This window comes from Saccharicrinis sp. 156 (assembly GCF_050589685.1).
Taxonomy (GTDB): domain Bacteria; phylum Bacteroidota; class Bacteroidia; order Bacteroidales; family Marinilabiliaceae; genus Saccharicrinis.
Genome location: NZ_JBNGOS010000011.1, coordinates 57,672 through 115,342, shown reverse-complemented (window position 1 = coordinate 115,342; position 57,671 = coordinate 57,672). Strand labels below are relative to the sequence as shown.

Here is a 57,671-nt window from a genome sequence, read left to right as displayed (position 1 = left end):
ACCGGGCAATCGCTTCGGCATATCTTTGTTCATCGTAAAACTGAATGCCTGCCTTTATTATACTATCACCTGTAAGTTGCTGGGAATGGGCGCTTAAAACAGAAAAAATATAAAGAAGTGCTGTTAATTTCTGGAGCATAAGAGGTTTGTTAAATGTATACCCTGTGAAAATAGTAACATTTTATCTAACAAAAAAGCACAAAAAAGCCGGAATGAAAATCATCCCGGCTTAATTTAATTCTTTAAGCAGTAAATACTACTCTAATTTCTTCATTAAAGTGGTATAAATATATTATAATACTCTAACGTTCACTGCGTTCATACCTTTACGGCCTTCTTTTAGTTCAAATTCAACTGCATCGTCTTCACGAATTTCGTCGATTAAACCTGATACGTGCACGAAATACTCTTGGTTTGTTTCGTCCTCTTTAATGAATCCAAATCCTTTAGATTCATTGAAAAATTTTACTGTTCCTTTATTCATTACTGTAATTAAAAAAATATGTTCGCCAAAGGTAAGGGAAAATATTACAATCCCAACAATTGTATCTATTTATTTCACAATATTTTAAACAGGGATGCAAAAAAACGGTCAATACCTTTGTTTTTAGTGCCTTAAAAAAACATATTAAACTATAAAATAGCAGGATATGATGTTAACCTCGCTTTTTTCGGAAGAACTGTATACCCCCAAACCCTGAAATGATGGAGATATAAAAACCAAAATCGTACCACCAACCGGTATTATACGTTTCATAGACACTAATTGACTCATTAAAAAGACCCAGTATTAGCGAAAATGGTGCAATCCAACCATGCCAAATACCGGAGAAAAAACCGGCGTGATCATCCGGTCCGTAGCTTCCACCTCCCGGCAGACAGGAAGTCAACATTAGTAGAAGTGATAGCAACCCCAAACAAAATACTATTTTTCTATTTTTTTCCATACTTGTTAAATTTAAGGAATATATTTACTAAGCAATTTACCTTATAAAATTAATAAAGATGTGTTTTAAAACTGTTAATTTATTCGCTATTATTCGCACCATTCGAAACAGGGGAGAAAAATAAACCTGGACATGAGATAATAGACTATAAAAATTTAAAGATTTAGAATTCAATCTTTTATAAAATAAACCAACTTGAATCATAAAATAATCCTATGGAAATAACCATTCTCATTGATAACGAAAAAAATGAATTGGTGTATCGTAGCGAGCATGGTCTTTCCATGTTGATTGAATGGAACGATACAACCATTCTTTTTGATACGGGCAAAAGCGATGCTTTTATCCAAAATGCCAAACTGCTGGGTAAAGATCTTACCAAAGTAGACTACGTGGTACTCAGCCATGCACATTACGATCATACCGGGGGACTAGAAGAGTTTCTAATTCTTAATAAAACCGCTAAAATTATCCTTAAAAAAGAAGTGCTTGAAGAGCGATGGAGTGTTTCACATGGCTACAACCGAAGAATTGGTTTCCCTCTTAGGAAAAGATTTGAGCAGCTTAATGGTCGTTATATGTTTGTAGATAAAACACAAGAGGTTGTGCCCGGGTTAATTGTCTTTACCGATATCACTAAGCAGTCAGGGCATACGTTTACAGACTCCTATTTATTTGCACAGCAAGATAGTAAGCTGGTTCCTGATACCTTTAAGGATGAATTGTTTTTGGCGGCAGTAAAGGACAACAAGTTGGTGGTGTTTACGGGATGTGCCCATAACGGGGTTGAAAATATGATTCGTACCGCTATTGCGCATACTGGAATTAAAGAAATAGCATTTGTGGTAGGAGGAACGCATTTAAATAGAGCTTCCGAGGGACAAGTTCAAAGGACTTTAAAGGAACTTGAGAAATTTGACATTAAAAGGGCGGCTTTTAATCACTGCTCAGGCAAGCATAATATTCCGATGATGGATAATAAACTGGATGGAAAAATTGAATATGCTTATGCAGGAGCAAGTTACTTCCTGTAAAGCTTAGCTCTGTATAAAAAAATGGTGATCCTCTATTTCCTTTTTCATCAAGTCAACTTCGGGGATTCCGATTTTTTTTCCGTAACTATCGATCAGTTTCTCTTTTTTAAGAGAGAATAAAATACGAATAACCTGTTCCTCTTCTGTGCCGGCAAAATTAGCAATTTCTTTTGTACTAACCTGAATGTCTATTACTCCGTTCTTGTTGCCGAATTTACGAAACAAATACAGGATCGTATCTATTACTTTCTCCCTCACAGTCATGTGGGCATACATTCTCACTTTGGTTTCACTTCGGTTTAATTCTTCAGCATAAAATACCATAAAATCGTATGCCATATTAGGGTTTGATAGCAGCATTTCCTTTAGTGTATCCATTGAAAAATGGCACATAGTGGTATTTTCCAGGGCTACTGCGCCAATAGCATGACTCTGCCTGGAACTGAAACCGCGTATACCTACCATCTCACCGTTAATCGCAAAACGTAATATCTGTTCCCTGGCATTAATCCCTGTGCTAAAAACTTTAACCTTGCCCGTATGCACAAAGTGCATTCCTTCTACAGGGGTGCCTTCAACTATTATGCTTTGCCCTTTCTTACATTGCGTGGTATGCTTATTTTTCAAATAAGCCTCAATGCTTGGTTCCCCAACGTGTTTATGAATTAAACAACTTGTATTTGAGCAGTTTTTGCAATCTGTGTTATTGGGCATTTTCTTACTTTTTAACTTAAATTACAATCGAAGCATGGTTTAGTTCGGGAAAATCTATCTTTTAATATCATGCCATGAGTTCGATAGTGTGCGAATGTATATAGAATTATTCTTAAACCTGGATTATGCATTAGCACTTCGTCGTGAACATTGAAAGTGCAATAAAACAAGGCTTTGCTGAAACGAGACATAACTTGTCCCGATTACTTTCGGGAGCATCGTTATGGTGAGTTGAGGTGAAGCAGCGGAGTGTCTTGTTTTGAAACAATTTCAATGTGTAATAGATTTTCTAATGCATATTGCGGGTTAAACCGTTAGTGCTATTTTCGGTCAAATAAAAAGCCCCTCAGCTGAGCACTTAGCAGAGGGGCTTTGTTTATATCCGAATAAGCCTAGCTTGCTTTTAAACGGGCCAGACTTTCCTTGTCAATTTTAGCTTTGGCATACTCAACGGTGATGACCAATTCTTTGTCGTTTTTAGAAGGCGCTTCAAACATCATGTCCATCATAATGGTTTCGCAAATAGAGCGCAAACCTCGCGCACCTAATTTAAACTCGACCGCTTTATCTACAATGTAATCCAAAACGTCCTCGGTAAAAGTCAAGGTTATGTCATCAATTCCAAAAAGCTTTTCGTACTGTTTGATGATTGAATTTTTTGGTTCATGAAGTATCCTTCTTAAGATATCTCGATCCAACGGATTTAAATAAGTTAAGACAGGCAAACGGCCAATGATTTCAGGAATCAAACCAAACGATTTTAAATCCTGAGGAGCTACATATTGCAATAAATTTTTCTGATCAACTTTATCTTTTGCCTTACTGGCCGTGTAGCCAACCACTTTGGTATTTAGGCGCTGTCCAATTTTGCGCTCGATGCCATCAAATGCACCACCACAAACAAATAAAATATTCTTGGTGTCCACCGGAATCATTTTCTGTTCAGGGTGTTTACGTCCCCCTTGTGGCGGAACATTAACTATAGAGCCTTCCAATAGTTTTAGAAGCCCTTGCTGAACACCTTCGCCGGAAACATCACGGGTAATGCTCGGGTTATCTCCTTTACGTGCAATCTTGTCTATCTCATCAATAAATACGATTCCCTTTTCGGCAGCTTCTACATTATAATCTGCTGCTTGCAGTAATCGGGTCAGAATACTTTCAATATCCTCGCCAACATAACCTGCTTCCGTTAAAACGGTGGCATCAACAATAGTAAAGGGAACATGAAGCATTCGGGCAATGGTACGGGCTAAAAGCGTTTTACCGGTACCTGTTTCTCCTACAAGGATGATGTTGGATTTTTCAATCTCAATATCATCGGTGCTACTGCGCTGTTGTAATCTTTTGTAATGATTGTACACCGCCACCGACAAGTATTTTTTTGCCTCATCCTGACCGATAATATACTGATCCAGGAACAATTTAATTTCGGTTGGTTTCAGTAGCGTAATTTCGTCCACATTAAAACCGCCTTTTTTCTTAAATTCTTCCTCCAAAATACCATGAGCCTGCTCTATACAGCTGTCGCATATATGACCCGAAACACCTGCAATCAGCAAGTTGGTATCCTTTCTCTCTCTTCCACAAAACGAACACTTATCCATAAATTACCCTTTGAAAAATATAAACAACAATGCAGAATACGTTGAATTTACGGTATTCTGCATAGTTGTTATCAGTTTTTTATTTTACTTTACATCCCTGGTCAACACTTCGTCGATCATTCCATATTCCTTCGCCTCTTCCGCGGTCATCCAGTAATCGCGATCAGAATCCTTCTCTACCTTTTTGAAGGTATTTCCGGAATGATTGGAAATAATGGTATACAATTCTTTTTTCAGTTTTTGTATCTCTCTGGCCGTAATCTCAATGTCAGAAGCAGGCCCCTGGGCTCCACCCATGGGTTGGTGAATCATTACACGTGAATGGGTGAGCGCAGACCGCTTCCCTTTTGTTCCGGCGGTTAATAAAACAGCTGCCATAGAGGCCGCCATGCCTGTGCAAATAGTAGCTACGTCCGAGGAAATATACTGCATGGTATCGTAAATACCCAATCCGGCATAAACAGAACCACCAGGAGAATTGAAATAAATGGAAATATCCTTGTGGGGATCAGCCGATTCCAGATATAACAACTGTGCCTGAATAATATTGGCTACGGTATCGTCCACAGGCAATCCCATAAAAATAATCCTATCCATCATCAAACGTGAAAATACATCCATTGAGGCTACGTTCAACTGTCGCTCTTCAATAATGGTAGGTGAAATATACCCACTACTAACAGAGGTGTATTTGTCTAAAGCAAGACTGTTAATGCCAATATGTTTGGTGGCATATTTTTGAAAATCTTTTGGATCTATCATGATATTATTTTTTCCTATTCTTAAATATTATTGGAGAGCTAAATTAAAAAAAAATAATGTCTTATTGCAAATGAACAAAGCCTTAAATGCATATTGCGATTTAAGGCTTTGTATTTATTTGATCAACAAAGCACTATGGCTTAACGTTTGGAGAAGCGTTGTGGTTCCGTCGACCTTATTTTTTAGTTATTTTCAAAAAGCTGGTTAAATTCTTCTCTATTAACTGTTTTATCCTCAATTTTAACAGCCTCTTTTATGAAAGCTATAACCTTATCCTGCGCGGCTGTTTCCGACATGTTTCTTCGTTGCTCTTCCTGATTCATCATATCTTTGGCGTAGCTCTCCAGGTGCTCTTCAGGAATGTTTGACAATCCATATTGCATAAACTGCATTTTTGCGGATTTCTTGGCCACTTCGAGAACATCAGCTTCTTCGATTTTAATTTCGTTCACCTTTAGAATTTCGTTCTTGATCAACTGCCATCTTAAGTCATCAAGATATTTAGGCATGTCGTTCTCAAGTGATTCAGGAGTGATTTCTTCCTTGTCATGATTGATCGTTAAGATCCAGCGTTTCAAAAATGCCTCAGGCAACGCGATGTCTATTTTTTTCATCAGCTTTTCTTTGGCATCCATGGCGAATTTGTACTCACTCTCGAAATTCAAGGTTTTTTCAAGATCTTCCTTGATCTTAGCGACAAACTCTTCTTCGTTAGTGACTATATCTTTACCTAACACCTGGTCGAACAATTCCTGGTTCAACTCAGCCTCAATATAATTGGTAACTTCTTTCACGGTGAACTGGAAATCACCATCAATTTGCTCAGCTTCCTCGGCGGAAATTTTTAGCATATAGGAGGTTTGTGTAGCATCCTCGAAAGTAGTTTTGGGGGTGATAACAATAACATCGCCAGCTTTAGCACCAATTAACTTGGCTTTTGCTTCTTCGTTTTTAATAGAAACAGCGGAAATAACAGAGTCTTCTGCTGTAATACCTCCTTCTAATATTTTTCCATCCTGATCAAGCTGAGCAAAATCTCCTTTGATCATAGACTCTTCAGTAGCTTCCTCCACAATTTCCGATGTGCCAAAGCGACTCGTTGCTTGTTTCACCTGCTGGTCTAACATTTCATCGGTAACCTCTATGCTATAATACGGAAGCTTTTCTCTTTTTGACAATTTCACTTCAAATTCAGGAGCGAGGGCAAGGTCAAAATTAAACTGGAAATTTTCTTGCGTCTCAAAATCGATGGTTTCTTGTGTTTCACTTGGAAGTGGCTCACCCAGAACATTCAATTTGCTCTCAAATAAATATTTCGAAATTTCTTCAGAAACAATTTTGTTAACTTGCTCGGCCAACACATGTTTACCGTACATCTTTTTAATCATGCCAAAAGGAACTTTTCCGGGACGGAAACCAGGCATGTTGGCTTTCTTACGATAATCTTTTAGTACCTCATCAACGCGACTCTCGTAATCTTCTTTCTCTACAGTAAGTTTTAATACTGCATTTAAATCATCAATGTTTTCTTTTGAGATGTTCATCAGCTAAACAATTATTAGTGAAGTTTTTGTGTGATTACTGTTTGACCTAACCTAGGTCATCATCAATTTACTTAATTTAAAAAAACCGTCCTACTACCGATTTACATCGTAAGTGAGACGGTTTTTGTATTTCCTGAATTGGTGCGGATGAAGGGACTCGAACCCCCACGCCTCTCGGCACTAGATCCTAAGTCTAGCGCGGCTACCAATTACGCCACATCCGCGTTATTTTTTTAGCGATGCAAAGATAAGCTGTTTCTGATCTAATTTGCAAATAATATGGCAAAAAAAATAAAAATATTTTTTTCAAGTCTAAAAATCAATTACCTACATCGAACTTTCTTCGTTTTAACTCAAAGTCGTTACCCAAATAAAGCCTGCGTACTTCTGGGTCTTCAGCCAGTTCCTCGGCGGTTCCCGCTTTGAGTATATTTCCTTCAAATAATAAGTAAGCCCTGTCGGTAATGGAAAGCGTTTCGTGAACATTGTGGTCGGTAATCAAAATGCCAATGTTTTTATATTTCAGTTTGGCGACAATCTCCTGGATATCTTGCACGGCAATTGGGTCTACACCTGCAAATGGCTCATCCAACAAAATAAACTTGGGGTTAATGGCCAATGCACGGGCTATCTCGCACCTTCTTCTCTCTCCGCCCGACAATTGAATACCCAGGCTTTTGCGGATATGCCCTAAGCCAAATTCGTTCAGCAGCTCCTCCAGCCTTTCTTTCTGGTACTCCTTTGAAAATTTGGTCATTTCCAATACGGCCTTTATGTTGTCCTCAATACTCAACTTTCGGAATACGGATGCTTCTTGTGCTAAATAACCGATTCCTCGTTGTGCCCTTTTGTAAACGGGCTCCTTGGTAATAACCGTATCGTTAAGATAAATATTTCCTTCGTTAGGAGTAACCAATCCAACCGTCATATAAAAAGTGGTGGTTTTCCCGGCGCCATTAGGGCCCAGCAAACCAACAATTTCACCTTGCTCTACCTTTACAGATACACCTTTTACAACAGTCCTGTTCTTATATCTTTTAACCAAATTATCCGTATGTAGCACCAAATTCTTTTCTGACATAGTCTTATTTTTAATCCCCTTAACTCAGTTTTTCTTCCTCTTTCAATCTTTTTCGTTCAACGTTCCTCGCAATTAATATGCCGCCTTCGTATAAAAATATTAAGGGAAAACACACCAATACCTGACTAATCATATCAGGGGGTGTAATAATTGCTGCCAATAAAAGGCTTACAACAATTGAGTGCCGTCGATATTTTTTTAATGTTTCGGCAGAAACAAGACCAACTTTGGCCAAGAAATATATCAATATAGGTAATTCGAATATCAAGCCCCCTGCCAACACAATGGAGGTTATGGTGGAGATATAAGATCCCAGGTTTAAAATATTTTCTACTTTGTCGCTGACATGGTAGGTGGCCAGAAAGTGAACGGATAAAGGACAAATAATATAATAAGCGAACAATATGCCCACAGAAAAAAGGATGGAAGCAAAAAATATGGCTCCTCTCGAATGTTTAATTTCTTGTTGGTACAAAGCAGGTTTTATAAATCGCCAGAATTCCCAAAATATGTAGGGAAAGGCCACCACCAGACCGGCTATAAAAGAAACCTTAAGGTGCATAGTGAATTGTCCGGCCATTAATATATTCTGGAACTTAATAACGTCCTGATTAATGCTTAACGCCGGCATATTAAACTTATCGGCTAAATGGGTCAGCATACTATTAGTAAAAAAGTCGGGGTTGCTGGGGCCGAATATTATGGCGTCGAACAAAATTTCTTTGTACAGAAATGCCAATATAGCCACCACAAAAACCGATGCAAATGACCTTACCAAGTGCCACCTTAGCTCTTCCAAGTGCTGTAAAAAAGTCATTTCTTCATTTTCAGATTCTGCCATTGGTATTTGAATAAACAGTTTTTAGAGCGCAAACAAAAAAATCGCGGTGAATTAAATTTTTGCGAAGATAACACAGTAATTTCACAATGACAATAAGTAGAAATTAAGAGTTTTTTTCTTATATTCTACTTTTGAATACCAAAGAAATCAATATATTCTAGAAAGAATACGCTAAAAATTTGTTTAAACGAATCATATTTTTTGGATAAATGCCTAAAGTTTCTCCAAGAAAAAGTATTTTTGTTTAAAGTGATAGTTAGGAATTAAGAAACTTTTGTGCCGTTAGCTCGCAGCGGTATGGAAAGGTTAATGATATTTGTTATGGGAAAAAAGGTCGATCTTGGGGTTCACTTGAAGAGGCATTTTGGTTTTGATACCTTTAAAGGAAACCAGGAAGAAGTAATTGAAAATGTTCTTAAGGGGAATGATACATTTGTTTTAATGCCAACCGGTGGAGGTAAATCGTTGTGTTATCAATTGCCGGCACTTATCTTACCCGGCACTGCCATTGTTATTTCTCCTTTAATTGCCTTAATGAAAAATCAGGTGGATGCTATACGTAATGTAAGTGAGGACGATGGAATTGCACATTTCCTTAATTCATCGCTCACAAAAGCAGCAATTGCCAAGGTAAAAGAAGATATGCTGTCCGGTAAAACAAAATTGCTTTATGTGGCGCCGGAATCACTTACCAAAGCAGAAAATATAGATTTCCTGAAAAAGGTGGAGATTTCCTTTTATGCTGTGGACGAAGCGCACTGTATTTCGGAGTGGGGGCATGATTTTCGGCCGGAATACCGGAGAATAAGGCCGATCATTGAAGAGATTGGAAGCAAGCCTTTAATTGCATTAACTGCCACAGCTACCCCAAAAGTACAGAGTGATATACAAAAGAGTTTAGGAATGGTGGGTTCTATGGTGTTTAAATCATCATTTAACCGTCCAAATCTTTACTACGAGGTTCGTTCAAAGAAACATGCCACAAAGCAGATAATAAAAATTTTAAAAGAAAATACAGGTAAATCGGCTATTATTTATTGCCTAAGCCGAAAGAAGGTGGAAGAACTGGCCGAGACATTAGTTGTTAATGGAATTAAAGCCAGGGCTTACCATGCCGGGATGGATGCAAGTAGGCGGGCCGGAAACCAAGATGCCTTTTTGATGGAAGAAACGGATGTGATTGTCGCCACCATCGCCTTTGGTATGGGTATCGATAAACCCGATGTTAGACTCGTGATTCATTATGATATTCCTAAAAGTCTAGAAGGCTATTATCAAGAGACAGGCCGTGCCGGCAGAGATGGAGGAGAAGGAAAATGTATCACTTTTTATAGTTATAAGGACATTCAGAAGCTGGAGAAGTTTATGCAAGGTAAGCCAATAGCAGAACAAGAAATTGGCAAACAGCTTCTTTTGGAGACAGTATCCTATGCCGAATCGTCTATCTGCAGGCGTAAAATATTACTCCACTATTTTGGTGAAAAGTATCATGAGGATAACTGTGATACCTGCGATAACTGTTGCAATCCTAAAGAACAAAGCGAAGGGCAAGATAGTGTTGTTACCATGCTTAATACTGTACTTGAACTGAAAGAGCGTTTTAAAGCCGATCATATGGTTTCATTCTTAACCGGGGAGGCCAATTCTGCTATTAAATCTTACAAACATAACGATCACAAATTGTTTGGCAGCGGAAAGGAAAAAGACGGTAAATACTGGAATGCTGTTGTCCGTCAATTGTTAGTGGCCGGATTGTTAATTAAGGAAATTGAAAACTATGGTATTTTAAAAGTTAGTGATGCCGGAAAAGAGTATCTGGAGAATCCTCGTTCGTTTATGATAACCCAGGAACATGATTTTGATACCGAAGATGTAGAAGAAAAGTCGGTTGGGGGAACGGCAGCTGTCGATCCGGAATTGTTTAGTATGCTAAAAGACTTAAGGAAAAAGATTTCGAAGAAGAAGAACTTGCCTCCTTTTGTGATTTTTCAGGATCCCTCGTTAGAGGCTATGGCTATACATTATCCGATTACTTTGGAGGAGATGATGAACATACCCGGGGTAGGTTCGGGAAAAGCCAACCGTTTCGGGAAAGAATTTGTGCAGCTGATTAAAAGCCATGTGGAGGAGAACGAGATAGAACGTCCGGTGGATATGGTGGTGAAGTCCGTGGCCAACAAGTCGAAAAATAAGATTGCTGTTATACAAAGCATTGACCGTATGATCCCGTTAAACGATATTGCGGAGTCAAGAGGGCTGGACATGAATGAACTGATTTCGGAAATAGAATCCATAGTTTATTCCGGAACCCGGGTTAATATTGATTATTACATCGATCAAGTAATGGACGAGGATCGCAGGGATGATATTTTCTATTATTTTAAGGAGGATGCCGAAACGGATGACATTGGTAGTGCTTTGGATGAGTTGGGCGAAGATGAGTACTCCGAAGAGAACATCCGATTGGTAAGGGTCAAGTTTTTGTCGGAAGTTGGGAATTAATCTGGTCTATGGTAAGTTAATGCGGAGTCACTGGGTTGTATTTAGAAACTATAGATCAATGTTAAATCTACCATTGACTAGAATTTTATTTGTATTTGCATTCTAATATTGGTTCGGGTATTGCTATTGATGGTTTGTAATCCCGAGCTGATTTCGTTTCTGTCAGAATAGGTGGTTCTGCCTGCCTTAATCCAGAGCTTCACATTTCTAAGCGCTTGGTATTGAGCCATAAAATACACCCTCGATCCTTCCCCCTGAAAAGCAGGTGTGTAAAAATTATAAAGCAGATCGTTCTCGTAAGCATACAAACGTGTGTCGTAATTTTCGGTGTCGAATATGCTGTAACGTAACCAACAAGAAAGTTTGTGGTTGTTGTTCAGGAATTTTACACCGGTGTAGGCAAGTATTCCTTCCGTGCTGCGTTTGTTTTCTTCCTTGTAAAAAGACTTCTCCACGCGCATCTGCAGCAACCAGTTCTGATGGGCTACCATGTCTGTGTGTAATCTAACTTTCTTAATGTTAGTGGTTGCAATAATATACTCGGGGATATCTTCTATAGTTTGGTTTTGCGACTTCTCTTTTTCGCGATAACGCACATTTACTTTAAACTGTGGATTAAGCTCATAATTTGCCTGAAAAGAAATGTCATAGCCGCTTGAAGGTTTGTCGATACTATATTTTAACCAGTTGGTTTTAAATAAATCCACGTAACCCGCAAGTTTTAACTTAGGCACCGGCAATGTGTTTATAGCCAGATAAAAACCCGATTCGCCTGCCGGAAATGAGTTTTCGGAAAAAGCGTTAACCCAAGGCGAATAATATTTGCGGGAGAAATAACGGTGCGATAGTGCCACGGAAACTTGGTTGGCCGGTCTGAGCTGCAAGCCGTTTATCATGGCTGGATTACCGGTGCCGTCGACAGCCAGCTCGCCAAAAGCCAGCCAATTGTTAGTGCCATAATTATAAGCAATCCAATACTGCGACGATTTCGTTTTTTCGTGGGCCAAAATTTGATATAGCTCTTTTACGGCTATGGAGTCGGCATCGTACGTCTGAGAAAATCCCCCTAAAGAAACAGATAGGTTTTTAAACCGACAATCTAAATTTGCGCCATAAGTGGACTGGCCAAGTTTGTTCTTTTTGTTTAATTCGCTTTGGGTACGATGGTAACCGGTCTCGGGCATCGAAGCTACGATGGTCCAAGTTGAATCTTCATGGAATCCGATATCTGCATCCCTATCCTTTAGAGAAGCAAACAAGGAAAATTCCGCATTTTTATAGGCAAGGGTAGTTGCTATACCTCTAAAATAAGCATACTCATTAGCTGATGAATACTTCCTGAATCCATGGCCTCTTTTCCGAATACTCAAGGGTTCCGAAGTCTTACCCATGCTTGTTCCGGTCCACAAAGCAAGGCCCTGTCCAAAATTGGCATGATAATCTCCGATAATCACAGTCTTTATAAGATTGTCGCCCTCAAACATCGCATAACCGGATACAAAGTCGATAGGCGTTATTTCCTCTCCGGGATCTTTGTCCATCACCATGCCAGCATACCAGTTGCTACCATACCGGAGTTGAAGTTTGGCGTACAAATGATGCCTGTCGCCATAGTAGCCCGAACCGGTAGAGTCCGATTCGTAACCTTTGGCTTTTTCCACATCAAACTGGTCGCGCAGAATCAATTGTCCATCTAGGTGTTTTCTGTATGGTGGTTTTGTTTCGATAGGTTCTATTGTTACAAACATCATTAGCCGTTCAATATCTGTCCGGGTAAGACCACCTGCACCTTGTAACTGATATTTTGAGTCCAGCGGCCCCATTTTTTCCATATAATCCAAAATCGCTTTAATCTGTAGGTCGGACAGAAATACGAGTTTCTCCAAATCAACCTGTTCAATTAAATTTATATTGACAGGATTTTCATACAGCTCTAAAAGGTCATCAAAAATTTGAGATTGATTGTTTAAATCGATGTCGTTCTCACTAAGCGACTCCATCAGCTCGTCAATCACTTTCTCCGGATTTTCGGCCACCTGTGCCCGTATTCCTGCAATGCCGATCAGGAGAGTTAATGTCAAGAGTAGCAGCTTCATTGATTTTGCCGAAATAAATAAGTAATTCCGAAACAAGATGATATTCCAAGAACATCGTGATGTGACATTCCTGCATCCAATTGAAAATCGAAAACGTTAAAACCCAGTCCAAAGGTGTAATTCAGCGGTTTTCCAAAGAGGCCTGTCCTTATCCAAACCATCTCCTTTATCTCATATTCCAGGCCCAGTTTAAATAGACTTTTAAAACCGTCTTGTTTTTCCAATTCGCAGGAAATATCGAAATCGGTCGAAGCATTCCAGTTGAAACCCAATACAAACAAAGAAGGGATCTGGGAAGAAATATCTTGAACTGTAATTTTGGACCGTTCGGGATTGGAAACAAAGCAACCTAGTTGAACGGCATCCATAGGTTCGTAGATCACACCTACGCCGGCAAAGAGTTGGCTTCCCGATCCGCTTTGTGAAACATCGGTATTCTGAAAGTTAAACTGGAAGGCGGCATGCAGAGTGGGTGTTATGCTTCGCGAATAGGATAAGCCAATGTTATTCTCTTGATATAATGAATAGCCAAATTGATTGATATTCACAGCTAACACGCCAAACTGGTATGGAAGCACAACCAGGGCATTTTTTGAGCTTAATTCATGCACAAAATATGGGAGGTAGTACGAAACTGAGGCGGCAATTTGTGTTGTTTTGGAGGTTCCGGCGGGATTTGTCAATACGCTCCAGCTATCAAAGCTGGCTGTACCTGTTCCTCCTCTTCCCAAAGATACAGGAGAGTTTAAATAAGCCGACTGCCCCATTGTTCCTATGGGTAATAACATGTAGGCAATCCATTGTAAAATACGGTTAGGGGTCATAAAAAAAGGCAACCAAAAGTTTCACCTTATAAGTTACCTTATTTGTAATACGATAGCAAGTATTCTTCTACAAAAATATGTCAAATAACCAAGCCTAAACTTTTAGTTGGTTTTGAAATCATATTTAATCTCGCTTAATTCCTTGTTGGCATTTTCAATTTTTACCTTTAGGTTGTCCTTGAAAGCTGCAACCCGCTCGGCTAATTCCCTGTCGCCAAGAGATATCATCTGAGCGGCTAGGATACCTGCATTCTGGGCACCGTTGATACCTACAGTTGCAACGGGAATTCCAGGAGGCATTTGAACAATCGCCAATAGGGCATCCAGCCCATCCAGAGAGGCTTTAATGGGTACGCCAATAATTGGCAACTTGGTCATGGAAGCAATTACGCCGGGAAGGTGAGCGGCCATACCGGCAGCAGCTATAATTACCTTTATTCCTCGGTCTTCGGCTCCTTTAGCAAATTTTTCAACAGCTTCAGGGGTTCTGTGCGCCGATAATGCGTTTATCTCAAATGGAATTTTTAAATCGTTTAGCACTTGGGCTGCCTTTTCCATAACAGGCAAGTCGGACGTGCTACCCATAATAATACTAACTACTGCTTGCATAGTAAAACTGTTTGTAATAAATGATTAAACTAGCGCAAAATTAATAAGTTATAAAATAAAATAGCTCATGCACGGGTTTTTTTTGTATTTTTGCGCCATTAATTTAAAAAATCCCCCCAATTAATGAAGCGCATAAAGTTATTAGACAGGGAGTTTGAGCTGTCTTTATCTTATAAGGAGATTGATGGAGCGATTGAAAAAATCGCGGATAAAATGAATAAGGAGCTGGCAGGTGTCGACCCATTAATGATTTGTATCTTAAATGGTTCGTTTATGTTTGCGGCCGATTTAATGAAAAAGGTAAATTTTCCATGTAAGATCAGCTTCGTTAAATTGTCGTCGTACGAAGGAACCGGAACAACCGGAACCGTAAAAGAATTGATCGGATTAACCGAGAATATTGAAGGCAGAACGGTTGTGATTCTGGAGGATATAATTGATACCGGTATAACCATCGAAAAAATTATAAAACAGTTAGAGGGTTACAAACCAAAGGATCTTAAAATAGCAAGTATGCTGTTTAAGCCCGAAGCTTGTAAGGCAGATATTAACGTAGATTATATCGGACTGGAGATTCCGAACGATTTCATAGTAGGTTACGGATTGGATTATGACGGTTATGGAAGAAATTTGCCTGACATTTATACCGTAGTAGAATAAAATAAAATATAGTTAAAATGTTGAACGTAGTAATTTTTGGCCCTCCGGGGTCGGGTAAAGGTACCCAAAGCGAAAATATTATTAAGAAGTATAACTTAGCTCATATTTCAACCGGAGATTTATTGAGAGCCGAAATTAGCGGTCACACTCAATTAGGCACAATTGCTAAAAGTTTCATCGACAAAGGGGAATTGGTTCCTGATGAAACCATTATTGGAATGATTGACAACAAAATTGAATCATTGGCAAATACCGACGGGGTTATTTTTGATGGTTTTCCAAGGACCGAAGCACAGGCTGCTGCGCTGGATGAGTTGTTAGGTGAATATAAAACCAAAGTATCCGTAATGGTAAACCTTGAAGTCCCCAGGGAGGAATTGATAGAGCGTTTACTTAAAAGAGGTGAAACCTCTGGTCGTTCCGACGATAATTTGGATACTATCGAAAAAAGAATCTCGGTATACGAAACACAAACTAAGCCGGTCATTGATTTCTATAAAAAGAAAAGAGTGTATAAATCAATTAAAGGCGTAGGTAGTATCGAGGAAATATTTGAGTCAATTTCAGAGGCTATTGATTCTGCCAATTAGGCAATTATTTTAATTTTATATAAAGCCACGGAGGTTATACCTGCCCGTGGCTTGTTCTATTAAAAACTAGGTTATGGCAAGCAGCAATTTTGTAGATTACGTGAAAATTTTCTGTCGTTCAGGAAAGGGAGGGGCTGGTTCTATGCATATGCGTCGCGAGAAGTTTATCCCCAAGGGAGGGCCTGATGGTGGCGATGGAGGCAGAGGCGGACACGTAATTATAAAAGGAAGCCGTAACCATTGGACCCTGCTTCATCTTAAGTTCCAGCGCCATATTTTTGCCGGTCATGGCATGTCTGGTGGCGGACAAGGTAGTTATGGAGCGCAAGGTGATGACAAAACCATTTTTGTGCCGCTCGGAACCATTGCCAAAGATGCTGAGACAGGAGAAGTTATCTGTGAAATAACTGAAGAAAATCAGGAATTCATTATTGCCAAAGGCGGACTTGGAGGCAGAGGAAACATGCATTTTAAAACCTCCACTAACCAAACGCCTCGATACGCCCAGCCAGGACAAGACTTGACGGAAATTGCAGTTATTCTTGAACTAAAAGTTTTAGCCGACGTAGGTTTGGTGGGGTTTCCAAATGCGGGCAAGTCGACCCTGTTGTCGGTAGTGTCCGCCGCAAAACCCGAGATCGCCGACTATCCTTTTACTACCCTTGTTCCGAATCTTGGGATTGTGAACTACCGCGACTACAAGTCGTTTGTGATGGCCGATATTCCAGGGATTATAGAGGGAGCAAGTGAAGGGAAAGGTCTTGGATTAAGATTTTTAAGGCATATTGAACGCAATTCCATTCTCCTGTTTTTGGTTCCTTCCGATGCCGATGATATTAAAAAAGAATATGAGATTCTTTTAAATGAGCTAAAAAATTACAGCCCCGAACTGCTCGACAAAGAAAGGCTTCTAGCGATTTCAAAGTGCGATTTGTTGGACGAGGAGCTAATGGAGGAAATCAAACAAGACCTTCCCGAAATCCCATATACTTTTATATCTTCGGTGGCCAATTTAGGTATCACTGAGTTAAAAGATATGATATGGAAAGCATTGGAGGAATCCAACAAAGATATATAGGACTATGCGAACAGTATAGCGAACGGGCGAGTTTATATACCAAACAAATCGATGATGTATCCGGTAAGCTTGTTCGTTTAGGTTGGTTACGTTTATTGATTTTTATTCTATTATTTGCCGCACCTATTTATGTTTATGAATATTCCATAGTTGCTTCGGCAATTCTTTTTGTTGGTTTTGCTATTGCCTTTGGCGTTTTAGTTAAGCGATCTATTTCCTATAGAAAGTATAAGGCGGAAATGTATCTATGGCAAGGTCTTAACCGGAATGAGAGAAAAGCCATGGAAGGCGATTGGAGTTGCTTTGATCCGGGTAGCGAATTTATTGATCCCCGGCACGATTATTCTCACGATTTGGACATGTTCGGAGAAGGTTCGTTCTTTCAGTATATTAACCGGACTTCAACTTTGGAAGGCACCAATGTACTTAAAAACAAAATTTGTTCTCCCTATACGGACTGCAACAGTATTTTAACCGAACAAAAATCTATCATAGATTTATCGGAGAGATTGGATTTTCGTCAGCGTTTTTTTGCTAAGGGGAAAATGTTGGACGAAACAAAAGAAGATATAAACAGGATTAAATCTTTTAAGAGTTACAAGCCTTTTTTCCAGTCAAAAGGCAAACTATTTTATTCGCTGCTTATTGCAATGCCCATATTGTTTTGTATCTCCCTCATATTTTCATTCTTTGAATTGCCGTCCGGTGTGCCAATAATTATCTTTTTAATAAACCTTGGCATTGTTGGATTCAATATTAAAGAAATCAATAAAATTAACCAGCAATTTTCATCGCTTACCGGAATATTGCAAAAGTATGCCATACTAACCGATCTAATAGTGAATGAAAAATATAGCGCAGAAAAATTGACAGCTTTACAAAGTCAGCTTAGTGTTGAAAACGTCACGGCATCAAAAATAATTCGTAAACTCAGTAAATACATGAGCCAGTTTGACCAGCGAAACAGCATGTTTGTCGGGTTTCTGCTTAACGGTTTCTTGCTTTGGGATTATAGATATGTGAATAAGATTGAACTGTGGTTGGAGAAATTCGGAAGTGAAATTGACCAGTGGATTGATGTGGTGCATGAAATAGATGCATTAAACAGTATGGCTGGATATGTTTTTAATCACCCTGATTTTGTATTTCCCCTGCCGCAAAAACAAACAGTACTTCAGGCTAAAGATCTGGGGCATCCTTTGTTGGACAGAGGCGAACGGGTTTGCAACGATTATGATTTTAAAGAATCAATATTCTCGTTAATTACCGGGGCTAATATGTCCGGTAAAAGTACTTTTTTACGGACTGTGGGTTTAAATTTAGTATTAGCCAGATGTGGAATGCCTGTATGCGCAAGCGCTATGACTTTCAGGCCAATGTCGATGATTACCAATATGCGAACTACGGACTCGCTGATGAAGCACGAGTCATACTTTTTTGCGGAGTTGAAGCGCCTTCAGTACATCATTGAACAACTTAAGCAGGGTAACGACGTGTTTATAATTCTTGATGAGATTTTAAAGGGGACCAACTCCAATGATAAAACCTATGGTTCGATGGAACTGATTAAACACCTGCTGTCTTTAAACGCTTTTGGAATGATAGCAACGCATGATCTGGAATTGGGCGTGCTCGAAGATCAAACGGATGGTAAAATTGTTAATCGCTGTTTTGAAGTTGAAAATACGGACAACAAATTACATTTCGATTATAAATTGCAGTTTGGAGTCACTCAAAATCATAATGCTACTTTCTTAATGAAACGTATGGGTATAATTGCGAACAATTAATAAAGAATTATTTTTTGATTAGAGCCAAAAAAATAGCTAAAACACTATGTTTTAAAGTTTTTTTTGGTTTTTTTTACAGGGATATTACTCAATCTCCAATTGATTAAATTTTTAAAATTAATTCATGAGGAGTGTTTTTACCGTTATATTAATTTTCGGTTCACAAAATTTGCAATAAACGGGTTCATTTAGTTGGACCCGTTTTTTTTAAAATGAGATTTCAATAGGAATATACATTAAATTATGATAGATTGACAGGTCGTTCCACAAACTTACCAACTGGGTAAACACAATAACAGTTTGACAATAGACAACAATCTGCCTCCTATTGTTGATAAAAGAATTACCAAACAAAATCCTGTTTTATTATATTTGGGAGATTTTCTTTAAAAAAACAAGCTATGTCGCAGCAGTATTCAGAAGACGCTATAAGAACGTTAGATTGGAAAGAGCATATTCGCAAACGTCCCGGTATGTACATTGGTAAGCTGGGTGACGGTTCCTATCCCGATGACGGGATTTATGTGCTTTTAAAAGAGGTTATGGACAACTCTATCGATGAGTATATGATGGGGTTTGGGAAAAAGATTGATGTCACCGTGCAAGAAGGTATCGTTACCATCCGCGACTATGGTAGAGGAATTCCTTTAGGTAAAGTGATTGACGTGGCCTCGAAAATGAATACCGGGGCAAAATACGATTCTAGAGTGTTTAAAAAATCTGTGGGGCTTAACGGAGTTGGTATCAAAGCCGTAAATGCGCTATCCGCAGATTTCTCGGTGACAGCCTTTCGTGAAGGGGAATGTAAGAAAGTCGATTTCTCACAAGGGAATATCATTAAAGAATACGAGATTGAGCCAACCTCCGAAGAGAACGGAACCTTTGTGACATTTAAACCGGATTCGTCTATTTTTGATAAATATAACTATAGAGACGAGTACATCGAGCCACTTCTGAAAAACTATACCTATTTAAATGCCGGTTTAGCTATCTATTTCAATGGTAAAGTGTATAAATCGAAGAATGGCTTGTTGGATCTACTTAACGACAACATGACCTCTCCGGGGATTTATCCACTTATTCATCTTTCGACAGATGATTTTGAGGTGGCATTGACGCATGGAAACCAGTATGGAGAAGAGTATTACACCTTTGTAAACGGGCAGCATACCACACAGGGGGGTACACATCAGATTGCATTCAGGGAGGCCTTAGTAAAAACAATACGAGAGTTTTACAATAAAAACTTCGATGTTTCGGATATCCGAACTGGGGTTATTGCAGCCATCAGTATAAAAATTGAAGAGCCTGTTTTTGAGTCGCAAACAAAAACCAAGTTGGGATCTAAGGATATGGGCCCTCAAGGCCCTTCCGTCAGAAATTTCATTGTAGACTTTATTAAAAAGGAGCTGGATAACTTCCTGCACAGAAATGCTGAAACGGCAGAACTTTTGATGAAGAAAATACTGGAATCCGAAAAAGAGCGCAAAGCTATTTCAGGTATCCAGAAACTGGCCAAAGAAAGAGCCCGGAAAGTAAGCTTGCACAATAAGAAACTGCGTGATTGTCGGGTACATTACAGCACCAACAATGAGGATGCACCCAACTCATCTATTTTCATTACCGAGGGTGACTCGGCCAGTGGTTCCATTACTAAAGCACGAAACGTGAATACGCAAGCGGTTTTTAGTTTAAAAGGAAAGCCCCTTAACTCATATGGATTAACACGCAAGGTGGTATATGAGAACGAGGAGTTTAACTTGTTGCAGGCGGCCCTTAATATTGAAGATGGTTTGGAAACATTGCGGTATAACCACGTTATTATTGCTACGGATGCCGACGTGGATGGAATGCATATCCGTTTGTTGTTGATTACCTTCTTTTTGCAATTCTTCCCCGAATTGGTTAAAAACGGCCACCTGTATATTCTGCAGACGCCATTGTTTAGGGTCAGGAATAAAAAGAAGACCATATATTGTTACTCCGACGAAGAAAAGCAAGCTGCCATGAAAAAACTGGGCGCCAATCCCGAGATAACCCGATTTAAAGGACTTGGCGAGATTAGTCCCGATGAGTTCAAGCATTTTATCGGGAAAGATATCCGGTTGGAACCGGTACGGATGAAAAAAGAAGATTCGGTGAAGGAACTGCTAACTTTTTATATGGGTAAAAATACACCAAACCGCCAGGAATTTATTATTGAAAATCTTGTAGTAGAAGAAGATCCTGCATAATTTTTATAATGCACCAGAAGAATGAGCGACGAAAATAATACACAAAACGAGGAAGAATTAGCGCCTAACCGCAAAGAGTTTAATTCGGACGAAGATCAAGGTACAGAAAAACCGTATACAGAAACGCGGATTTCACATTTGGGAGGCATGTACAAAAGTTGGTTTTTGGATTACGCATCATATGTGATTCTTGAACGCGCGGTGCCTCACCTCAACGATGGTTTAAAGCCGGTTCAGCGACGTATTCTTCACGCCATGCGGCGGATGGACGATGGGAGATACAACAAGGTGGCCAACATTATTGGTTTTACCATGCAGTTTCACCCGCACGGAGATGCGTCAATTGGCGATGCCTTGGTGCAATTGGGGCAAAAGAACTTATTGATTGATACCCAGGGAAACTGGGGTAACGTGGCAACAGGGGATGGTGCAGCCGCTCCGCGCTATATCGAAGCCAGATTGACCAAGTTTGCCCAGGAGGTAGTCTTCAATCCCAAAACCACGCATTGGAAAATGAGTTACGATGGCCGTAACAAAGAGCCCATCACCCTCCCGGTTAAGTTTCCGTTGCTTTTGGCCCAGGGTGTTGAAGGTATTGCAGTGGGTTTGGCTTCCAAAATTTTGCCACACAACTTTAATGAATTGATCGATGCTTCTATCTGTCATTTGGAAGGTAAGGACTTTGAAATATTCCCGGACTTCCCGACCGGCGGGATGGCTGATGTTTCCCGTTATAACGATGGGCTAAGAGGAGGAGCGGTAAAAGTACGTTCCAAAATAGTCAAGGAAGATAACCGGACCCTGAATATCAGCGACATTCCGTTCGGTAAGAATAGCTCCACCTTAATCGAGTCTATCATAAAGGCCAACGAAAAGGGTAAAATTAAGATTAAAAAGATTGACGATAACACCGCGGAAAAGGTGGAGATTCTTATCCATTTGCCCAACGGTGTTTCTACGGATAAAACGATAGATGCGCTATATGCCTTCACCGATTGCGAGGTTTCAATCTCGCCCAACTCCTGTTTGATTGAGGATAACACGCCTAGGTTTATGCCGGTTTCCGAAATCTTAAAGCGGAATACCGACCATACGGTTCATTTGTTGACACGTGAGTTGGAGATTCGCAAGGGTGAGCTGGAAGAGGCCTGGCATTTTGCCTCCCTGGAACGTATTTTCATCGAAAACAAAATTTACCAGAAAATTGAGGAGTGTGAAACGATGGAGGCCATTATCCAAACCATCGATCATGGCTTGGACCCGTTTAAAGAGATCTTGCGCCGAAAGGTAACACGCGATGATATTATTAAACTAACCGAAATTAAGATTAAGCGTATTTCGAGGTTTGATGCCAAAAAGGCGGATGAGTATATTGCTTCCATAGAGGAAGAAATGGAACAGATTGAATACAATCTGGCAAATATCATCCCTTACAGTATCAACTATTACAAGCATATCAAAAAAACGTACGGTAAAAATCATCCCCGACAAACCGAAATCAGAAGCTTTGAGAACATTGAAGCAAGCAAAGTTGTGGTGAAAAACGAGAAACTGTATATCAATCGGAAGGAAGGATTTATGGGAACGTCGCTGCGACGCGACGAGTTTGTTTGCGATTGCTCGGATATAGACGATATTATTATTTTTTATAAAGATGGTCGTTATTTGATTACAAAAGTATCCGACAAGGCATTTATCGGCAAAGGAGTGTTGCATCTGGCAGTTTTCAAAAAATCCGATACACGAACCATCTATAACGTGGTTTACCGGGATGGGAAGGCAGGTGCAGTATATGTTAAGCGGTTTGCGGTCACCGGAATCACCCGCGACAAAGAATATGATGTCACAAAGGGAACAAAAGGATCGGACATATTGTACTTTAGCGCTAACCCAAATGGAGAGGCCGAGGTGCTCAAAATTATGCTGAAACCAAAGGCCAGAATTCGTAATATGATATTCGACTTCGATATGGCCGGCCTGGCCATTAAAGGTAGAGGTGCCATGGGTAATATTCTTACCAAATACGAGGTTCAGAAAGTGGCCCTGCGCAAAAAGGGAGTCTCTACACTTGGTGGACGGAAAATTTGGTTCGATAAAGATGTGCTCAGATTAAATTCCGACAGCAGGGGAGAATATCTGGGAGAGTTTCATGCAGATGATTTGATTCTGGTGATTACCAAGGATGGTCATTACTACCACACTAATTTTGATCTGACCAATCATTACGAGGACAATATCTTGTTGATCGAAAAATACAAATCAGATAAGGTATGGTCTGTTGCCTATTACGATGCCGATCAAAAATATTACTACTTAAAAAGGTTCCAGCTAGAAGCTTCAACCAAGGCGCAAAGTTTTATCGGAGAAAACAACAGATCCTATCTGGTTAGGGTAACAACAGTGGATTACCCTCGCTTGGAAGTAAAATTCGGGGGGGAAGATAAGGATCGCGATAAGATGATTGTTGAGGTAGATGAGTTCATTGGGGTGAAAAGCTTTAAGGCCAGAGGCAAACGGTTAACGACCTATCAAGTTTCAAAAATTAACGAGTTGGAACCGTTGATTAAAAAGGAAGAGCCGGAAGAACCCGCTGAACCTGAAAATAAGGAGGGAGAAGACAGGGAAGATAAAGATCAGATGTCGTTGTTTTAAAGTTCAAATTCTCGTATCTAAAGCTATGGAAATGACCAAAAGAGTTTACCTGATAGGATTTATGGGCAGCGGGAAATCCACGCTTGGCCGTTGGCTGGCAAATGCCATGGAAGGATGGACTTTTTTAGACTTGGATCATTTTATCGAAAATAAGTATCATAAAACCATTCCTCAAATATTTGAAGAAAAAGGGGAAGATGGTTTTCGTCAGATAGAAGCCTCATGTCTCGGGGAAATAAGTTGTTTTGAAAAGGTAATTGTTGGAGCGGGAGGCGGAACGCCTTGCTTTTTCAATAATATGGAGGTAATGAACAATACGGGTTTATCAATTTATCTTCAGCTTACACCTCAGGTTATTTATAATAGATTACAAACATCGAAGTCGCAGCGCCCGCTGATTAAAGGGAAAAAAGGTGATGAACTTCTTGACTATATAGCTGTTAAACTAGCGGAAAGGGAAGGTTTTTATACCAAGGCTAAACTGATAGCCGATGCCGATAATTGGGTGGTGGAGGATTTTGTAAATGCTATCCGTAACCATTCTTAAACCTTTTCTAAAGATTCTAGCTTTGGAAAAATCACTAAAGAAATTTTCATGCAATTACATAAGATAGAAGCCGGCAACTTTATGGCAGATGGAGGTGCGGTTTTTGGGGTGGTGCCCAAAGTGATGTGGGAGAAAAAATACCCTTGTAACAGTCAGAATTACTGTAACCTTTCATTGCGTTGTTTGCTTGTTAAGACCGAAAACAGGGTGGTTTTAATAGATACCGGAATAGGTAATAAACAAAGCGAAAAATTCTTTTCGTATCACCATTTAAATGGGGATGACTCCCTGGAAAAATCATTCGATGCAGCTAACATTTCATTTGAAGAAGTCACGGATGTGATACTTACTCATTTACACTTTGACCACTGTGGTGGTGCTGTGCAAAAAGATGATGATGGAAACTTGTCGCTTACCTTCCCCAATGCTGCTTATTGGCTAAGTGAGGCCCAATGGCATAACTTTAACCATGCAAACGTTAGGGAGGGATCGGTGTATTTTAAGGAAAATATTTTACCTGTTCTGGAAGAGGGAAGGTTGAAATTGATCAAGGATGACACCTGGCTTACTCAGGATATTGAGCTGAGGCTATTTCACGGCCATACGAAGGGGCAGATTATTCCTTTTGTTAAATATATGGGTAAGACGCTTGTATTTACTGCGGATTTAATTCCGGTAATGGCCAGTATTCCGGAGGCATGGGTAGCATCTTACGATATTGATCCGGTAACTTCGATGAATGAAAAACGCGACTTTTTAAATGAAGCACTGCAAAATAATTACATTTTATTATTTGAGCACGACTTATATAATGAATGCTGCTATTTGAAACAAGCAGATAAGGGAATTACAAATAGTGAAAGTTTTAAACTTGAGGAAATAAAATAAATGAGATCGAGAAAATTATAAAAGTACCATCAATAAGTATCCCACGAATGGCTCTTCCCTTTAGCCTCGAGGCAAGGGGGAAGTGCCACGTCAGAGAAGGGGGTGGGGCTGAAATTCATACCTACCCTTACAAATCGTAGGTTGTACTTTACCCTATGGCTTCTTATCACCTATACTCTTTATTATTGACACTACTATTCAGTTACAGAACTCCATCAAATAAAACGTTGCACCTTCGTCGCCAAGAGCGGCTGCTTTGTTTAAATCGGAACATCCGGCGCTTTTGCTTTCCATATTAAAATGTGCGATGGCACGGTTAAAGAAAAAGTCGGCAATCTCGCTATCCAATTCTATGGCATGCGTATAATCTATGATAGCATCCGCATAATTACCCATTCGAAACCAGGTATTGGCTCTATCGTAGTAGGCAAAGGCATAATCGGGTCGGATCTCAATACCTGTGTCGAAATCCATAATTGCCATTTTAAACTTGCCGAGCTGGTAGTAGGCGTTCCCGCGGTCAAAATAAGCGTCGTAATATTCCGAATCAATGGCTAAAAGCTCGGTAAAGACATCAATAGCACCATTGAAATCTTCTTTTTCGTACAATGCATTGGCCATATTATAATAAGCATCTATGTATTTCCTATCAAGTTTTATACATTTTCTGTAATTTTCAATGGCCCTTTCCAAACTATCCATGTCAAAGTATGTGTTGCCTAAATAGTAATATAAACGGGCATCATCTTTATTAATGACAATAGCTTGTTGAAACGAAGCAACGGCTTTGTCATACTGTCCTTTTTCAAGTTGTTTATTGCCTTGTTTAACAAGGTCTTCAATTTTATTTTGCCCGGAAACACTAATGGAAGCACCTAACAGCAAAATCAATAGAAATTTAATTGTGGTCATGGTTTTCATCAATTGGGTTAACTAGCGCTTCAGTTTTCTTTTCAAAGCTCTTTGTCTTTGTAGTTTTTTAAGTTTTTGTAGCTGTGCCTTTCTCAGTTGTAACAGCTTTTTGTTATTTGCTTTCGGATTTTGTTTTAAGGCTTTCATAACCGCCCTGCGCTGCTGTTTCGACATCTTTATCATTCGATTCATCTGCAACATTCGTATATCCAAGCGCTGATGGTAATTATCCCGTTTAACAACGGATTGCTGCCTGCTGTTTGATCGTATTTCTATGGTTTTAACATCGGGAACTTCCTTTTTTAGGACAGCTTCCTGCGCAAAAATGTTTCCCGCCATTAGCAGAAACATCAATGATATGATTAATTGTCTCATGGTTTTGCTTTTAATCTAACCTTTCCACACATTTCGGTTAGTCTGTTTGCACGCTTTGGTACTTGGATAGCAAAAATATAAAAAGGTTTAAAACACAGATAACTTTTTATTCCAATTGTATATTTAATATGCCGATAAGTATTTTGCTTGTTACAATGGTAAATGCCGATACTTTACAATATAGCTTCGATGCGAATCGTATAAAGGCGCATTTTGATAAGTGATCGGTATTATCCCGGGTATCAGTCAACAGTTGTAGTATTAAATAAATGATAAGTATTTTGTAAAATATGTTAACGGATTTAACAACTGGTGTATTATGGAAATTACATGTCCAAATGACTTAATGGTAGGAGTATAAATGTTAATTCTTGCTTTAAACAGCTGTTTTTTTACAATTTTATAGTTAAAAGTTTGTTAAAAAATAAAAATAAACTCTATATTAGTGCTCGGAAAAAATAATACCCTTTTCCCTTAAATCAGATAAAAAAAATCCGGAAGAAAAAAGACCCGCTGCCCTTGGGTCTTTTTTCGTTTTAGTACTTTAAGTTTCATGATGCAATGAACTAATGTTGTATTCAAAATGTTAACATGATTTCTAAGTTAACGGCTATAATGCCAGTTTAGAATTTTGTTATGAATACTTACCAGGGAGGGAGATTGTTTGATATGAGCTATTACATGAATAATAAAGAATACCAGCAGAAATCGCCAAAAAAATACCTTGTTCAAGGGGGTATACCAGAAAATGATTTTTACTTAAATGCAAGTAATACCCGCCAAGAAGCCGGAATCCTAATTATAAGGAGGTCGGATTTCATGCATTAGCTCCTCAAAAAAATATGAAGCCATCAATTGATAGATCTGTAGTATTAATTTTTGCCAATTAATATCGGTTCGGCAATTAACGGATGTCCGGGATTTATTAGAATAACTCTTTCCAGTACTTCATGAAGTTCCTCGTCACTAAAAATAGGCAACCAAACACTGTTTGCATAACCAAAATATTCGTTTTTATCCTGTATTTTCTTCATCTCTAACTATGTTAGTCTCCTTCAATTAACCCTATTAAACCAATATTTATGCCAAAATTAGATTCCAATTTATCATCCCGATTCCAACAACAACTCCATTTTATCATCGAAATAGATAAAGTAAAGCAGATTATACGGCAAACTTTATTAATGGATTCATCAAAACAGGAAAATGATGCCGAGCATTCCTGGCATATGGCTGTAACCCTCTTTGTGCTTGCTGAATACGCTAACGAAAAATATTTAGATTTAATAAAAGCAGTGAAGATGGTGCTTATTCATGATTTGGTTGAAATTGATGCGGGAGATACTTATGCATACGATGAAAATGCCCATCATGACAAGGATGAGCGGGAGCAAAAAGCTGCAAAAAGGATTTTTGGACTGCTTCCCGATGATTTGAGAATAGAGTTTACGCAAATTTGGGAGGAGTTTGAAGCAGGGGAAACTGCCGAGGCAAAATTTGTGGGCGCAATTGACCGTTTTATGCCCATACTTCATAATTATAAAACCAATGGCAAACAATGGTTAAAACATGGAGTCACTGCCGATACAGTATTAAAAAGGAACAATCCTGTGAAGGAAGGTTCTGAAACCCTGTGGAACGAAGTATTGCGGATGGTGGATGATGCCAGGCGAAAAGGATATTTACTTAATGGGCCTAAAAAATAATATTATGGCATTTTTGGGCAAAGTATTATTTTTAAGGTGCCAATTATGGTATTTTTGAACGAAATTATAGCGATGGATCATAAAGATAATGTTTGGGAAGAGCTGCTGCTAAAGGTCAGCAAAAGGTTTAATGTATTGGCGGACTTCGATTTTCTGCTGTTTTTAATTGGCATACAAGAACGGGGAACAGGCTATATTAAATATTCTAAGGAAGAGAAAATGGATTTGATTAACTTGGCACGGTGTGTTCTGTTTGAGCATAAAGGTTTTTATAAGCGAGAGGGACTGGACGAAGGTGGTTGGCCTTCCTTTACCGTAGTTAATGTTATTGATGATATTCCGCCTTCGGAACGGGAAAGTATTTTGAAAGAGGCTATGATCGAATATCTTGGCGAAAAATTATAACACACAATCTAACAACGATGAGAAAGATATTAATTCTGATATTTACTGCATTTTTTGTAAGTATTTATGGGTGTTCACCAAAATCAAACGAACCCATTGTTCTTATTAAAACGAACCATGGGAATATTAAGCTTAGGCTTTATAATGAAACGCCGGCACACCGAGACAATTTTCTAAAGCTAGCCAGGGAAGGGTATCTGGATAGTACCTTGTTTCATCGTGTGATCAAAGATTTTATGATTCAAGGGGGAGATCCGGATTCGAAAGGGGCAGAAGCGGGTATGCATTTGGGAGAGGGTGGCCCGGGTTATACTTTACCGGCCGAGTTTGTTTATCCTGCCATTTTTCATAAAAAAGGAGCTTTGGCCGCTGCCAGGGAAGGTGACCGAACTAACCCCGAAAAGCGTTCTTCAGGTTCGCAGTTTTACATTGTTCAGGGAAAAGTTTTTGAAGATGATAAGTTGACAAAAATCGAGAATCAAACCCGCGAAGGGAAAAAAAGAGGTATTTTCAATCAGTTGCTGACAGAATATAACGACTCGCTAAATGTGCTTCAGAAGATCGGGGATGAAAGCAAGATGATGGCCTTGCAGAATAAAATTATGGCCGAGGTCAACCAAAAATATGGTGAAGAACCTGAGTTTAGTATTCCCGAAAATATTAAAGAGATTTATAAAACCGTAGGGGGAACCCCGCATCTGGATGGAAGCTATACCGTGTTTGGGGAGGTGATTGAAGATAAGTGTCTGATGGAGAAAATAGGATCTATGTTTGGCAAACGCTACGGTCTTGAGGTCATCGACCTGATTGCGGAAGAAGAAACCGATGGAAGGAACAGACCGCTGAAAGACATTGTGATGGAAATCAAAGTGATCAAGGAATAGGGTAAGGTAATAGGGTATAGGGATTAGGAAATAGGATTAAGGTAATAGGTTGTAGGAACTTACTAGTAGAGCGTTCAATAAATTACATTAAGAACTTCAAAGTGTAAATGACAATTGCAAGTAATTGTATTCTAGTCTAAAAATGACATTTTCACTTTATAAACTTTTTACTTTGTAACTTTACGAACTCAATACTAGTGAGCAAAACACCCCTGAATGGGTTGGGTTTTATTAGGGGGTTGTCTCAAAAGTCAAAAATATTGATCAAACTTATAAATTGTAAGGCCTTGTAAATCGCTAAAGAGAAGAGGATAAAGTGGCGCTTTTTTAATTAAATTACAATGAGAAAATTATTAGGTTTAATACTTGTAATATTACTTTTGTGTGCTGACCGGGGTTACTCCCAAAGCCGGCATGTGATCATCTCCACCAACATGGGTGATATTAAAATCATGTTGTACGATGATACCCCCAAACATCGCGATAGCTTTTTAAAACTGGCCAAAGAAGGACATTACGATGGAACCTTGTTTTATAGGGTGGTGAAGAACTTCGTGATTCAAGGGGGTTCTTCCGACTCTAAAAATGCCCCGGCCGGAAAGCATATTGGATATGGGAGTGCCAAACTCAATATCGATTCCGAATTTCGCGAAAACCGCTTCCATAAAAAGGGCGCTATCTGTGCGCCGCGTCAGCCAGAAGATATCAATCACTTTAAAATGTCGGACGTCAGCCAGTTTTATATCGTTCATGGCAAGGTGTATAAACACGAAGAACTGGCGTTATTGCAGAAGGCCATAAACAACCCGATAAAACTTAAGCTCAAAAAAAAATTTTATAATCCTCATAAGGAAGAACTCCGGAAGTTAAAAGCAGAGAACCCGAAGGAATTTAACAGACGTTTACGGGAGATAAAAGATAAGATTGCCGTTGAATACGCCTTGTCCCATAAATTGGAATTCACCGAAGAACAAAAACAAATTTACACAACCAAAGGCGGACTGCCTGAGCTGGATGGTGATTATACGGTTTTTGGCGAGGTGGTCAGCGGTTTTAATGTGGTAGAAAAAATCGCTGCCTTAAAAACGGATAAAAACAGCCGTCCTTATACCGATGTTAAATTGGTCGTAAGAATATTGTAAGTTAATGCTTGTCCGCAGATTTTTCAGATTAAACAGATTGTGGGTAGTTAGGAAAGAAAGAGGAAATAAGTCTTTACATAAGTGTATGAGAAACCACGAAGTGGTTTAATTTTGAATAACCGCGGGTGAAACCCGTGGCACTATATGAAATAAAGAGAACCCTGAATGGGGTTCAATTATGTATAAGGAGATAGTTTTATGACTAAAATTGGTGCATTTCTACTCGTAGTTTTTACCTTAGTTGCCTGCCAGCCCAAGCAGCAAAAAACAACGGTTGCCAGGGAAGAACTATCCCGCCCCAAAGGTTCTTACCTACGAAACATCAAAGCCGTTGTAACCATAGAAACCTATGACCATTACAACCGCTTGCTTAAACAGGGCTACGGTTTCTATATCTCCTCAAAAACTTTGATTACCAACCTGGACTTGATTAAAGGAAGCTTCAAGGCAAAGGTAACCATTGTAGGAACCAACGATTATTACGATGTGGCAGGATATACGGCTTATGATATCGAAAATAACCTGGTCATCCTGAAAACCTGGAAAGAGAACCTCCATTACCTGAAGCTGGAAAAGTCTATTAAAAATATTCCGGATTCAATTGCAGGTTTATATCGTAAATCAAGAAAGATATATGCACCCAAAGCTGAAGTTACGAAGATAAAAGGTGATTCCCTTATCCTATATCAATTGAGTAAAAATATGGCATCCGGATTACCCGCATTTACCTTTTTACATCACCTGGTGGGAATGGTACAAAACCAAAATACCGACAGCGGAAAAGTTTCTACGCTAATTCCGTCATCTGAAATAATCGCTTTGCGCAAAAAGCAACTAAAGCAACAAAAATCCATTTACGACCTAAGGACAAAAACCAATAAAGTATATCCTTCTTATAAGGATATAAAAGGATTCCGTATCAAAACATCCATGGGTAATATTGGTATTCGGCTGTATAACCAAACACCTGTCTTCCGCGATAATTTTATCAAGTTGGTCAGCGACCAGTTTTACGACAGCCTGTTGGTGCATCGTGTTTTAAAAGACTTCCTGATTCAAACCGGAGCAGCCGATAGCAAATATGCCGGCAAAGACGATATTGTGGGATGGCAGGGGCCTGGTTATAATCTTAAAACTGATATTGTTCCCGGGTTGTTCCATAAACGGGGCGCCATTGCTGCTTCCAAAATGCCCCCGGAGCGAAACCCCAAGGACCGTTCTGATGGTTCGCAATTTTATATTATCTCGGGTAGAACTTTCACTTTGGATGAGCTCAAAGACATCGAAAAACAGAAGGGGATCCGCTTTACCCAGTCACAAATAAACACCTACGCCACGGTTGGCGGTGCTCCCCACCTCGACGGCGAATACGCTGTTTTTGGAGAAGTAACCTCAGGCATGGATGTGGTTGATGAGATCGCTGCCGTTGAAATTTATGCGGTGGACAGGCCCGTGAAGGATATACGGATTCTTGGGATAGATATTCTAAAGAGGTGAAATCTTTGTGGGGATTATTTCAACTTCGGAAAGGTAATGTATTAGTTGGGGATCGATAAATGAAAAGCAATTATAAACAACGTGATCTAAATGATTAATTCATTTACTAAATGGTATACGGATTATAAAGATTGAGATTCTTAGAAGGTAGGATTTATTATTTGGGGTACGACATTGGGCGTAATGTAATTAGTCGCACTCCGAATGCTACATGGAGGATTAAATATTTAATCGCTGCCATCGCATGTCTGGCTATTTAACAAAACACACTTTTGTCGGGCTTTGTGTCGCTTTAGCGCCTTCGTGCAATGCACAGGAAAGAGGAAAATTGTTTGACTCAATAAGTTATTCTGCGAATCACTTATCTTTTATCTAAAATCTATCATTCTATTTTATTCCTTTTATTAAATTTGCGGATTCAGAATAATATACAAAAGAAGCCAACCATGCTGGATAAAATAAATGCTTTACGCGAAGAAATAAAGCAGCTTACTGCCCAATCGGCAGAAGAAGCAGAGCACTTACGAATCAAGTACCTCAGTAAAAAGGGTATTATTTCGGAACTGTTCAACGAATTTAAAACGATCCCCAACGAGCAAAAACGTGAGGTAGGACAGGTAATCAATGTGCTGAAAAATGAGGCGCAAGAGCTTATTAGCGACTTAAAAGAACAATTTGCTAATTCCCAGGTAAAAGGAAGCGGTGTTGACTTAACACTTCCGGGGACCATTATGAAACTGGGTAGCCGTCACCCTTTATCGTTGGTGCGTAACGAAATTGTGGATATTTTTGCGCGATTGGGCTTCAATATTTCCGAAGGACCAGAGATTGAAGACGATTTTCACGTGTTTACAGCCTTGAATTTCCCCGAGGAGCATCCGGCAAGGGATATGCAAGATACCTTCTTTATCGAGAAAGACCCAGATGTGTTGTTGCGTACCCATACTTCGTCAGTACAGGTGAGGGTGATGGAAAAAACGCAGCCGCCTATCCGTTCTATCTTTCCTGGTCGCGTATTCCGCAACGAGGCTATTTCGGCCCGCGCACACTGTATCTTCCATCAGGTAGAGGGATTGTACATTGACGAGAATGTGTCGTTTGCCGACTTAAAGCAGACTTTGCTTTATTTTGCCAAGGAGATGTTTGGTGAGAAAACACAAATCAGATTGCGACCATCGTACTTTCCGTTTACAGAACCTTCTGCCGAAATGGATATTTCTTGTACGCTTTGTGGTGGAAAAGGCTGCAACGTTTGTAAATATACAGGTTGGGTCGAGATATTAGGTTGCGGTATGGTAGATCCTCACGTATTGGAGTATTCTGATATTGACAGTGAAAAATATACAGGTTTTGCCTTTGGTATGGGAATAGAACGTATCACCATGCTCAAATACCAAATTAAAGATATCCGTCTGTTTTTCGAAAACGATGTCCGTTTCCTGGAGCAGTTTAAAGCGAATATTTAACTCTTGCTAATATACCTCTCACCTACGTATTAACTCAAAGGAGCCAGGTTAAGGCATTTTTACCTTAGCGAAGAGAGGAGTAATGGAGAGTTTCAAATGAAGAAAATACAGGGGGATTGAATCCGGTTAGTAAATCCCCCTTCAAAGTCGTTCCAGATAGAACTATATTTATCGCCCACATTGTTAAGGGGAAACTCCCGTTATTTTTTTATCAAAACAGACAAAATGTCAAGCTGTGGTAAATGAGACTCGCTTTAATTTTAATTCCAAATATATAAGGTACCATCCCTTACCTCGGAATTATATTTTTTAAGTGACCAATTGGAAGGGCCTTCCAGTAATCCCCCGTACTCATTGGCAATTGCAAATTTGGAACCGCAAGTTGGGCATACGCAGTTGATGCCATTTTCTTCAATCTCCACCAAACTACTTATTTGTTTCTCGTATGGACACATCAAATCAAATACGTAATATTCTTCTTGGGTGAGCATAAATATAACAACTCCAGCCGTTCCAATGTAGTTTCCGTACGAGTCGTGAGTAACGATGAAAGGGTTATTCTGATTGTATTGGGGATCGGTTGCAATGTAATTGAGCCGAGCCGTAAAACTAATGTTAGGTATTATGTCTTCCGTGTCAGCGGTGCAAGAATTAGCAAGCAGCAGCACGGCGATAATGAAAGTAGAAAACAAGGTGGATTTCATGGTAATTAAATAATTAAAATATAATGCAAACTTATCAAAAAACTATCAGTATTATGTATCCGGTTAAAAAAAGGATAATGCCTATTATAAATCAACAGATATTTTTATAACTTTATTGTTTGTAAATTAAAACTAATGGAAGATTTTGGAGATTTATTATATATAGTTTTTGCAATTATAGGTATTGTCTACAGCCTTATGAAAAAAAACAGCAGAAAAGCTGAACAAGCAACACCGCCAATAATGTCTGAAGATGAGGAAGGGGAGACGTTTGATGAACCAATACCGGGTTTGGAAAAGGAACTGAGCGATGAGCCGGGGATTGAACAGCCAAAACCTGTATTCGTTCAGGAGCACGCAATGCAAAGGGAACCGGATAGAGCTATGGAAGAGAAGAAGAGGCAGATGGAAAAAACCTTTACCCGGATTAAAAGTACCCAGCTAAAACCAGAAATCAAGGAAGAGGAATGGCAAAAGGAACCTGAAGGAATTGATTTTGATTTGAGAAAGGCCGTTGTTTATTCCGAAATTCTCAAGCGGCCTGAATATTAACAAAAAGCCGGTTTCAATTTAAACACATATTTTTATATCTTTGTAACGAAGAGTTTCGGTTTCCGGGATTCTTTATTTTTTTATATAGAATACAGGTGGTTTCTAAGAATTGAATATTGTGAAAAATGACAAGGCTTTTGATAGATTAAATCCGCGGTTAAGTGATGTAAATGAGGGAATTAATTTAGAGAATAACGAAGTCATGTTTTAAAATAACGGTTTTTAGATGTTACCTAAATAAAGGAGGAAAGACATGTCAAACGTAAGTTATCTTACCGAAGAGGGTTTGAGAAAATTAAAGGAAGAATTGCACCAGTTAGAATCGGTAGAGAGACCCAGTATTTCGGCGCAGATTGCCGAGGCCAGGGATAAAGGGGATTTATCGGAGAATGCGGAATACGATGCTGCAAAAGAAGCGCAAGGTATGTTGGAGATGAAGATAGCCAAACTAAAGGGTGTGTTGGCGAACTCAAGAATAATTGACGAATCGAAAATCGATACTTCCAGGGTACAGTTGTTGAACAAGGTGAAAATTAAAAACCTGAAAAACAATGCCGAAATGACCTATACTTTGGTGCCGGAAAGTGAAGCCAACCTTAAAGAAGGTAAAATTTCTATTTCAACTCCTATTGCAAAAGGGTTGTTGGGAAAAGAAGTGGGCGATCTTGCAGAAATCCAGGTGCCATCCGGCTTAATGACTTTTGAAATTGTAGAAATATCTATTTAAACGATACTTTATGTCAACCATTTTTTCGAAAATAGTTAAAGGAGAAATTCCTTGTTATAAAATTGCAGAGGACGATAAGTTTTTTGCGTTTTTGGATATTAACCCATTGCAGAAAGGGCATACGCTAGTGATTCCCAAGGATGAGGTAGATTATATTTTTGATTTGGATGACGATACACTGGCAGGTTTACATGTGTTTGCTAAAAAAATAGCAAAGGCATTGGACAAGGCGGTGGAATGTAAAAGGGTTGGAGTTGTTGTTTTAGGCTTGGAAGTTCCCCATGCTCATATTCATTTGGTACCTCTTCAGGGTGAAGGTGACATCAACTTTTCAAATCCGAAACTTAAGTTTACGCCTGAGCAGTTTAATGAGATTACACAAAAAATTAAGGATAACCTTTAAGGTTTATCGATAGAATACTACTAAAAAAAAGGTTGGGCGTCATTGGCGCCCAACCTTTTTTTAGTTCATGCGGGTGATTTAACGCGCAATATGCATTAGGAATTCTATTACCCATTGAAATTTCTTTAAAACAAGACACTTCGTTGCATCACTTCAGCTCACCTGAACGATGCTCCCGAAAGTAATCGGGACAAGTTATGCCTCGTTTCAGTAATGCCTTGTTTTATTGTACTTGCAATGCTCATGACGAACCTCCAATACATAATCCGGGTTTAAATGTCTTCGTCATCATCTTCGCCAAGGTATAGGTCGATTAATCCGTTGGGCAAGTCCACCTTCAAGGTGGTGTTCGAATCATCTATCTCGATAATAAAGTCCGGATTGATCGGGAACAGTACTTCCTTGCCCTCAAAATCAAGTACGAATAGAGGGTTGTTGGATATCTCCTGAACTTCCGTTATTTCACCGATAAAACCCTTGCTTTTGTCGTTTACGGTATATCCGATGAATGCGTTGTTGGTAAGTTCTTTTTCCTGTTCAAGGGTAGAACTTTCAACGTAAACCAGGGTTCCGGCCAGTTCGCTTGCCCTGGTTTCCGTGTCAATATTTTCCAGTTTTACCAGCATGCTTTTAGAGCTTTTAATGCGGTGCGATTCCACATAAAAGGGAACCAGGCCATTGTCGATTTCCAGAAGAATAAATTCGGGAGCAAGGTCCTCGGTGTAGAACCCATCATGTAGCGTAAGGGCAAGCTCGCCTTTAACGCCATGGGATTTTTGAATAAAGCCTATTTGTGTGGATTTTTCTTTTAAAAGCATACCATTACATGTTAACGGGTTAAAAATAGAAAAATGCAGCACCTTATAAATCATATTCCGCCATTTTTTTTAGGAACATGATTTTTATACGGTACAAAAAAACCCTCATCGTAAAATGAGGGTTTAATTTTATCAAGGATAACTAAGATCTTTTTCCTTACTCGGCAGTTGGCTCTTCAGCAGCAGCTTCACCTTCGCTTGCAGCTTCTTCGCCTTCAGTATCAGCAGTAGCTTGCGGCGCATTTGCAGCCTCAGCTTCAGCAATCAATTCTGATTTTTTCTTGGCGATAGCTTCAGCTCTTTCGCTGTTGATTTTCGTTTCGCGCTCAAACTGTTCTTTGGCTTCATCGGCAGCTTTACCTGCAAGTCCGTCAACTTTAGCTTGGATTTTAGCTTCTTTTTCAGTCAGCCATGCCTGGAATCTCTTCTCGGCTTCAGCCTCGTCAAAAGCGCCTTTTTTAACACCTTCAAGCAGGTGCTTCTTCATCATTACCCCTTTGTACGACAAGATTGCTCTTGCAGTGTCAGTAGGCTGCGCTCCGTTGTTTAACCAAGTTAACGCTTTATCGAAGTTCAAATCGACAGTAGCAGGATTGGTGTTTGGATTGTACGATCCAATACGCTCAATGTACTTACCATCACGTGGTGATCTGCTATCAGCTACCACTATGTGGTAGAAAGCATGCCTTTTACGTCCGTGTCTTGCTAGTCTAATTTTTACTGGCATGTGTTTAAATTTTATTTGTTTAACAAATGATGCAAAAACTCTGTTTTGCGGCTGCAAAGGTAACTATTATTTGTTAACAGGCAATGTTTTAAATCATTATTGTTGAAATCTGTATGAATCGGATTAATCGGTGGACGGATTATGCCAAGCGATTAAGTCTTCCATTTAAAACAACGTTTTCAATCACTTTTATTACTCCGTCATCATTATTGCTTGGGGCTTGAAACCTGGCCACATTTTTAACATCTTCATGTGCGTTTTCCATGGCATAGCTATGAAAGGCCGTTTGCAACATTTCTATGTCGTTATGAAAATCGCCAAAAGCCATGGTCTCCTCTTTGCTTATTCCAAGCTTGTTTTGAAGGTATTTTATGGCAGCCCCTTTGTTTACGCCCAGCGGCATCAAGTCAACCCAAACCTTACTCGATTTTGCAATAACAAATTTGTCAATAAAAATATCCCAGGCGTCACCGCTGTTTAATTGCCAAGTTTTGGCATCGTAGATGGCCATCTTTAGTGTTTTTTCCGTCAATTCATTTATGTTATCCACAATCTTTAAATTCGGATAGTACTTTTTAGCCTCTTGTATAAAAAGTGGATTGTCAGATTCGGTATAAGGGCGTTCCGGTGTACAGCGGATCAGATGAACATCGGAGATTTTACGTCCGGCAGCTACAATTTCAGCTACCTCTTCCTGCGTAAAGGGGTTCATCACAACAGGTTCCGGATGCGTTCCAATATAGGCGCCATTGTCGCCAATAAGAATAATGTCGTGATTAATATGTTGGAACTGTGGGAGAAGTGTATAATAGGGTCTGCCGCTTGCCACGGTAAACCGGATTCCCATTTGGGTTAATTCATTGTACGTGTCTTCAAATTTTGGAGATAGCTCATGGTCTGAATTCAATAGCGTACCGTCCATGTCGGCAACAATTAGTTTTATCATCGGTATGTTTTTGGGTTTAACCATTCTGGAGCAAATAATCAATAATCAACTGAACAACACCGTTGTAATCATCAATTCCCTTTTCAATGCTGTTCGATTTTAAGTAAGCATCGTTCACTTTAGAAGCCGCTTTATCAATTTTGGCGTTGCGCCAGCCCCGCCAATGCTTGTTCCGGGTTTTGATATCTTCAATAACCTCAGGCCTGATTTTTTTTATGAGCTCTTTTCTTTTTTCCAATCTACTGGATTGATGCATGAAATAATCCATTGCATATAACCAACCTGAATATTGCACAAATGGTTCATCACTGCTCACACAAATCAACCAACCGTAAAAGCTGGCTTCCGCTTCGCTGGTAACTCCCAGCTGGTGCGACTTTTCATGTGCCGAAACAACAGGGATGTCCCAAACGGTTAGATGTTTGTTAATATGGGTTTCGTTAAAAAAGGGGCCGTAATAGCCTAGTATAGTGGCCTTCGCAAAAAAGTTGCTAAAAGTAATATGTTTTATTCTTCGCTTTCCCATTGAATGATTCAAGTTAAGATAATGGGACAGGTTTTTGTACGAGTTTTCCAACACAGAATCGTAGGTATCTTTATGGAAACCGGAGGAAGGGGTATAGCTGTTATTTGTTTCTTCAATGATGCGGTTAAACATGGACACAAATGTAGAATCGTTGGCGTGACTCCTGTTCAGATGGAAGCGATTATGTGCAGGTTCGCGGTAGTAGTTGAAACCCCATAACCAGTAAAACGAGATATAAACAAGCGCTGTAATTTGCAACACGCTCAGCAAATACTTTTTAAATTTCATTTTTCGGAAGATGACCATGCTTGAGCCTGCCAATAGAACCAGGATTAAGCAGACATAAAAAACATCGTCAAGTGAGAATGGCACTAAGCCCGAAATAGCAGATAATACGCGGGCAATGAACGGATAGATACCTGTAGAATAAAACCTTTCGGTTAAAGATGGATTGTTTTTAAAAATAATCTGTAACAAAAAGGTCAGGGCAACCAGTATAAAGGGAATGGATTTTTTAATATAGGATGGTTTTATTTGCATTTGGTTATATTTGTTAAATAAGTTGGGTTAATTAACGTAAGTAGTAACGATAAGCGTTAAATTTTACAATAAAAATCGGATCTGCACTGAAAAAGTTATAATAGTCAGCCAATGATCTCTTGTAAACAGTGTAAATATCTAAACAAACAAAGATAGAAATTTTACTATGCATATTCACTTTATTGCCATTGGAGGTGCTGCCATGCACAATCTGGCTATCGCATTACATCAAAAAGGATATAAGGTAACCGGGTCCGACGATGAGATTTTTGATCCGTCGCGTAGCCGTTTGAACAAACATGGGTTATTGCCCGATGAATTTGGATGGTTTCCCGAGAAAATAGACGGGGAAATCGATGTGATCATTTTAGGGATGCATGCGCGCAAAGATAATCCCGAGTTAGTAAAAGCGCAGGAGCTTAATTTAAAGGTGTATTCTTATCCTGAATATTTATACGAGCAGTGCAAGGATAAAAAACGTGTGGTCATTGGGGGAAGTCATGGGAAAACAACCATCACCTCTATGGTGATGCATGTATTGAAGCAGCTGGAATACAAATTCGATTATATGGTTGGAGCGCAAATTGAAGGATTTGATACAATGGTTCAGCTTTCGCACGATGCTCCCATTGCTATTTTCGAAGGAGATGAATATTTGTCTTCACCCATCGATTTGCGCCCTAAATTCCATTGGTACAAACCGCACATTGCCCTGTTGACCGGTGTTGCCTGGGATCACATCAATGTATTCCCCACTTGGGAAAACTATGTGGATCAGTTTAAAATATTTGCCGATTCGCTGGAACAGGATGCTACACTAATCTGGTATTTATTGGATGAAGAGCTTCAGAATATCTCACAGCATTTGCGAAAGGATATTAAGAGTTTGGCCTATGATGAATTACCTTCGGTTTTGGAGGATGGCAAGTCGGTGGTTACTTTTAACGATGAACGCTTTGTGTTATCTGTATTTGGTGCACATAACCTTCAGAACCTAAATGGAGCCAGAATTATATGTGCGGAGTTGGGGATTGATGACAACAAGTTTTTCGAATGCATAGCTTCGTTTAAAGGGGCGGCAAAAAGATTGCAGACTTTAATAGATGAGAACAATACCGCCGTTTTTCTTGATTTTGCCCACTCACCGTCCAAACTGAGTGCGACGGTTAAGGCGGTAAAAAATCAATATCCAGAAAGGAAATTAGTGGCCTGTATGGAATTGCATACGTTTAGCAGCTTAAACAAGGAATTTTTGCCGCAATATAAAAATACCATGGCGGATGCCGACATGGCCTATGTTTATTTTAATCCTGAGGTAGTTCAACATAAAAAGCTCCCGGAAATTGACGAAAAAATGGTTTATGAGGCTTTTGGAACAAGTAATGTGACTGTTTTTTCTGATACTGCACAACTCCAGGAATTATTGCTACAATCAACATGGGAAAATACCAATCTTCTTTTTATGAGTTCAGGTAATTTTTCGGGCATAGATTTTATAGAGTTTGCAGACAAGTTGGTTAAACAATAGCCAACTTTACAGCGTGCCGAGCCTATATTTAATAGGAGGTCCTGAGCATAAAACCGCATTGGAATACTACGATAAACCGAGAGCTGTCATTAGGGATTTGAGAAATTCGGCAGGCATCAGTGGCCCTGGTTGTTATTGGGATAGAAAATCTTACATGGCTGTGTTTAGCAATGCATATATATTATTGATGGAACTGGAATTGCGGTGAATTTTACTAACAATGTTGGGATAAATAAGGGGCTTGCGAAAAATCGTAAGCCCCTATTAATATATTTTGCAAGTACTAAATTTGTTTAATATCTGTAGTGTTCCGGTTTATATGGCCCTTCCTGTGGAACACCGATATAATCCGCTTGTTCTTTTGATAATTGAGTTAGTTTAACCCCTAACTTCGCTAAGTGTAAACGGGCAACCTCCTCATCTAATCGTTTAGGTAAGGTGTAAACGCCAATTTTGTAATCGTTTTTCCAAAGTTCCAGCTGAGCCAAGGTTTGATTGGTAAACGAGTTACTCATCACAAAACTTGGGTGACCGGTTGCATTGCCAAGGTTTACCAAACGACCGCGAGATAAAAGGATAATCGCATGTCCATCAGGGAATTCGAACAAATCAACTTGAGGTTTAATGTTTTTTTCCTTGATACCGGGATAGTTTTCTAGTTTCTCAACCTGGATTTCGTTATCGAAGTGACCAATATTACAAACAATGGCCTGATCTTTCATTTTTTCCATGTGTTCTATGGTTAAGATATCTTTGTTTCCTGTTGTGGTTACGTAGATATCAGCTTCGCACAGTGCATCCTCGGTTGTTGTTACCTCATATCCTTCCATGGCAGCCTGCAATGCACAAATAGGGTCAATTTCGGTAACCAATACCCGTGCACCGAATCCACGCATACTTTGCGCACATCCTTTACCAACATCACCATATCCGCAAACCAGTACGGTTTTGCCGGCAACCATTACATCTGTTCCTCTCTTGATACCATCAGCCAGGCTTTCCCTGCATCCGTAGAGGTTGTCGAATTTTGATTTGGTTACCGAGTCGTTTACGTTGATAGCAGGGAACAGTAACTCTCCTTTTTCCATCATTTGGTATAAACGATGAACGCCGGTGGTGGTTTCTTCACTCACACCTTTGCATTTTTCTGCAGCTTTTGTCCAACGTGTAGGGTTCTTTTCGAACTCCAGTTTAAGGCGTGAAACAAGCTCTCTGTAGTCTTCACCTTCTCCGCTGTAATCTCTGTCAAGAATAGATTTATCCGATTCGATGTCACGTCCCAGGTGAATCATCATGGTGGCGTCACCTCCATCATCAACAATAAGATCGGGACCTTCGCCATCACCAAAATCTAATGCTCTTTCTGTACACCACCAATACTCAGCCAATGTTTCGCCTTTCCAGGCAAATACGGGAACTCCGGTTTGTGCAATGGCAGCTGCAGCGTGATCCTGGGTACTGTATATGTTACAACTACACCAGCGCACATCTGCTCCAAGTTCAACCAGCGTTTCTATTAATACGGCGGTTTGAACAGTCATATGCAACGAACCCATTACTTTGGCACCTTTCAATGGTTTTTTAGCCCCATACTGTTCGCGTAAAGCCATTAGGCCGGGCATTTCTTTTTCCGCAATTTCAATTTCTTTTCTGCCGAAATCCGCTTCGGCCATATCTTTCACTTTGTACGGAAGTGTATCTATTAACATTTCAGACATATTGTTGTTTTTAATTTTGTACGCAAATGTAATAAAAATCAGATACTTTGCATATTTATAGCATAAGTGGACACAGAATCTTCCGGATATTTATTTCATCAGTCTTAAGTTGTTGTATCAAACTTTCAATGCCATCAAATTTCTGTTCGTCCCTGATTTTTTTGATAAAAGTTACTTCTACTTCTTCGGAATAGATATCCTGATTAAAATCCAGGATATGTGCTTCAATCGTAAGTTCGTTATCCTTATTAACGGTTGGTCGAACACCAATGTTCAACATGCCACCATATGTTTTACCCATTACGTGTATTTTACAGGCATAAACGCCAGTGGACGGTATTAGCTTATAATTTTCGTTAGGTTTAATATTGGCCGTTGGATAACCCAGCCTGCGACCCAATCTTTGACCTCCTCTAACTGTTCCAAAAATAGAAAAATCATAGCCTAACATTAGTTTGGCCTCTTCCACTTTCCCTTCATTTAAGGATTGGCGGATAGCGGTGGAACTAACGGCTTTGCCATCCTTGTATACAGCATCGACACGTGAGATACCAAAGCCGAGTTTTTTGCTCAGTCTAGTGTAAACGCCGAAGTCAGCCAACCTGTCTTTTCCGAACCTATGATTGTAACCAACAACCAGGTGGCTCATATTAATTTTGGCAATAAGGAAGTTTTCGATAAACTTTTCGGCGGTTAAGTTGGCCAGCTCTTTGTTAAATGGAAGAAGGATGAGGTAGTCGATTCCGAACTCGCTGATTATTTTAGTTTTTTCATCCAGCGTAGTAATAAACTGAAGCGTTTGGGGTTCCTTATTCAGTACAAGCCGGGGATGAGGCCAAAAAGTTAAAACCGCCGAATTGCCATTCGTCTCTTTAGCCCGTTGAACCAAGTGCTCAAGTAATTTAGTATGTCCCAAATGCACACCATCGAACATTCCAATGGTTACAATTACGTTTTTGCCAGAAAAAGATTCAGGATCGGAATAGACTTTCATTTTTTACTTATTCTTTATCGGCAAAATTACTTTAAAAAACGGGAATAATGCAAGGATCGTTTTATATAGAAGGGAAATCGGCAAACAAGATACGATGCGTCATTCCAATTCAAGCAACGCCTCAGTGCACCCCCTATACTTTATTCAGGTAAACCATGAACCTGCGTCTCAACCTAAATTTCTCAAAGTAACTTATTATATGTCTGAGCACATCTAAATATAATGTAATGTACAAAAGGAATGTACTAAGCCAGATTACAAGTACGTTGAAAATAGGAGTGGAAATTGTAATGCCTGCCATTTTTTTGTTCGGGGCAAAAAAATGTGCTCTTCCCCATTCAGAACTTCCATTTCTTAAAACAGGATCTTTTTTAGGAATGTACTCGCCATTTTTAAAGGTAATTTGTTTCAATTCGCCTTTTTTTAATAGCATCGCCGCCAATTTTTTATTGTGGTATTTCTGCTTTTTTTCAAAGAGCTTATCGGAGCCCCCGAGCTTAGCTTCAAGTTCCCTGAAAGAATTATCCTTGTGGTTTCGGGAGGTTTTGTATTGCTTTTGAAAAAAAGATTCCAAACTGTCCAGCGTCGAAGACATTCTTTCAATGGAATACTCGCTTAGGTTAGTGGAAAGAGGATTAACTACGTGATCTAAATTAATAATTTGTTTTTCCTCAATTTTGGATAATTCCCGTATTATTAGTGTATTATGTGCTTCAGCTTGACTTACGTTACCTGCTTTTAGAAAGTCTTTACATTTCAGGTTGTGTTGTTTGAGTCGGGGAATCAATAATGATAAATAGTACGAGGCTTGACTAATTATCTGCTCGTCTTCAAAAAAATGTTTCTCATATTCGTTATTTGCAAACTGATTGACGGCTAAAGCTTCATATGCCCACCTTGAGGTCATCACGTCAGCTATTCGGGGGACATAATCTTTGGGCGCGATGGAACTGTGAAGTTTATCGAAATTAACGATGACACCGCTAAATAAAAGCTGGGGGACCAAAATTAACGGTATTAAAATATATATGGCAACCACTGATTTTAAACCGCTACTGATATTTAAACCCAGCATGTTGGAAAAACAGGCCGTAGAAAATAAAATTAACCAGTAACTTAGATTAAGTCCTTGTATTTCAAGGATATGATTTCCTATCAAAACTAAACTTAGGGTTTGAATCGCCGAAATTACAAACAGAATGGTGATTTTACTGTTGAGGTAACTAAACCTGCTTAAGTTCAGGAATTTTTCCCGCTGCAATAGTTTCTTATCCTTGATGATTTCCTCGGCACTTACATTTAACCCCAGGAACAAGGCAACAACAACAGTCATAAAGAGATATGCCGGGATATTGTCATTCTGGCTAAAGATATAGAGGTTGGGATTTGTGTCGGTACCAATTATAAATTTGGTAAAGAAGCCAAGTATCAAGGCAAGCACGGGAGCTTCCAAAAAGTTAATCATTATATACTGACGATCTTTCCATTTGGATAGGCTGTCGCGGTAAGTATAGATTAAAAACTGGCGTATCCTGCCAGGAATATTGTAAAGGTTATGTGGTAACTTCTCTCGTTCGTCAGGTTCCTCGGATTTTTTCCAGTCAAACTTGCTTTCAATGTCACTTATATAGTTTTCGTACCATTCTACCGGCTTAATCTTTCTTTCACGAATTAATCTACCGTTAGGGTTAACCATCCTACCCTCGATAATTCGCAATGGCTGTTCAACCTTTACATTACCACATAAATAGCATTCACTGTCTTCGGGATTAACATAATTCGCTTTTTGCTTAAAATATACGATGGCGTCCATAGGGTTTCCGTTGTATATAATATAGCCGCCCTTGTCTATGATCAGCAGCTTATCCAATAATTTATAAAGATCGGACGATGGCTGATGTATATTAATGACCACCAGTTTCCCTTTTAATGTTTGGCGTTTTAGCAATACCATCACCTTTTCCGAGTCCATAGAAGAAAGGCCCGAAGTTGGCTCGTCAACAAACAGTATAGAGGGTTCCCGAATAAGTTCGAGGGCAATATTCAATCGTTTTCGTTGTCCTCCGCTTAGGATTTTATTTAGTGGATTGCCGACTATCAGGTCACGGGCTTCGAGCAGGTCAAAGTCTTTGATAGCATTGTTTACCAGCTCATCGATTTCTTCCTTACTGAAATCGCTAAAGCACAGTTGGGCATTAAAGTACAGGTTTTCGAAAACGGTGAGTTCTTCAATCAAAAGATCCTCTTGTGGAACGTATCCGATAACGCCTTTCAGCTCTTCCTTGTGCAGGTGCACATCAAGTCCATTAATGCGTAACGATCCGCCAGTAAGCTTGTAAGTGCCGTTAAGCACATTTAGCAGGGTGGATTTCCCGGTTCCGCTGCCTCCCATAATGCCAACCAATTGCCCCGACCTGCCGGTAAAACTAAACCGATGGATGCCGGTCTGTTTGTCGTTAAACTTGTAAACAACATCTCTGGCTTTTAGTATGATCCGGCCTTTTTCGGATTTTTGTACAAAAACCTCCGCTACCTTACTGTAATATACAGGTGACATCCGTGAGGTTTTTATAACAGAACCTACGGACAAAATATATGAGTTGTTTCTTTCAACTTTATGGCCGTTCAAATAAAGGTTTCTATCACCGGAATATCTGAAAATAAAAGTATGTGTGCTTTTAATATATAATACCCAAACATATACTTGTTGTTTAGGATTGTACAAATGTTTGAATCTAGGCATGGGAGGTTCCTCCTGGCCACTAATTACAAGTACCTTTTCCGGATCATTAACTTCCATGGGGCCTTGCAGTATAAAGGATTTTAATAACCGATAATCAACCGGGTCAATCATCATACCGCTTGATAGCTTGTCCACTACCTCGTTGGCAATTGTACTTATTTTCTCTTCTTTGCGCATGAACTCAAAAAGTTGAACGAAAAGCCATATTTTGGATTCGCTTTCAAGTTCCTTGTTTAATTCATCGCATATTGAGCTCAGCTGATTATAATTGTCTGTGGATTGTTTTTCGGCTTTGGACTTTATAGGGCTATATGTATATTTATGAAAGGACTGGATATAAAAATTGAAACGCTGCAGATATTGGTCCACGTATTCCTTATTAAAGTTGCGGAGCAATTCCTGTTCAATTAATTTCCTTGCACTATCTAACCTGCTCTCCTTGCGCACATTAGTAAGCAAAGCGTACAGTTTCATTAATGCATCCAGTAAAGTTTCACTCATAACATTATGATACTTGATTAACCGAAGTCCTTAGGTATAAAAATACAAGATACCTATAAATATACAGGTATTCATAAAAAAAAGCGACCTAAGATGATCGCTTTTAGGATATTCCGTGCGTCTTGCTTATTTGGTAGCAATAAATTTCTTTCTGATCTTTAATGATTCTTCTGCAATTTGAATCATTTGTTCTTGTGTTATGGCGGTGCTTTCTATGCCGGCATAAATATTTGCCATAGTGGATAAGTCGGCAATGGTTTCAGCAACACCCTGATCTGACTTATACTTCGCAAGAATTTCCATTAGTTTCAGTAACGGATCCTTCTGCTTTAAAACAATTTCAACCATCTCCTTGCTGTTGAAGGTCTCTTCAGAGATGTGGGTGGCAATGTAAAGTCCTTCTACCCAGGCTCCTGACATTATTAAAGCAGATACGGGAGCTCTGTTGGTTTTGTGCAAGAAATCATAGGTGTCGTAAAACGAGTTTGTTATCAGTTCCACCAACGCTTCCTTATCGTCCTCATTCGCCTCAACTTGCTCAGGTAAATCTTCACTTATTGCTGCAGACAAGTCAAGGCCTTCCAGCATTTTTCTGGACGCTTCGATAAAATTGGCAGTTTCTTGTTTCTGATTGTAAGTACTGGCATAACTTAAGTCGCCACCAAAAACGCCCAGATTAAGGGCCAACGATTTTTCGGTTGAGTACTTATCGGCATTGGCCGGATTGTTTGTCAAATCAAAAATATAGGATGCCTCGATCTCATTAAGCATTTCAACAATTTCGTAAGAGGTAGGAAGAGGATAAACGAATTCTCTAACCTTAGTTTCAACTTCAGCCTTTTCAATTTGAGCAGTTTCGGTCTGTTTGCCTTTTTTAGATGAGCTGTTGCACGACGCAAATCCAATAATTAGGGCTAATAACAATGAGGTAGCACCCCAAAATTTTAAACTATTTTTCATAAGTGTAGGTATTACTTTTTAAGTATATCAGCTTATTCTAACTGTGGTTAACAGATGTTGAATAATTCATTTATTGCTGTCAATGGCTACAAATATAATTTATTTCAAAAAGAAATTGATTTTTGTTGTTTTATTTTTCTAACAAATTGTCAATTAATCTGAATATTCTCCCGCATAAGGGAATTTCATATCCTTAAGCATCATTTGCAAGGTTGAGCGACCGTTGTACACATTTTCCTCTATGGTGTAACATACGTCGAACGGGTTTCCGGTTTGCAGTTGATCCAGGTAATCACCCATTGAAAAAGCAATACCTTGCTTAATAGAACCTGATTTTTCTTCGATAAGTTCCACTTTAAGGTGATCTTGATCTTTGCCCACCTTTTTGCTTGTGCCGTAATCAAAAACACGCTTGGTCACAAATACCGGCCTTAGGTTACCTGGTCCAAAAGGCCGAAACTGTTTTAAAATCCTAAAGAATTTATCGTTGATGTCCTTTAGGCCAATCTCTTCGTCCACTTCGATTTGGGGTATAAGTTGGTCCGGGGTGATGTTTTCCGCAACATACTCCTCAAACCTCTTTTTAAAGGCTGGTATGTTTTCTGGTTTTAATGTGAGCCCGGCCGCATACATGTGTCCCCCGAAATTTTCGAGTAGGTCACTGCACGAATCGATGGCCTTGTACAGGTCGAACCCTTCGACTGAGCGGGCAGAGCCTGTTGCAAAACCTTTTGACTCGGTTAGGATTACCGTGGGGCGATAGTAGGTTTCGGTGAGTCTGGAAGCTACTATCCCAATCACGCCCTTATGCCACTGGGGCTCAAAGAGCACAGTTGACTTTTTGTTTTTAAACTCCTCGTTATTGGCTATTAAGTCCAGGGCCTGTTGGGTAATATCCCGGTCAAACCCTTTGCGGGTATCGTTGCACTTGTCGATGTCGATACTCATGCTGGAAGCATTTTCTTCGTTGGTGCTAACGAGCAAGTCAACGGCGTCGCCACCTGAATCAATCCTGCCGGCAGCATTAATTCTAGGCCCAATCTTAAACACGATATCGCTAATGGTGATTTCCCGGCCCTGCATTCCGGCCACCTTAATAATATGCTTAAGTCCTATGCCGGGATTCGTATTTAGCTTCTCAAGTCCAAAGTGAGCTAATACCCTGTTTTCGCCCGCAATGGGGACAATGTCGGAGGCAATACTTACGGCTACCAGATCGAGATAATCGTATAATTTGGAATGATCCAGATTTCTTCTTTTGCAAAAAGCTTGTAAAAATTTGAATCCTACGCCGCAACCGGAAAGATTTTCGTCGGGATAATTGCAATCCGGCCTTTTAGGATCGAGACATGCTGCTGCATCCGGCAGTACATCTCCCGGGGTATGGTGGTCGCAAATGATAAACTCTATGCCTTTTTTTTTGGCGTATTCCATTTTATCCACCGCTTTAATCCCACAGTCCAAAGCAATTACCAGTGTGCATTTTTCCTCGAAAAAATGATCGATACCCTTATATGAGATTCCGTAACCTTCTTCGTAACGATTAGGGATATAGAAGCTAATTTTTTTAAAATAAGGCTTCAGGAATGAGTAGACTAAAGCTACCGAAGTTGTCCCGTCAACGTCGTAGTCGCCATAAACAACTACCTTCTCCTCCTTTTCCATGGCCTGTTCCAGGCGATCAATGGCCTTGTCCATATCTTTCATCAAGAACGGGTCGTGAAGGTGCTCGTAAGCCGGACGGAAAAACGCCTTTGCCTCATCGAATGTCTCAACCCCTCTTTGCACCAGTAAATTAGAAAGGAACCTGTCGATATTTAAAACCTTCGACAGGTGTTCGACCTTTTCGTCGTCACCAGTTTCTTTAATATTCCATCTTTTCTCCATATTGTTTATGAGGCCTTTTTTGCGAGGTTAAATTTTCCCAAAAAAAATGGATTTTCAAAACCCTGTGCCGCTATTTATGCTTTATGAACTGTATAATGCGTGAATATGCTATCGTGAACAAATGCAGTATCAGCTGTTTAAGGTAAAGTACTATTTGTTTACATTTAACTGGAATACTTTTTCGAGATGTCCCAGCAAATTCTTCTTTACATTTTCAAAGTCTTGTTTTCCGCCCAATTCCTTTTGCATGGAAGTTACCCCTTTGTCCACAAAGCCGCATGGGTTAATATGGTTAAAGTACGTTAGGTCGGTGTTAACGTTGAGCGCAAAGCCGTGCATGCTAACATAACGACTTGCTTTCACCCCGATGGCACATATTTTTCTTGTTTTGCCGGGCAGATCTTTGTCTATCCAAACACCTGTTGCACCATTTAACCTGGCACCATGGATACCGTATTCAGCAATGCAATTAATAATAGCCTCTTCCAGCTTTTGGATATAGGTTTTTACCGTTAGGCCCATTTCTTCCAGATCGAAAATAGGATAGCCAACAATCTGACCTGGTCCATGGTATGTAATATCTCCCCCTCGGTTGCTTTTGTAATAAGTGGCGTTAATCTGTTTTAAAAAAACATCGTTAATCAAAAGGTTGTTAACCGCTCCGCTTTTCCCTAAAGTATAGACATGTGGATGCTCGCAAAACAAAAGTTTGTGTGTAATAAGTTTGGGATTTTCGGTATTTTCCCGGTTGAAAAGCTTTGAATCGATAATGGCGTTGAAGTTTGCCTCCTGATAGTCCCAGGCTTTTTTATATTCAATCAGGCCTAAATCCTCAAATATGGTGTTTGTGTTCATGGTCAGTCTTTTAAAGCATTAATATGTTTTTCGGCATGATACGATGATCGTACCATGGGGCCACTCTCTACATATTTAAAGCCCATCTCTAATCCTGCTTTTTCGTATTTTGCAAATTGTTCTGGTGTAACGTATTCTTCAACAGGCAGATGATCTTTACTGGGTTGCAGATATTGGCCAATGGTAAACACCTTTACGCCTGCTTTATGAGCGTCCTGCATGGTTTCAAGTACTTCTTGTTCTGTTTCGCCTATGCCCACCATGATGCCCGTTTTTGCCACCACGCCTGCATCGGCGATATATTTTAGCACATCCAGACTAATATCGTATTTTGCCCTGCTTCGGATAATTGGAGTTATTCTTCTGGTAGTTTCCAGGTTGTGCGAAACCACTTCTGGTTGAGCATCAATTACTTTCTGTATTAAATGATGAAGCCCGTTGAAATCAGGAATCAGTACTTCTTGCGTTGTCTCTGGATTCATCTCTTTTACTTTCAATATCGTTTCGTGCCAAATACCGGCGCCGCCATCTTCCAAATCATCCCTATCAACAGAGGTAATTACCGCATGCTTAAGTTTCATTATTTGAATGGAACGCGCAATTCGCACAGGTTCTTTAGTGTCTACAGCTAACGGTTTTCCGGTTGCCACGTTACAAAATTTACACGCCCTGGTACATATGTTACCCAGTATCATAAAAGTGGCCGTGCCCGCTCCCCAACATTCCGCCGCATTTGGGCATTTCCCACTAGTGCAAATGGTGTGTAATTTGTTATCCCGGATAGTCTGATTCATCCATTTGTAATCAGCTGTGTTGGGGAGTTGTATTTTTAACCAGTCAGGTTTCCTTCTTGTTATTTTCATGTTCTATATATATTTTACTAAAAGTGCTGATAAGGGTCATATTTTAATCTCCAAACCATGTCTGGAGCTGGCTGTTTTTTCAGAAACAAACTATTTCACTCTTACCACGCAAATTATTACTTGTATAAATTAACTTACAATATTACATAAAATTGTCTGGTGCAACCTATGAAATTTGTTAGTTTTGACAGGATACACAATATGTGATATCACCCTAAAATATTAAAAGATAAGTTAAATCTACAAATGCCATAGTATTATAGCACTTAACGCTGGCTATTGAAATTGAGAGAAATACATTTATTTTTTTAAGAAATTCTTTTAATTTCAATATCAGGGCTCATCCTGACAAGGTTTTGATATTCATACCTTTCGTCACCTTTGATGGCGGATTATTCATTATATAATGAAAAAATTGGGATAAAGTTCAAAGCCTATGTGGTTTTATGGCTTCAATATTAACCCGTAATGATTATCTTTGCATCGATTTTTCTATAATTTTAAAGAAGGATACTATATGCTATCTTGCTGATTTTGTGTTTGTGAAGCATTGTGATTGCAGTGAGAAAACTTAAATATTTTAATAGATAATAAATTGGTATGAGTGCCGTTGAACTAAGCGAACAAGAAATTATCAGACGTAATAGTCTGGAAGAATTAAACAAATTGGGGATAAATGCTTTTCCCGCTGAAGAATTCGAAATTACACATTACTCAGAAGATGTTAAGAAACAGTTTGAGGAAGACGAGGAGGGATTGAAGGATATTACTATGGCCGGAAGAATCATGAGTCGTAGGATTATGGGTAATGCTTCGTTTGCTGAAATCAAAGATAAACAAGGCCGCATGCAATTATATTTCCGTCGCGATGATATATGCGAGGGAGAGGACAAAACCATGTACAACACCGTATTTAAAAAATTGTTGGATATTGGTGACATTGTAGGCGTGCGCGGTTATGTTTTTAAAACACAAATGGGCGAAACATCCGTTTATGTAAAAGAATTTAAGGTATTAACAAAGTCGTTAAAACCGCTTCCCATTGTAAAAGAAAAGGATGGTAAAACATACGATGCATTTACCGATCCTGAAACGCGTTACCGACAACGTTATGTCGATTTGATAGTAAACGATCAGGTAAAAGATACTTTCCTTAAAAGAACCAAGATCATCAACACGATGCGTGATTTCTTTAACGAGAAGGGCTATCTTGAAGTGGAAACACCAATTTTGCAAGCAATACCCGGAGGGGCCGCTGCCCGTCCGTTTATTACCCATCATAATGCCTTAAACATCCCGTTGTATTTGCGTATAGCCAATGAACTATATCTAAAAAGGTTAATTGTAGGCGGATTTGACGGAGTTTATGAGTTTGCCAAAGATTTTCGAAACGAAGGGATGGACAGAACACACAATCCCGAGTTTACGGTAATGGAAATATATGTGGCTTATAAAGATTATAAGTGGATGATGAATTTCACCGAAGAAATGGTGGAAAGGGTTGCAATTGCCTTGCATGGAACAACGAAGGTACAGGTGGGCGAAAACATAATTGATTTCAAGCGTCCTTTCAAACGCATTTCGATGATTGACTCCATTAAAGAACATACCGGGGTGGATATTAACGGAATGAATGAAGAGCAGCTTTTGGCAGTGTGCGAGGATTTGGGTGTGGAGACAGATCCTTCAATGGGAAAAGGAAAATTGATTGATGAGATTTTTGGAGAGAAGTGTGAAGGTAGTTATATTCAACCTACCTTTATAACCGATTATCCTGTGGAGATGTCGCCACTTTGCAAAAAGCACCGCGAAAACCCGGAGCTGACAGAACGATTTGAGTTGATGGTAAACGGGAAAGAGCTTGCGAATGCTTACTCGGAGTTAAATGATCCAATCGATCAGTTAGATCGTTTCCAGGACCAGTTGAAACTATCCGAAAAAGGAGATGACGAGGCCATGTTTATTGATATGGACTTTGTGCGTTCGCTGGAATATGGTATGCCGCCAACCTCAGGTATGGGTATTGGTGTAGACCGGTTGGCCATGTTGATGACAAATCAACAATCTATTCAGGAGGTGCTGTTATTTCCACAGATGCGTCCGGAGAAAAAGGTAGAGGCAGATGGTGTTGAAAAATACTCGGAAATTGGAGTTCCCCAGGAATGGGCAGAGATTATCATTAAGCTGGGATATAAAAAAATTGAAGAAGTTAAAGAGGTGAAACCTACCAAGCTACATCAGGATATGTGTGGTTACAATAAAAAGAACAAGTTAGGATATAAAAATCCTTCACAAGATGAAGTAAAGGCTTGGTTAGCCTAACTTACACAAGCCAAAACCAAACAGGTTTTTGACTTATAATAAGTTAGTCGGCAAAATATTAATACATATTTTGAATTAAATAACAATCAAAATCTTACATTTTAAAAACCAATGGATTAAAAATTTTGCTTTCGTACCTTACGCCTAATGTTTTTACTTTTTCTGGAAGAATATGGGGGTAGGGTGTTAATCGGAAAACTTAATTTTAAGCAGTGAATAATCACATCTTATGGACGAATCATCTAGAATTGGTATAATTGGTAGTGGGAGTTGGGCTACGGCATTGGCCAAGATGCTCACCAACAATGTACTGGAATTTAATTGGTATTTTCGAAATTCTAAACATATAAAAAAGTTCAGGAAGTTTGGACATAACCCCAATTACCTTACTAGCGTTGATTTTGAGACAGACAAAATACATTTCTACTCTGATATTAACCATATTGTAGAAGAGAGCGATGTGCTTATTATTGCAATTCCGTCAGCCTTTTTAAAAAATACCTTAAGCGAATTATCGGTGCCGATAAAGGATAAGTTTATGGTGTCCGCGGTTAAAGGTTTGGTTTCTGAAGAAAATATGATTGTGGGTACGTTTTTGAACAAGTTTTATGATGTGCCATTGGATAGCATCGGGGTGATTTCCGGTCCCTGTCATGCCGAGGAGGTTGCGTTAGAACGACTCTCGTATTTGACTATTGCCTGCCAGGACGTAAAAAAGGCCCGGGCATTTGCTTCTTTTTTAAACTGCAGTTACATCAAGACTTCTATTTCGGACGATATTTACGGGACTGAATTTGCTGCCGTTTTAAAAAATATTATGGCGGTGGCCTCGGGTATTTGTCATGGAATGGGATATGGCGATAACTTTCAGGCGGTATTGATGTCGAATGGAATTCAGGAGATCAAGCGATTTGTGGACACGGTGCATCCAATTACCCGTGACATAAAAAGTTCGGCCTATTTGGGCGACTTGTTGGTGACGGGATATTCGCAATTTAGCCGCAACCGGACCTTTGGAACTATGATTGGAAAGGGCTACTCGGTTAAATATGCGCAAATGGAGATGTTAATGATTGCTGAGGGTTACTATGCGGTTAAAAGCATTAAAGAGATCAATGAAAAATATAAAGTGAACATGCCGATTACTGATGCGGTTTACAATATAATCTACGAGCGTATTTCACCATCCATCGAAATACGTTTGCTCACTGAGAACTTACGTTAAAATATAGTCCTTATTCATAAAAATCAATTTCACCATGGAAAATTTAAAAATTGATATCTCAAGAACTTTCGATTTTATTTCAGAAGAGAAAGTGAGCGGATACAAGAACGAGATTGCCTCTCACCTTAAATCTTTATACGAAAAAACAGGGAAAGGAAGCGATTTCCTTGGATGGGTAAACCTTCCATCCAGCATTGACGATGGTCAATTAGCCGATATTGAAGCGACTGCAGCCAGCTTGAAATCAAAAGCTGATGTTGTTGTTGTCATCGGTATTGGCGGAAGTTACCTGGGGGCCAGAGCGGTTATTGACGCTATGTCAAACAGTTTCGATCAGTTAATTACAGACAGGAAAAATCCTGTGGTAGTTTACGCTGGTCAAAATATAGGCGAAGATTATACCGCTGAATTGTTAGACCTTTTAAAGGATAAATCTTTTGCTTTGGTAGTCATCTCCAAGTCAGGAACTACCACTGAACCAGCATTGGCTTTTCGATTGTTAAAAGATTTGCTGGAAAGCAAATATTCGGCAGAAGAGGCGAAAGATCGTATTGTGGCCATCACCGACGCTAAAAAAGGTGCATTAAGAACTTTGGCAGATCAAAAAGGATATAAGACTTACGTTATTCCAGATGATGTGGGAGGTCGTTTTTCTGTGCTGACACCAGTGGGTTTATTGCCTATAGCCGTGGCCGGCATCGATATTCGTGGTTTGGTTAAGGGAGCACAGGATATGGAAAAAATTACGGCAGACGAAGCAGAAAACAGTGCTGCAGCCACCTATGCTGCCGTACGTAACGAGCTATACAAAAACGGAAAGGGAACAGAAATTTTAGTGAACTACCAGCCTAAACTTCACTTTGTAGCAGAGTGGTGGAAGCAATTGTACGGCGAAAGCGAAGGAAAAGATAATAAAGGTATTTTTCCTGCAGCTGTTGATTTTTCAACTGACCTTCACTCGATGGGACAGTGGATTCAGGAGGGTGTTCGTAACATCTTTGAAACTATTATTACAGTAACCAATGCCAATAAAACGGTTACGGTCCCAACGGATGAGGCCGATCTGGATGGTTTAAATTTCCTGGCAGGTAAACGTGTGGATGACGTGAATAAGATGGCTGAACTAGGTACGCTATTGGCGCATGTTGACGGTGGCGTGCCAAATATCAAGATTGAAATTCCGGAATTGAACGAGTATTACCTGGGTCAATTGTTGTATTTCTTTGAGATAGCTTGTGGTATCAGCGGTTATATTTTAAATGTTAACCCATTCGACCAGCCAGGAGTGGAGGCATACAAAAAGAATATGTTTGCCTTGTTGGAAAAACCAGGTTTCGAAGCAGAGACTGCAGCCATTAAGGCAAAACTATAGCTTACAGACTAAACAATACATATGGAGTTAAATAACATCTCGCCACCTGGATTTTTCAATTGGCGGTAAGATGCAATAGGCTCTAAAAAATAATTAAAGCCCGGGGATTGATTTCTTCGGGCTTTGTTTTTCTAATGATTTATCGCTTTCGGTTTTGTCACCGATGTGCTCATATAAAACCAGTCTTTTTTCAAGTAACTAAAACCTACCTTTTGGAAGAACGAAAACAGCTTTAATTTTGCTGTTTCTTCATCAAAAACGTCATCCTCGTATTTCATGGCTTTTGAAAATTCATCCAATTCACCCCCTGTTTTTCGCTTTTTCTTCATGGTGGTAATTTGGAATGGCTCCACTTCAACAGCGAGTACTGAAAACATGGATTTGAACCGACAGCAAAAATCTTCAATCACACTGGCGCCAATATTTTTTCCCCTAAACCCGGGAAGTAAATCCAGTTGGTGAATAATGCAGATGTTGCCCTGGATAACTTCTTTTAAATCGTTTTTAAATTCGCCGGTCTCCAATTTTACAAATTGTTCGCAGGGATTAATTAATTCTTCCTGTTGTTCCAATATTTTTATCAGCTGAAGACCTGCATGTCGAATCTGGTTCAAAAGTATGATGGTAAAACTGAACTGTCCAACTTTTAAATAGTCCCCGGACGATTTGTTTACCTTGATATCGGCTTTGTAATTACAAATATATTTGCCGTTTTTGTCTTCCTGTAAATCGGAAGTGAGGTGGTATGCAATGGAATAATCGAACGTGCTCATGTGAACTTGTATGTGTGTAAACACAAGATATCATTTATCTCGATTTATAACAACTTTTCTAAAGCTCAAAACTTTGGAAAAGTGCAAGGATTAAACGGATTAATAATATTTTTGTCCTCCTGATGAACTGGCGCCCGTTATCAGTATGGCCCCTTTGTTAATTTTTAGTTCCTTTCTCCCGTTGATACCTTTTGCTTGTAATCCGCCGGAAGAGGCTGTTAGGTCAAAAGAAAGTTCATCCGCGGAGTTTAATACCCCAATTTTAATGCCGCCCGATGAAGATTTAAACGACGAATTGCCCGTAAGCATGATCTCTTCGCCATATTGTCCCCCGCTGGAAGTGTAAAGATCAAGCGCCCCTGTGATGTTGTTCAGTTTAATGCTGCCGGAACTCGCCTTAGCTTTAACATGACCATGTATATCGTTAAGATGGATACTACCCGATGATGCTGTAGCTTTTATATTTCCTTTCACCAATTGTATGCTTTGGGAGCCAGATGAGCTTTCGCTAACAACATTGCCTTTAATGTCTTCCATGCTAATACTTCCAGAAGATAATTTGGAGATTACGTCTCCAGCAACCTCTACAATGGATTGGCT

At 39.5% G+C, this 57,671-nt stretch carries 52 protein-coding genes and 1 tRNA gene (2 of these 53 cut by a window edge); 23 read left to right on the top strand and 30 right to left on the bottom strand.

What is annotated here, in order from left to right:
* The 3 genes from ACRD64_RS08810 to ACRD64_RS08800 form a co-directional block, all read right to left on the bottom strand.
* A protein-coding gene (locus ACRD64_RS08810; protein ID WP_430932942.1) for a tetratricopeptide repeat protein crosses the window boundary here: on the bottom strand, nt 1-139 show its start. The gene continues 3,122 nt to the left of window position 1, outside the view; the window shows 139 of its 3,261 coding nt (coding positions 1-139); the start codon lies at nt 137-139; its stop codon lies beyond the left edge, outside the window.
* Between the two features lie 153 nt (nt 140-292).
* Nucleotides 293-484, bottom strand: coding sequence for a cold-shock protein (locus ACRD64_RS08805; RefSeq protein WP_027472784.1), 192 nt, complete (start codon nt 482-484; stop codon nt 293-295).
* Between the two features lie 172 nt (nt 485-656).
* Nucleotides 657-947 (bottom strand): hypothetical protein, encoded by a 291-nt coding sequence (locus tag ACRD64_RS08800; RefSeq protein ID WP_430932941.1) that lies wholly within the window; start codon nt 945-947, stop codon nt 657-659.
* A gap of 215 nt (nt 948-1,162) precedes the next feature.
* On the opposite strand from ACRD64_RS08800, the gene ACRD64_RS08795 reads away from it, so the two are divergent.
* Nucleotides 1,163-1,981 carry an MBL fold metallo-hydrolase gene (locus ACRD64_RS08795; protein ID WP_430932940.1) on the top strand — a complete coding sequence of 273 codons (819 nt, stop codon included), beginning with the start codon at nt 1,163-1,165 and terminating at the stop codon, nt 1,979-1,981.
* Nucleotides 1,982-1,984: 3 nt separating this feature from the next.
* Here ACRD64_RS08795 and ACRD64_RS08790 read toward each other — a convergent pair whose 3' ends face one another.
* From ACRD64_RS08790 to tatC, 7 genes are all read right to left on the bottom strand, one after another.
* Complete coding sequence (locus ACRD64_RS08790; protein WP_430932939.1) at nt 1,985-2,695, bottom strand: Crp/Fnr family transcriptional regulator; 711 nt, start codon at nt 2,693-2,695, stop codon at nt 1,985-1,987.
* A gap of 392 nt (nt 2,696-3,087) precedes the next feature.
* A complete protein-coding gene (clpX, locus tag ACRD64_RS08785) occupies nt 3,088-4,302 on the bottom strand; it encodes an ATP-dependent Clp protease ATP-binding subunit ClpX (RefSeq protein WP_430932938.1) in 1,215 nt (404 codons plus the stop codon).
* A gap of 84 nt (nt 4,303-4,386) precedes the next feature.
* Nucleotides 4,387-5,064, bottom strand: a complete 678-nt coding sequence (gene clpP, locus ACRD64_RS08780; RefSeq protein WP_430932937.1) for an ATP-dependent Clp endopeptidase proteolytic subunit ClpP — start codon at nt 5,062-5,064, stop codon at nt 4,387-4,389.
* A 182-nt stretch (nt 5,065-5,246) separates the two neighbouring features.
* The gene (gene tig / locus ACRD64_RS08775) at nt 5,247-6,608 is read right to left on the bottom strand and encodes a trigger factor (RefSeq protein WP_430932936.1); all 1,362 of its coding nucleotides are present in this window, start codon (nt 6,606-6,608) and stop codon (nt 5,247-5,249) included.
* Nucleotides 6,609-6,747: 139 nt separating this feature from the next.
* Nucleotides 6,748-6,832, bottom strand: a tRNA-Leu gene (locus ACRD64_RS08770).
* A gap of 95 nt (nt 6,833-6,927) precedes the next feature.
* Nucleotides 6,928-7,689: an LPS export ABC transporter ATP-binding protein gene (lptB, locus tag ACRD64_RS08765; protein WP_430932935.1), complete on the bottom strand. Its 762-nt coding sequence runs from the start codon at nt 7,687-7,689 to the stop codon at nt 6,928-6,930.
* 19 nt (nt 7,690-7,708) lie between these two features.
* Nucleotides 7,709-8,530, bottom strand: a complete 822-nt coding sequence (gene tatC / locus ACRD64_RS08760) for a twin-arginine translocase subunit TatC (protein WP_430932934.1) — start codon at nt 8,528-8,530, stop codon at nt 7,709-7,711.
* A 321-nt stretch (nt 8,531-8,851) separates the two neighbouring features.
* On the opposite strand from tatC, the gene recQ reads away from it, so the two are divergent.
* The gene (gene recQ, locus ACRD64_RS08755) at nt 8,852-11,032 is read left to right on the top strand and encodes a DNA helicase RecQ (RefSeq protein WP_430932933.1); all 2,181 of its coding nucleotides are present in this window, start codon (nt 8,852-8,854) and stop codon (nt 11,030-11,032) included.
* Nucleotides 11,033-11,109: 77 nt separating this feature from the next.
* On the opposite strand, the gene ACRD64_RS08750 is transcribed toward recQ, so the two are convergent.
* The 3 genes from ACRD64_RS08750 to purE all read right to left on the bottom strand — a co-directional run bounded on the left by ACRD64_RS08750 (nt 11,110) and on the right by purE (nt 14,561).
* Nucleotides 11,110-13,128, bottom strand: a complete 2,019-nt coding sequence (locus tag ACRD64_RS08750) for a hypothetical protein (RefSeq protein WP_430932932.1) — start codon at nt 13,126-13,128, stop codon at nt 11,110-11,112.
* A complete protein-coding gene (locus ACRD64_RS08745; protein WP_430932931.1) occupies nt 13,125-13,916 on the bottom strand; it encodes a hypothetical protein in 792 nt (263 codons plus the stop codon). Before ACRD64_RS08745 ends, ACRD64_RS08750 begins: the two co-directional genes overlap by 4 nt.
* Nucleotides 13,917-14,054: 138 nt before the next feature.
* Nucleotides 14,055-14,561 (bottom strand): 5-(carboxyamino)imidazole ribonucleotide mutase, encoded by a 507-nt coding sequence (gene purE / locus ACRD64_RS08740; RefSeq protein ID WP_430932930.1) that lies wholly within the window; start codon nt 14,559-14,561, stop codon nt 14,055-14,057.
* A gap of 123 nt (nt 14,562-14,684) precedes the next feature.
* On the opposite strand from purE, the gene hpt reads away from it, so the two are divergent.
* The 8 genes from hpt to ACRD64_RS08700 all read left to right on the top strand — a co-directional run bounded on the left by hpt (nt 14,685) and on the right by ACRD64_RS08700 (nt 25,000).
* A complete protein-coding gene (gene hpt / locus ACRD64_RS08735; RefSeq protein ID WP_430932929.1) occupies nt 14,685-15,221 on the top strand; it encodes a hypoxanthine phosphoribosyltransferase in 537 nt (178 codons plus the stop codon).
* A 17-nt stretch (nt 15,222-15,238) separates the two neighbouring features.
* Nucleotides 15,239-15,811: an adenylate kinase gene (locus ACRD64_RS08730; RefSeq protein ID WP_430932928.1), complete on the top strand. Its 573-nt coding sequence runs from the start codon at nt 15,239-15,241 to the stop codon at nt 15,809-15,811.
* Between the two features lie 73 nt (nt 15,812-15,884).
* A complete protein-coding gene (obgE, locus tag ACRD64_RS08725; RefSeq protein ID WP_430932927.1) occupies nt 15,885-16,889 on the top strand; it encodes a GTPase ObgE in 1,005 nt (334 codons plus the stop codon).
* On the top strand, nt 16,853-18,679 hold the full coding sequence (locus tag ACRD64_RS08720) for a MutS-related protein (protein WP_430932926.1): 1,827 nt from the start codon (nt 16,853-16,855) through the stop codon (nt 18,677-18,679). The genes obgE and ACRD64_RS08720 overlap by 37 nt, the downstream gene beginning before the upstream one ends.
* 401 nt (nt 18,680-19,080) lie before the next feature.
* Nucleotides 19,081-20,913 (top strand): DNA topoisomerase IV subunit B, encoded by a 1,833-nt coding sequence (locus ACRD64_RS08715; RefSeq protein ID WP_430932925.1) that lies wholly within the window; start codon nt 19,081-19,083, stop codon nt 20,911-20,913.
* A gap of 21 nt (nt 20,914-20,934) precedes the next feature.
* Complete coding sequence (locus ACRD64_RS08710) at nt 20,935-23,565, top strand: DNA gyrase/topoisomerase IV subunit A (RefSeq protein WP_430932924.1); 2,631 nt, start codon at nt 20,935-20,937, stop codon at nt 23,563-23,565.
* 31 nt (nt 23,566-23,596) lie between these two features.
* Nucleotides 23,597-24,112, top strand: coding sequence for a shikimate kinase (locus ACRD64_RS08705; RefSeq protein WP_430932923.1), 516 nt, complete (start codon nt 23,597-23,599; stop codon nt 24,110-24,112).
* Nucleotides 24,113-24,160: 48 nt separating this feature from the next.
* Nucleotides 24,161-25,000, top strand: a complete 840-nt coding sequence (locus tag ACRD64_RS08700; RefSeq protein WP_430932922.1) for an MBL fold metallo-hydrolase — start codon at nt 24,161-24,163, stop codon at nt 24,998-25,000.
* 198 nt (nt 25,001-25,198) lie between these two features.
* On the opposite strand, the gene ACRD64_RS08695 is transcribed toward ACRD64_RS08700, so the two are convergent.
* The 3 genes from ACRD64_RS08695 to ACRD64_RS08685 all read right to left on the bottom strand — a co-directional run bounded on the left by ACRD64_RS08695 (nt 25,199) and on the right by ACRD64_RS08685 (nt 27,321).
* Nucleotides 25,199-25,912, bottom strand: a complete 714-nt coding sequence (locus tag ACRD64_RS08695; protein WP_430932921.1) for a tetratricopeptide repeat protein — start codon at nt 25,910-25,912, stop codon at nt 25,199-25,201.
* Nucleotides 25,913-25,933: 21 nt separating this feature from the next.
* Nucleotides 25,934-26,287: a hypothetical protein gene (locus tag ACRD64_RS08690; RefSeq protein ID WP_430932920.1), complete on the bottom strand. Its 354-nt coding sequence runs from the start codon at nt 26,285-26,287 to the stop codon at nt 25,934-25,936.
* 872 nt (nt 26,288-27,159) lie between these two features.
* Nucleotides 27,160-27,321: a hypothetical protein gene (locus ACRD64_RS08685; protein ID WP_430932919.1), complete on the bottom strand. Its 162-nt coding sequence runs from the start codon at nt 27,319-27,321 to the stop codon at nt 27,160-27,162.
* A 48-nt stretch (nt 27,322-27,369) separates the two neighbouring features.
* Here ACRD64_RS08685 and ACRD64_RS08680 point away from each other — a divergent pair, with 48 nt between their 5' ends.
* The 6 genes from ACRD64_RS08680 (at nt 27,370) to pheS (ending at nt 33,387) form a co-directional block, all read left to right on the top strand.
* Entirely contained in the window at nt 27,370-27,993 is a 624-nt protein-coding gene (locus ACRD64_RS08680; RefSeq protein WP_430932918.1) for an HD domain-containing protein, read from the top strand.
* Between the two features lie 45 nt (nt 27,994-28,038).
* Complete coding sequence (locus ACRD64_RS08675; protein ID WP_430932917.1) at nt 28,039-28,398, top strand: hypothetical protein; 360 nt, start codon at nt 28,039-28,041, stop codon at nt 28,396-28,398.
* A gap of 17 nt (nt 28,399-28,415) precedes the next feature.
* Complete coding sequence (locus tag ACRD64_RS08670) at nt 28,416-29,282, top strand: peptidylprolyl isomerase (protein WP_430932916.1); 867 nt, start codon at nt 28,416-28,418, stop codon at nt 29,280-29,282.
* A 341-nt stretch (nt 29,283-29,623) separates the two neighbouring features.
* Nucleotides 29,624-30,424 (top strand): peptidylprolyl isomerase, encoded by an 801-nt coding sequence (locus ACRD64_RS08665; RefSeq protein ID WP_430932915.1) that lies wholly within the window; start codon nt 29,624-29,626, stop codon nt 30,422-30,424.
* A 198-nt stretch (nt 30,425-30,622) separates the two neighbouring features.
* The gene (locus ACRD64_RS08660; protein ID WP_430932914.1) at nt 30,623-31,921 is read left to right on the top strand and encodes a peptidylprolyl isomerase; all 1,299 of its coding nucleotides are present in this window, start codon (nt 30,623-30,625) and stop codon (nt 31,919-31,921) included.
* A 446-nt stretch (nt 31,922-32,367) separates the two neighbouring features.
* Entirely contained in the window at nt 32,368-33,387 is a 1,020-nt protein-coding gene (gene pheS, locus ACRD64_RS08655) for a phenylalanine--tRNA ligase subunit alpha (protein WP_430932913.1), read from the top strand.
* A 260-nt stretch (nt 33,388-33,647) separates the two neighbouring features.
* On the opposite strand, the gene ACRD64_RS08650 is transcribed toward pheS, so the two are convergent.
* Nucleotides 33,648-34,091: a Rieske (2Fe-2S) protein gene (locus ACRD64_RS08650; protein ID WP_430932912.1), complete on the bottom strand. Its 444-nt coding sequence runs from the start codon at nt 34,089-34,091 to the stop codon at nt 33,648-33,650.
* A gap of 135 nt (nt 34,092-34,226) precedes the next feature.
* Between ACRD64_RS08650 and ACRD64_RS08645 the strand changes: the two genes are divergently transcribed.
* The 3 genes from ACRD64_RS08645 (at nt 34,227) to ACRD64_RS08635 (ending at nt 35,773) form a co-directional block, all read left to right on the top strand.
* The gene (locus tag ACRD64_RS08645; RefSeq protein ID WP_430932911.1) at nt 34,227-34,643 is read left to right on the top strand and encodes a hypothetical protein; all 417 of its coding nucleotides are present in this window, start codon (nt 34,227-34,229) and stop codon (nt 34,641-34,643) included.
* A 253-nt stretch (nt 34,644-34,896) separates the two neighbouring features.
* Nucleotides 34,897-35,370: a transcription elongation factor GreA gene (gene greA / locus ACRD64_RS08640; protein WP_430932910.1), complete on the top strand. Its 474-nt coding sequence runs from the start codon at nt 34,897-34,899 to the stop codon at nt 35,368-35,370.
* Between the two features lie 10 nt (nt 35,371-35,380).
* A complete protein-coding gene (locus ACRD64_RS08635; RefSeq protein ID WP_430932909.1) occupies nt 35,381-35,773 on the top strand; it encodes an HIT family protein in 393 nt (130 codons plus the stop codon).
* Nucleotides 35,774-36,045: 272 nt separating this feature from the next.
* Here the strand turns inward: ACRD64_RS08635 and rimM are convergent, their stop codons facing one another.
* The 4 genes from rimM to ACRD64_RS08615 all read right to left on the bottom strand — a co-directional run bounded on the left by rimM (nt 36,046) and on the right by ACRD64_RS08615 (nt 39,330).
* Entirely contained in the window at nt 36,046-36,591 is a 546-nt protein-coding gene (gene rimM / locus ACRD64_RS08630; RefSeq protein WP_430932908.1) for a ribosome maturation factor RimM, read from the bottom strand.
* Nucleotides 36,592-36,748: 157 nt separating this feature from the next.
* Entirely contained in the window at nt 36,749-37,318 is a 570-nt protein-coding gene (locus ACRD64_RS08625) for a 30S ribosomal protein S16 (RefSeq protein ID WP_430932907.1), read from the bottom strand.
* Nucleotides 37,319-37,457: 139 nt separating this feature from the next.
* The gene (locus ACRD64_RS08620; protein ID WP_430932906.1) at nt 37,458-38,264 is read right to left on the bottom strand and encodes an HAD family hydrolase; all 807 of its coding nucleotides are present in this window, start codon (nt 38,262-38,264) and stop codon (nt 37,458-37,460) included.
* Nucleotides 38,265-38,280: 16 nt separating this feature from the next.
* Nucleotides 38,281-39,330: a DUF3810 domain-containing protein gene (locus tag ACRD64_RS08615; protein ID WP_430932905.1), complete on the bottom strand. Its 1,050-nt coding sequence runs from the start codon at nt 39,328-39,330 to the stop codon at nt 38,281-38,283.
* A gap of 166 nt (nt 39,331-39,496) precedes the next feature.
* On the opposite strand from ACRD64_RS08615, the gene ACRD64_RS08610 reads away from it, so the two are divergent.
* On the top strand, nt 39,497-40,858 hold the full coding sequence (locus tag ACRD64_RS08610; RefSeq protein WP_430932904.1) for a UDP-N-acetylmuramate--L-alanine ligase: 1,362 nt from the start codon (nt 39,497-39,499) through the stop codon (nt 40,856-40,858).
* 293 nt (nt 40,859-41,151) lie between these two features.
* On the opposite strand, the gene ahcY is transcribed toward ACRD64_RS08610, so the two are convergent.
* The 7 genes from ahcY to lipA form a co-directional block, all read right to left on the bottom strand.
* Complete coding sequence (gene ahcY / locus ACRD64_RS08605; RefSeq protein WP_430932903.1) at nt 41,152-42,576, bottom strand: adenosylhomocysteinase; 1,425 nt, start codon at nt 42,574-42,576, stop codon at nt 41,152-41,154.
* Between the two features lie 55 nt (nt 42,577-42,631).
* A complete protein-coding gene (locus ACRD64_RS08600) occupies nt 42,632-43,570 on the bottom strand; it encodes a bifunctional riboflavin kinase/FAD synthetase (RefSeq protein ID WP_430932901.1) in 939 nt (312 codons plus the stop codon).
* Between the two features lie 133 nt (nt 43,571-43,703).
* On the bottom strand, nt 43,704-46,814 hold the full coding sequence (locus tag ACRD64_RS08595) for an ATP-binding cassette domain-containing protein (RefSeq protein WP_430932900.1): 3,111 nt from the start codon (nt 46,812-46,814) through the stop codon (nt 43,704-43,706).
* Nucleotides 46,815-46,940: 126 nt separating this feature from the next.
* Nucleotides 46,941-47,774, bottom strand: coding sequence for a hypothetical protein (locus ACRD64_RS08590; protein ID WP_430932899.1), 834 nt, complete (start codon nt 47,772-47,774; stop codon nt 46,941-46,943).
* A 153-nt stretch (nt 47,775-47,927) separates the two neighbouring features.
* Entirely contained in the window at nt 47,928-49,661 is a 1,734-nt protein-coding gene (gene recJ / locus ACRD64_RS08585) for a single-stranded-DNA-specific exonuclease RecJ (RefSeq protein ID WP_430932898.1), read from the bottom strand.
* Nucleotides 49,662-49,811: 150 nt separating this feature from the next.
* A complete protein-coding gene (lipB, locus tag ACRD64_RS08580; RefSeq protein ID WP_430932897.1) occupies nt 49,812-50,516 on the bottom strand; it encodes a lipoyl(octanoyl) transferase LipB in 705 nt (234 codons plus the stop codon).
* Between the two features lie 2 nt (nt 50,517-50,518).
* Nucleotides 50,519-51,379 (bottom strand): lipoyl synthase, encoded by an 861-nt coding sequence (lipA, locus tag ACRD64_RS08575; RefSeq protein ID WP_430932896.1) that lies wholly within the window; start codon nt 51,377-51,379, stop codon nt 50,519-50,521.
* A gap of 600 nt (nt 51,380-51,979) precedes the next feature.
* Here lipA and lysS point away from each other — a divergent pair.
* The 3 genes from lysS (at nt 51,980) to ACRD64_RS08560 (ending at nt 56,298) form a co-directional block, all read left to right on the top strand.
* Nucleotides 51,980-53,701 carry a lysine--tRNA ligase gene (gene lysS, locus ACRD64_RS08570; protein WP_430932895.1) on the top strand — a complete coding sequence of 574 codons (1,722 nt, stop codon included), beginning with the start codon at nt 51,980-51,982 and terminating at the stop codon, nt 53,699-53,701.
* Nucleotides 53,702-53,930: 229 nt separating this feature from the next.
* Nucleotides 53,931-54,926, top strand: coding sequence for an NAD(P)H-dependent glycerol-3-phosphate dehydrogenase (locus ACRD64_RS08565; RefSeq protein ID WP_430932894.1), 996 nt, complete (start codon nt 53,931-53,933; stop codon nt 54,924-54,926).
* A 34-nt stretch (nt 54,927-54,960) separates the two neighbouring features.
* A complete protein-coding gene (locus ACRD64_RS08560; protein ID WP_430932893.1) occupies nt 54,961-56,298 on the top strand; it encodes a glucose-6-phosphate isomerase in 1,338 nt (445 codons plus the stop codon).
* A 131-nt stretch (nt 56,299-56,429) separates the two neighbouring features.
* Here the strand turns inward: ACRD64_RS08560 and ACRD64_RS08555 are convergent, their stop codons facing one another.
* Together ACRD64_RS08555 and ACRD64_RS08550 are read right to left on the bottom strand one after the other, a co-directional pair.
* On the bottom strand, nt 56,430-57,071 hold the full coding sequence (locus tag ACRD64_RS08555) for a hypothetical protein (RefSeq protein ID WP_430932892.1): 642 nt from the start codon (nt 57,069-57,071) through the stop codon (nt 56,430-56,432).
* Between the two features lie 99 nt (nt 57,072-57,170).
* A protein-coding gene (locus tag ACRD64_RS08550; protein WP_430932891.1) for a DUF4097 family beta strand repeat-containing protein crosses the window boundary here: on the bottom strand, nt 57,171-57,671 show its end. 543 nt of this gene lie beyond the right edge of the window; 501 of the gene's 1,044 nt are visible here — the last part of the coding sequence; its start codon lies off the right edge, out of view; it ends in the stop codon at nt 57,171-57,173.

Coding starts and splice junctions, on each gene's coding strand:
- ACRD64_RS08805 (WP_027472784.1), bottom strand. CDS start 484: ATGAATAAAGGAACAGTAAAATTTTTCAATGAATCTAAAGGATTTGGA.
- ACRD64_RS08800 (WP_430932941.1), bottom strand. CDS start 947: ATGGAAAAAAATAGAAAAATAGTATTTTGTTTGGGGTTGCTATCACTT.
- ACRD64_RS08795 (WP_430932940.1), top strand. CDS start 1,163: ATGGAAATAACCATTCTCATTGATAACGAAAAAAATGAATTGGTGTAT.
- ACRD64_RS08790 (WP_430932939.1), bottom strand. CDS start 2,695: ATGCCCAATAACACAGATTGCAAAAACTGCTCAAATACAAGTTGTTTA.
- clpX (WP_430932938.1), bottom strand. CDS start 4,302: ATGGATAAGTGTTCGTTTTGTGGAAGAGAGAGAAAGGATACCAACTTG.
- clpP (WP_430932937.1), bottom strand. CDS start 5,064: ATGATAGATCCAAAAGATTTTCAAAAATATGCCACCAAACATATTGGC.
- tig (WP_430932936.1), bottom strand. CDS start 6,608: ATGAACATCTCAAAAGAAAACATTGATGATTTAAATGCAGTATTAAAA.
- lptB (WP_430932935.1), bottom strand. CDS start 7,689: ATGTCAGAAAAGAATTTGGTGCTACATACGGATAATTTGGTTAAAAGA.
- tatC (WP_430932934.1), bottom strand. CDS start 8,530: ATGGCAGAATCTGAAAATGAAGAAATGACTTTTTTACAGCACTTGGAA.
- recQ (WP_430932933.1), top strand. CDS start 8,852: ATGGGAAAAAAGGTCGATCTTGGGGTTCACTTGAAGAGGCATTTTGGT.
- ACRD64_RS08750 (WP_430932932.1), bottom strand. CDS start 13,128: ATGAAGCTGCTACTCTTGACATTAACTCTCCTGATCGGCATTGCAGGA.
- ACRD64_RS08745 (WP_430932931.1), bottom strand. CDS start 13,916: ATGTTATTACCCATAGGAACAATGGGGCAGTCGGCTTATTTAAACTCT.
- purE (WP_430932930.1), bottom strand. CDS start 14,561: ATGCAAGCAGTAGTTAGTATTATTATGGGTAGCACGTCCGACTTGCCT.
- hpt (WP_430932929.1), top strand. CDS start 14,685: ATGAAGCGCATAAAGTTATTAGACAGGGAGTTTGAGCTGTCTTTATCT.
- ACRD64_RS08730 (WP_430932928.1), top strand. CDS start 15,239: ATGTTGAACGTAGTAATTTTTGGCCCTCCGGGGTCGGGTAAAGGTACC.
- obgE (WP_430932927.1), top strand. CDS start 15,885: ATGGCAAGCAGCAATTTTGTAGATTACGTGAAAATTTTCTGTCGTTCA.
- ACRD64_RS08720 (WP_430932926.1), top strand. CDS start 16,853: ATGGAAAGCATTGGAGGAATCCAACAAAGATATATAGGACTATGCGAA.
- ACRD64_RS08715 (WP_430932925.1), top strand. CDS start 19,081: ATGTCGCAGCAGTATTCAGAAGACGCTATAAGAACGTTAGATTGGAAA.
- ACRD64_RS08710 (WP_430932924.1), top strand. CDS start 20,935: ATGAGCGACGAAAATAATACACAAAACGAGGAAGAATTAGCGCCTAAC.
- ACRD64_RS08705 (WP_430932923.1), top strand. CDS start 23,597: ATGACCAAAAGAGTTTACCTGATAGGATTTATGGGCAGCGGGAAATCC.
- ACRD64_RS08700 (WP_430932922.1), top strand. CDS start 24,161: ATGCAATTACATAAGATAGAAGCCGGCAACTTTATGGCAGATGGAGGT.
- ACRD64_RS08695 (WP_430932921.1), bottom strand. CDS start 25,912: ATGACCACAATTAAATTTCTATTGATTTTGCTGTTAGGTGCTTCCATT.
- ACRD64_RS08690 (WP_430932920.1), bottom strand. CDS start 26,287: ATGAGACAATTAATCATATCATTGATGTTTCTGCTAATGGCGGGAAAC.
- ACRD64_RS08685 (WP_430932919.1), bottom strand. CDS start 27,321: ATGAAGAAAATACAGGATAAAAACGAATATTTTGGTTATGCAAACAGT.
- ACRD64_RS08680 (WP_430932918.1), top strand. CDS start 27,370: ATGCCAAAATTAGATTCCAATTTATCATCCCGATTCCAACAACAACTC.
- ACRD64_RS08675 (WP_430932917.1), top strand. CDS start 28,039: ATGGTATTTTTGAACGAAATTATAGCGATGGATCATAAAGATAATGTT.
- ACRD64_RS08670 (WP_430932916.1), top strand. CDS start 28,416: ATGAGAAAGATATTAATTCTGATATTTACTGCATTTTTTGTAAGTATT.
- ACRD64_RS08665 (WP_430932915.1), top strand. CDS start 29,624: ATGAGAAAATTATTAGGTTTAATACTTGTAATATTACTTTTGTGTGCT.
- ACRD64_RS08660 (WP_430932914.1), top strand. CDS start 30,623: ATGACTAAAATTGGTGCATTTCTACTCGTAGTTTTTACCTTAGTTGCC.
- pheS (WP_430932913.1), top strand. CDS start 32,368: ATGCTGGATAAAATAAATGCTTTACGCGAAGAAATAAAGCAGCTTACT.
- ACRD64_RS08650 (WP_430932912.1), bottom strand. CDS start 34,091: ATGAAATCCACCTTGTTTTCTACTTTCATTATCGCCGTGCTGCTGCTT.
- ACRD64_RS08645 (WP_430932911.1), top strand. CDS start 34,227: ATGGAAGATTTTGGAGATTTATTATATATAGTTTTTGCAATTATAGGT.
- greA (WP_430932910.1), top strand. CDS start 34,897: ATGTCAAACGTAAGTTATCTTACCGAAGAGGGTTTGAGAAAATTAAAG.
- ACRD64_RS08635 (WP_430932909.1), top strand. CDS start 35,381: ATGTCAACCATTTTTTCGAAAATAGTTAAAGGAGAAATTCCTTGTTAT.
- rimM (WP_430932908.1), bottom strand. CDS start 36,591: ATGCTTTTAAAAGAAAAATCCACACAAATAGGCTTTATTCAAAAATCC.
- ACRD64_RS08625 (WP_430932907.1), bottom strand. CDS start 37,318: ATGCCAGTAAAAATTAGACTAGCAAGACACGGACGTAAAAGGCATGCT.
- ACRD64_RS08620 (WP_430932906.1), bottom strand. CDS start 38,264: ATGATAAAACTAATTGTTGCCGACATGGACGGTACGCTATTGAATTCA.
- ACRD64_RS08615 (WP_430932905.1), bottom strand. CDS start 39,330: ATGCAAATAAAACCATCCTATATTAAAAAATCCATTCCCTTTATACTG.
- ACRD64_RS08610 (WP_430932904.1), top strand. CDS start 39,497: ATGCATATTCACTTTATTGCCATTGGAGGTGCTGCCATGCACAATCTG.
- ahcY (WP_430932903.1), bottom strand. CDS start 42,576: ATGTCTGAAATGTTAATAGATACACTTCCGTACAAAGTGAAAGATATG.
- ACRD64_RS08600 (WP_430932901.1), bottom strand. CDS start 43,570: ATGAAAGTCTATTCCGATCCTGAATCTTTTTCTGGCAAAAACGTAATT.
- ACRD64_RS08595 (WP_430932900.1), bottom strand. CDS start 46,814: ATGAGTGAAACTTTACTGGATGCATTAATGAAACTGTACGCTTTGCTT.
- ACRD64_RS08590 (WP_430932899.1), bottom strand. CDS start 47,774: ATGAAAAATAGTTTAAAATTTTGGGGTGCTACCTCATTGTTATTAGCC.
- recJ (WP_430932898.1), bottom strand. CDS start 49,661: ATGGAGAAAAGATGGAATATTAAAGAAACTGGTGACGACGAAAAGGTC.
- lipB (WP_430932897.1), bottom strand. CDS start 50,516: ATGAACACAAACACCATATTTGAGGATTTAGGCCTGATTGAATATAAA.
- lipA (WP_430932896.1), bottom strand. CDS start 51,379: ATGAAAATAACAAGAAGGAAACCTGACTGGTTAAAAATACAACTCCCC.
- lysS (WP_430932895.1), top strand. CDS start 51,980: ATGAGTGCCGTTGAACTAAGCGAACAAGAAATTATCAGACGTAATAGT.
- ACRD64_RS08565 (WP_430932894.1), top strand. CDS start 53,931: ATGGACGAATCATCTAGAATTGGTATAATTGGTAGTGGGAGTTGGGCT.
- ACRD64_RS08560 (WP_430932893.1), top strand. CDS start 54,961: ATGGAAAATTTAAAAATTGATATCTCAAGAACTTTCGATTTTATTTCA.
- ACRD64_RS08555 (WP_430932892.1), bottom strand. CDS start 57,071: ATGAGCACGTTCGATTATTCCATTGCATACCACCTCACTTCCGATTTA.